The 57,400-nt window shown below is 72.9% G+C and carries 49 protein-coding genes and 1 pseudogene (1 of these 50 cut by a window edge); 7 read left to right on the plus strand and 43 right to left on the minus strand.

Annotated features, from left to right (window positions below; genetic code table 11):
• Positions 1–347: 347 nt before the first annotated feature.
• The 9 genes from ACFYUY_RS32890 to ACFYUY_RS32930 form a co-directional block, all read right to left on the minus strand.
• A complete protein-coding gene (locus tag ACFYUY_RS32890) occupies positions 348–1,871 on the minus strand; it encodes a CoA-acylating methylmalonate-semialdehyde dehydrogenase (RefSeq protein ID WP_360217594.1) in 1,524 nt (507 codons plus the stop codon).
• A 232-nt stretch (positions 1,872–2,103) separates the two neighbouring features.
• Complete coding sequence (locus ACFYUY_RS32895) at positions 2,104–2,868, minus strand: nucleotidyl transferase AbiEii/AbiGii toxin family protein (RefSeq protein ID WP_387906081.1); 765 nt, start codon at positions 2,866–2,868, stop codon at positions 2,104–2,106.
• 154 nt (positions 2,869–3,022) lie between these two features.
• Positions 3,023–3,454: a hypothetical protein gene (locus ACFYUY_RS32900; RefSeq protein ID WP_360217600.1), complete on the minus strand. Its 432-nt coding sequence runs from the start codon at positions 3,452–3,454 to the stop codon at positions 3,023–3,025.
• Positions 3,455–3,661: 207 nt separating this feature from the next.
• Entirely contained in the window at positions 3,662–5,056 is a 1,395-nt protein-coding gene (locus ACFYUY_RS32905) for an FAD-dependent oxidoreductase (protein WP_360217603.1), read from the minus strand.
• Between the two features lie 60 nt (positions 5,057–5,116).
• Positions 5,117–5,920, minus strand: coding sequence for an ABC transporter permease (locus ACFYUY_RS32910; protein ID WP_360217606.1), 804 nt, complete (start codon positions 5,918–5,920; stop codon positions 5,117–5,119).
• Positions 5,920–6,864, minus strand: a complete 945-nt coding sequence (locus ACFYUY_RS32915) for an ABC transporter permease (RefSeq protein WP_360217609.1) — start codon at positions 6,862–6,864, stop codon at positions 5,920–5,922. Before ACFYUY_RS32915 ends, ACFYUY_RS32910 begins: the two co-directional genes overlap by 1 nt.
• Positions 6,861–8,003 carry an ABC transporter ATP-binding protein gene (locus ACFYUY_RS32920; RefSeq protein WP_360217612.1) on the minus strand — a complete coding sequence of 381 codons (1,143 nt, stop codon included), beginning with the start codon at positions 8,001–8,003 and terminating at the stop codon, positions 6,861–6,863. The genes ACFYUY_RS32915 and ACFYUY_RS32920 overlap by 4 nt, the downstream gene beginning before the upstream one ends.
• Positions 8,004–8,042: 39 nt before the next feature.
• Complete coding sequence (locus ACFYUY_RS32925; protein ID WP_360217615.1) at positions 8,043–9,293, minus strand: spermidine/putrescine ABC transporter substrate-binding protein; 1,251 nt, start codon at positions 9,291–9,293, stop codon at positions 8,043–8,045.
• 66 nt (positions 9,294–9,359) lie between these two features.
• The gene (locus ACFYUY_RS32930) at positions 9,360–10,871 is read right to left on the minus strand and encodes a gamma-aminobutyraldehyde dehydrogenase (RefSeq protein ID WP_387906087.1); all 1,512 of its coding nucleotides are present in this window, start codon (positions 10,869–10,871) and stop codon (positions 9,360–9,362) included.
• A 352-nt stretch (positions 10,872–11,223) separates the two neighbouring features.
• Between ACFYUY_RS32930 and ACFYUY_RS32935 the strand changes: the two genes are divergently transcribed.
• Entirely contained in the window at positions 11,224–12,876 is a 1,653-nt protein-coding gene (locus tag ACFYUY_RS32935; RefSeq protein WP_360217621.1) for a PucR family transcriptional regulator ligand-binding domain-containing protein, read from the plus strand.
• Positions 12,877–12,886: 10 nt separating this feature from the next.
• Here the strand turns inward: ACFYUY_RS32935 and ACFYUY_RS32940 are convergent, their stop codons facing one another.
• The 3 genes from ACFYUY_RS32940 to ACFYUY_RS32950 all read right to left on the minus strand — a co-directional run bounded on the left by ACFYUY_RS32940 (position 12,887) and on the right by ACFYUY_RS32950 (position 17,143).
• The gene (locus ACFYUY_RS32940; protein ID WP_360217624.1) at positions 12,887–14,086 is read right to left on the minus strand and encodes a spermidine/putrescine ABC transporter substrate-binding protein; all 1,200 of its coding nucleotides are present in this window, start codon (positions 14,084–14,086) and stop codon (positions 12,887–12,889) included.
• Positions 14,087–14,157: 71 nt separating this feature from the next.
• Positions 14,158–15,516, minus strand: coding sequence for an aspartate aminotransferase family protein (locus tag ACFYUY_RS32945; RefSeq protein ID WP_360217627.1), 1,359 nt, complete (start codon positions 15,514–15,516; stop codon positions 14,158–14,160).
• Between the two features lie 181 nt (positions 15,517–15,697).
• Positions 15,698–17,143, minus strand: coding sequence for a gamma-aminobutyraldehyde dehydrogenase (locus ACFYUY_RS32950; protein WP_360217630.1), 1,446 nt, complete (start codon positions 17,141–17,143; stop codon positions 15,698–15,700).
• 300 nt (positions 17,144–17,443) lie between these two features.
• Between ACFYUY_RS32950 and ACFYUY_RS32955 the strand changes: the two genes are divergently transcribed.
• The 4 genes from ACFYUY_RS32955 (at position 17,444) to ACFYUY_RS32970 (ending at position 21,523) form a co-directional block, all read left to right on the plus strand.
• The gene (locus tag ACFYUY_RS32955; RefSeq protein WP_030243538.1) at positions 17,444–17,917 is read left to right on the plus strand and encodes an Lrp/AsnC family transcriptional regulator; all 474 of its coding nucleotides are present in this window, start codon (positions 17,444–17,446) and stop codon (positions 17,915–17,917) included.
• Entirely contained in the window at positions 17,914–19,308 is a 1,395-nt protein-coding gene (locus ACFYUY_RS32960) for an aspartate aminotransferase family protein (RefSeq protein WP_360217633.1), read from the plus strand. Before ACFYUY_RS32955 ends, ACFYUY_RS32960 begins: the two co-directional genes overlap by 4 nt.
• Before the next feature lie 274 nt (positions 19,309–19,582).
• The gene (locus ACFYUY_RS32965; protein WP_360217636.1) at positions 19,583–20,344 is read left to right on the plus strand and encodes an ATP-binding cassette domain-containing protein; all 762 of its coding nucleotides are present in this window, start codon (positions 19,583–19,585) and stop codon (positions 20,342–20,344) included.
• Positions 20,345–20,371: 27 nt separating this feature from the next.
• Positions 20,372–21,523: a hypothetical protein gene (locus ACFYUY_RS32970; protein ID WP_387906093.1), complete on the plus strand. Its 1,152-nt coding sequence runs from the start codon at positions 20,372–20,374 to the stop codon at positions 21,521–21,523.
• Here ACFYUY_RS32970 and rlmN read toward each other — a convergent pair whose 3' ends face one another.
• The 6 genes from rlmN to rpsB all read right to left on the minus strand — a co-directional run bounded on the left by rlmN (position 21,524) and on the right by rpsB (position 27,774).
• Positions 21,524–22,624, minus strand: a complete 1,101-nt coding sequence (gene rlmN, locus ACFYUY_RS32975) for a 23S rRNA (adenine(2503)-C(2))-methyltransferase RlmN (RefSeq protein ID WP_360217642.1) — start codon at positions 22,622–22,624, stop codon at positions 21,524–21,526.
• A 132-nt stretch (positions 22,625–22,756) separates the two neighbouring features.
• A complete protein-coding gene (locus ACFYUY_RS32980; protein ID WP_387906096.1) occupies positions 22,757–23,959 on the minus strand; it encodes a phosphatidate cytidylyltransferase in 1,203 nt (400 codons plus the stop codon).
• 290 nt (positions 23,960–24,249) lie between these two features.
• Complete coding sequence (gene frr, locus ACFYUY_RS32985) at positions 24,250–24,807, minus strand: ribosome recycling factor (RefSeq protein ID WP_360217648.1); 558 nt, start codon at positions 24,805–24,807, stop codon at positions 24,250–24,252.
• Between the two features lie 98 nt (positions 24,808–24,905).
• Positions 24,906–25,670, minus strand: coding sequence for a UMP kinase (pyrH, locus tag ACFYUY_RS32990; RefSeq protein WP_030056790.1), 765 nt, complete (start codon positions 25,668–25,670; stop codon positions 24,906–24,908).
• Between the two features lie 262 nt (positions 25,671–25,932).
• On the minus strand, positions 25,933–26,772 hold the full coding sequence (gene tsf, locus ACFYUY_RS32995; protein ID WP_360217651.1) for a translation elongation factor Ts: 840 nt from the start codon (positions 26,770–26,772) through the stop codon (positions 25,933–25,935).
• 129 nt (positions 26,773–26,901) lie between these two features.
• Entirely contained in the window at positions 26,902–27,774 is an 873-nt protein-coding gene (gene rpsB, locus ACFYUY_RS33000; protein WP_387906098.1) for a 30S ribosomal protein S2, read from the minus strand.
• Between the two features lie 995 nt (positions 27,775–28,769).
• Between rpsB and ACFYUY_RS33005 the strand changes: the two genes are divergently transcribed.
• A complete protein-coding gene (locus ACFYUY_RS33005) occupies positions 28,770–29,129 on the plus strand; it encodes a peptidoglycan DD-metalloendopeptidase family protein (protein ID WP_387906100.1) in 360 nt (119 codons plus the stop codon).
• A 142-nt stretch (positions 29,130–29,271) separates the two neighbouring features.
• Here ACFYUY_RS33005 and ACFYUY_RS33010 read toward each other — a convergent pair whose 3' ends face one another.
• From ACFYUY_RS33010 to proS, 18 genes and pseudogenes are all read right to left on the minus strand, one after another.
• Positions 29,272–29,856 carry a helix-turn-helix domain-containing protein gene (locus ACFYUY_RS33010; protein ID WP_360217699.1) on the minus strand — a complete coding sequence of 195 codons (585 nt, stop codon included), beginning with the start codon at positions 29,854–29,856 and terminating at the stop codon, positions 29,272–29,274.
• Positions 29,857–30,064: 208 nt separating this feature from the next.
• A complete protein-coding gene (whiG, locus tag ACFYUY_RS33015) occupies positions 30,065–31,081 on the minus strand; it encodes an RNA polymerase sigma factor WhiG (protein WP_387906102.1) in 1,017 nt (338 codons plus the stop codon).
• Positions 31,082–31,385: 304 nt separating this feature from the next.
• Entirely contained in the window at positions 31,386–32,555 is a 1,170-nt protein-coding gene (gene dprA, locus ACFYUY_RS33020) for a DNA-processing protein DprA (RefSeq protein ID WP_387906155.1), read from the minus strand.
• Positions 32,556–32,821: 266 nt separating this feature from the next.
• Positions 32,822–34,429 (minus strand): annotated as a pseudogene (locus ACFYUY_RS33025) (YifB family Mg chelatase-like AAA ATPase); the annotation flags it as partial.
• Between the two features lies 1 nt (position 34,430).
• Positions 34,431–34,931: a YraN family protein gene (locus ACFYUY_RS33030; protein ID WP_360217663.1), complete on the minus strand. Its 501-nt coding sequence runs from the start codon at positions 34,929–34,931 to the stop codon at positions 34,431–34,433.
• Between the two features lie 168 nt (positions 34,932–35,099).
• Positions 35,100–35,426, minus strand: coding sequence for a DUF2469 domain-containing protein (locus ACFYUY_RS33035; protein WP_030056781.1), 327 nt, complete (start codon positions 35,424–35,426; stop codon positions 35,100–35,102).
• A 54-nt stretch (positions 35,427–35,480) separates the two neighbouring features.
• Positions 35,481–35,954 (minus strand): NUDIX domain-containing protein, encoded by a 474-nt coding sequence (locus tag ACFYUY_RS33040; protein WP_360217666.1) that lies wholly within the window; start codon positions 35,952–35,954, stop codon positions 35,481–35,483.
• A 112-nt stretch (positions 35,955–36,066) separates the two neighbouring features.
• The gene (gene lepB, locus ACFYUY_RS33045; RefSeq protein WP_387906107.1) at positions 36,067–36,822 is read right to left on the minus strand and encodes a signal peptidase I; all 756 of its coding nucleotides are present in this window, start codon (positions 36,820–36,822) and stop codon (positions 36,067–36,069) included.
• Positions 36,823–36,967: 145 nt separating this feature from the next.
• Entirely contained in the window at positions 36,968–37,984 is a 1,017-nt protein-coding gene (lepB, locus tag ACFYUY_RS33050; RefSeq protein ID WP_387906109.1) for a signal peptidase I, read from the minus strand.
• Positions 37,985–38,228: 244 nt separating this feature from the next.
• Positions 38,229–39,203 (minus strand): signal peptidase I, encoded by a 975-nt coding sequence (gene lepB, locus ACFYUY_RS33055; protein WP_360217675.1) that lies wholly within the window; start codon positions 39,201–39,203, stop codon positions 38,229–38,231.
• A gap of 7 nt (positions 39,204–39,210) precedes the next feature.
• Positions 39,211–40,227 (minus strand): signal peptidase I, encoded by a 1,017-nt coding sequence (gene lepB / locus ACFYUY_RS33060; protein WP_387906111.1) that lies wholly within the window; start codon positions 40,225–40,227, stop codon positions 39,211–39,213.
• A 77-nt stretch (positions 40,228–40,304) separates the two neighbouring features.
• Entirely contained in the window at positions 40,305–40,655 is a 351-nt protein-coding gene (gene rplS / locus ACFYUY_RS33065) for a 50S ribosomal protein L19 (protein WP_030306736.1), read from the minus strand.
• Between the two features lie 154 nt (positions 40,656–40,809).
• Positions 40,810–41,628, minus strand: coding sequence for a tRNA (guanosine(37)-N1)-methyltransferase TrmD (trmD, locus tag ACFYUY_RS33070; protein ID WP_387906158.1), 819 nt, complete (start codon positions 41,626–41,628; stop codon positions 40,810–40,812).
• 104 nt (positions 41,629–41,732) lie between these two features.
• Positions 41,733–42,305 (minus strand): ribosome maturation factor RimM, encoded by a 573-nt coding sequence (rimM, locus tag ACFYUY_RS33075; protein WP_360217681.1) that lies wholly within the window; start codon positions 42,303–42,305, stop codon positions 41,733–41,735.
• A gap of 259 nt (positions 42,306–42,564) precedes the next feature.
• Positions 42,565–42,804: an RNA-binding protein gene (locus ACFYUY_RS33080; RefSeq protein WP_030056773.1), complete on the minus strand. Its 240-nt coding sequence runs from the start codon at positions 42,802–42,804 to the stop codon at positions 42,565–42,567.
• Between the two features lie 2 nt (positions 42,805–42,806).
• The gene (rpsP, locus tag ACFYUY_RS33085; protein WP_360217684.1) at positions 42,807–43,235 is read right to left on the minus strand and encodes a 30S ribosomal protein S16; all 429 of its coding nucleotides are present in this window, start codon (positions 43,233–43,235) and stop codon (positions 42,807–42,809) included.
• Positions 43,236–43,627: 392 nt separating this feature from the next.
• Positions 43,628–44,206 (minus strand): hypothetical protein, encoded by a 579-nt coding sequence (locus ACFYUY_RS33090; protein WP_359822362.1) that lies wholly within the window; start codon positions 44,204–44,206, stop codon positions 43,628–43,630.
• A gap of 398 nt (positions 44,207–44,604) precedes the next feature.
• A complete protein-coding gene (proS, locus tag ACFYUY_RS33095) occupies positions 44,605–46,017 on the minus strand; it encodes a proline--tRNA ligase (RefSeq protein ID WP_360217687.1) in 1,413 nt (470 codons plus the stop codon).
• Positions 46,018–46,368: 351 nt separating this feature from the next.
• On the opposite strand from proS, the gene ACFYUY_RS33100 reads away from it, so the two are divergent.
• On the plus strand, positions 46,369–47,193 hold the full coding sequence (locus ACFYUY_RS33100) for a class I SAM-dependent methyltransferase (protein WP_387906116.1): 825 nt from the start codon (positions 46,369–46,371) through the stop codon (positions 47,191–47,193).
• A gap of 260 nt (positions 47,194–47,453) precedes the next feature.
• Here the strand turns inward: ACFYUY_RS33100 and ftsH are convergent, their stop codons facing one another.
• The 7 genes from ftsH to ACFYUY_RS33135 form a co-directional block, all read right to left on the minus strand.
• A complete protein-coding gene (gene ftsH / locus ACFYUY_RS33105) occupies positions 47,454–49,391 on the minus strand; it encodes an ATP-dependent zinc metalloprotease FtsH (RefSeq protein ID WP_387906119.1) in 1,938 nt (645 codons plus the stop codon).
• Between the two features lie 86 nt (positions 49,392–49,477).
• Positions 49,478–50,020, minus strand: coding sequence for a GNAT family protein (locus tag ACFYUY_RS33110; protein ID WP_360217696.1), 543 nt, complete (start codon positions 50,018–50,020; stop codon positions 49,478–49,480).
• 60 nt (positions 50,021–50,080) lie between these two features.
• Complete coding sequence (ffh, locus tag ACFYUY_RS33115; protein ID WP_387906161.1) at positions 50,081–51,643, minus strand: signal recognition particle protein; 1,563 nt, start codon at positions 51,641–51,643, stop codon at positions 50,081–50,083.
• A 100-nt stretch (positions 51,644–51,743) separates the two neighbouring features.
• Positions 51,744–54,212 carry a [protein-PII] uridylyltransferase gene (locus ACFYUY_RS33120; RefSeq protein ID WP_360220935.1) on the minus strand — a complete coding sequence of 823 codons (2,469 nt, stop codon included), beginning with the start codon at positions 54,210–54,212 and terminating at the stop codon, positions 51,744–51,746.
• A 178-nt stretch (positions 54,213–54,390) separates the two neighbouring features.
• Positions 54,391–54,729 carry a P-II family nitrogen regulator gene (locus tag ACFYUY_RS33125; RefSeq protein ID WP_270143771.1) on the minus strand — a complete coding sequence of 113 codons (339 nt, stop codon included), beginning with the start codon at positions 54,727–54,729 and terminating at the stop codon, positions 54,391–54,393.
• Positions 54,729–56,165: an ammonium transporter gene (locus tag ACFYUY_RS33130; RefSeq protein ID WP_387906122.1), complete on the minus strand. Its 1,437-nt coding sequence runs from the start codon at positions 56,163–56,165 to the stop codon at positions 54,729–54,731. The genes ACFYUY_RS33125 and ACFYUY_RS33130 overlap by 1 nt, the downstream gene beginning before the upstream one ends.
• A 290-nt stretch (positions 56,166–56,455) precedes the next feature.
• Positions 56,456–57,400, minus strand: the 3' portion of a protein-coding gene (locus tag ACFYUY_RS33135) for a hypothetical protein (protein ID WP_360220928.1). It continues 510 nt past the right edge of the window; the window shows 945 of its 1,455 coding nt (coding positions 511–1,455); its start codon lies beyond the right edge, outside the window — the gene reads right to left on this strand; it ends in the stop codon at positions 56,456–56,458.

Here is a 57,400-nt window from a genome sequence, read left to right on the forward strand (position 1 = left end):
GGCTTCGTCATCCAACTCGCCGGTGTCTTCCGGGGTTTGACGCCCCGTCCGACGTTTCAAACTCTAGCCGATCCCCGCTCCGAAAAGCGAATCCGGCCGCAATCCAATAAAACGAGCACGCCGAATACGCACCGAGCCGCGACAAAGCGCGACCCAGCCCGAGCCGGGAAGTGGTGTTTCGGAGGATTGGCTGCCCCGGGACCGTCCGCGCCGATGCGTGTCCGGTGCTCCCTGCCAGGCAACTCGAAGAACTCTACGCGTCTTCGGGGCCGGATGCAAACGTCGCGCAAAGAGCCGGCCGGGCCCCGGGGAGAGGGGTCCGGCCGGCTCGATCGCGGGGCGGGGGCTCAGCTGTTGGTGGGGAAACCGAGGTTGATGCCGCCGTGCGAGGGGTCCAGCCAGCGCTGGGTGACGGCCTTGCCGCGGGTGAAGAACTGGACGCCGTCCGGGCCGTACGCGTGGGCGTCGCCGAACAGCGAGGCCTTCCAGCCGCCGAAGGAGTAGTAGGCGACGGGGACGGGGATCGGCACGTTGATGCCGACCATCCCGACCTCCACCTCGAACTGGAAGCGCCGCGCGGCGCCGCCGTCGTTGGTGAAGAGGGCGGTGCCGTTGCCGTAGGGGTTGCTGTTGATCAGCGCCAGGCCCTCCTCGTAGGAGGAGACCCGCACGACCGAGAGGATCGGGCCGAAGATCTCGTCGTTGTAGACGGACATGCCCGGCTTCACGTGGTCGAACAGGGTGGGGCCGAGCCAGAAGCCGTCCGAGGTCGGGGCGCCGTTGGCGTCCTCGGCGGTGATCGGGTGCTTGCGGCCGTCGACGGCGAGCTCGGCGCCGTCGGCGAGGCCGGACTCGACGTAGGAGGTGACCTTGTCGCGGTGCTGGCCGGTGACCAGCGGCCCCATCTCGGAGTCGCCGTTGCAGCCCGGGCCGACCTTCAGGGTGGCGACGCGCTGCTTGATCTTGTCGACCAGCTCGTCGCCGATCGGGTCGACCGCGACCAGGACGGACACGGCCATGCAGCGCTCGCCCGCCGCGCCGAAGCCGGCGTTGACGGCGGCGTCGGCCGCGAGGTCCAGGTCGGCGTCCGGCAGGACCAGCATGTGGTTCTTGGCGCCGCCCAGGGCCTGCACGCGCTTGCCGTAGCGGGTGCCGGTCTCGTAGACGTAGCGCGCGATCGGGGTGGAGCCGACGAAGCTGACGGACTTGATGTCCGGGTGCTCCAGCAGGCGGTCCACGGCGGTCTTGTCGCCGTGCACGACGTTGAAGACGCCGTCCGGCAGACCGGCCTCCTTCCACAGCCCGGCGAGGAAGTTCGCGGCGGACGGGTCCTTCTCCGAGGGCTTGAGCACGACGGTGTTGCCGGCCGCGATGGCGATCGGGAAGAACCACATCGGCACCATGGCCGGGAAGTTGAACGGCGAGATGACCGCGACCGGGCCGAGCGGCTGGCGGATCGAGTAGACGTCGATGCCGGTGGACGCCTGCTCGGTGAAGCCGCCCTTGAGGAGCTGCGGGATGCCGCAGGCGTACTCGACGACCTCCAGGCCGCGGGCGATCTCGCCCAGCGCGTCGGAGTGCACCTTGCCGTGCTCGGACACGATGATCGCGGCCAGCTCGTCGCGGCGGGCGTTCAGCAGCTCGCGGAAGGCGAAGAGCACCGTGCTGCGCCTGGCGACCGAGGCGGTGCGCCAGTCGGCGAAGGCCGCGGCCGCGGCGGCCACCGCCTGGTCGACCTCGGCGATGCCGGCGAAGTCGACCTGGCCGGAGACCTGGCCGGTGGCCGGGTCGAAGAGGTCGCCGCGGCGGGGCGCCGCGCCGGCGGTGGCGACCGGCTCGCCGTCGATCCAGTGAATGATGTGCTTGCTCAAGTCCGTCTGCCTCCGAAGTCCCGGGCGGCGTCCTGCCGCCGGTCCTGTCTGGCGCCGCCCGCGAGTGGGCCGGGCGACGGGTTCACGGGGCTACCGCGCTCTTCTCCCCAGTCTGGTCGCCGTCGTGCCAGGCCTCAACGAACAGGCTGACGGGGATCGCGGATTCAGCCTTACAGGTCGTCCGGTCGCTCGGCCGGACGGGTGAGTGCGTGCGGGTCCACCCCCGGACGGCTCAGGCTTCGCCGTCCTCCAGGTACGGGTCGTGCAGGCCGTCGGCGGCCTCCTGGGTCTCCAGCAGGTCGAGCCGCAGGTCCTGCGCCCAGGCCAGCGCCCACCGCTTCAGCCCGTCCACCGCCCCCGGTGCGACGCCCCGGGCCCGGAACCGGCCGTCCGCCGCCTCGGCCAGCGTCTCCAGCCGGTCGGCGAGCACGGCGGGCTGCAGGTCCGCGTCGAGTTCCCCGGCGAGGGCGAGGAGCTCGCCCTCCCGGTAGCAGGCGGTGAGGGCGTGCACGTCGACCAGGTCGCGTGGCATGCCCCGGTCGACCAGCAGGGCCGTGGCCAGCGCGGCCGCGTCCTCCAGGGCGACGACGGGCAGCAGCACGGACGGCTCGCCGGTCGGCGGCGCGGAGAGCTCGAGCCGGACCGGCCGGTGGCCGAGCGGCTCCTTGCGCAGCTCCACCGAGTGCGACCGCCCGCCGAGCGCGAGCCGCACGGTCAGCTGCTCCAGGCGCGGCGTGCCCGGCCGTTCGACGACCCCGCCACCGGCCGCGCGGTACGCCTCGGCCAGCGCGGCCGCCACCTCCGGGAGGTCGGCGTCGCCGGTGACCAGGGTGAGCCCGTCCTGCGGGCAGGCCGCGACGCCGTGGGCGCGCAGCGCGTGCCCGCCGGCCAGGGCCAGCCCGTACCGGTCGCAGACGGGGGCGGCGGGCGCGGCGAGGCGCAGCTGGGCCGCGCCCGGTCGCAGGGGCGCGTCGACGGTGTCCGGCGCAGTGGTCACGCCTCCAGTCTGCCGCGATCGCCCGGGTCGCGCGCCACCGTCGGCCGCGGGAGCGCCCCACCGCGGGAGCACTCACCGCCGGAGCCACCTGCCGCCGGAGCCACCTGCCATCCACCGCCCCGCCGTCCCGGGCCCCGGTGCCGGGGCGGCGGGGTCACCGGTCGCTGAGCCCGGCCGCGGCCTCGTGCAGCGCCAGCTCCAGCAGCACCGGGTCGTTGAGCCGACCGGACCCGTCCGGCGGGACCAGCCAGCGGACGCCGCCGCCGCTGCGCCCGGGGTGCGGGACGACGACCCAGGTGCCCTCCCCCGCACCCCGCACTCCGGTACCGACCCAGCGGGCGGCGGTGCCGACCGGCACCAGGAAGCTGACGTGCTCGTCCGCGAAGTCGGCGAGGACCGGGCCGCAGGAGCCGGTGTTCAGGATGTCCAGGGCGGGGTGCCCGAGTCGTCCGGGGACGGCGAGGACGTCCCAGCGGCGGCCGGCCGGCAACAGCATCAGTCCCAGTCCGGTGCGTTCCCACTGCGCCCGGAACGCCGCCGGGTCCGGTGTGGCCTGGGCGAGCCAGTGCAGTCCGGTGCTCTCCATGTCTGTCCCCGCTTCTTGCCGCTCGTCGGTGGTCAGGGCGCGGCGGGGGAACGAGACCCGCCGTCCACCAGGGAGAGGCGGACGGCGGGTCTCTCTTACACGTATCCGGCACCCCGGATCTACCCGCCCGGGCCGGCGGTCGGCTCAGCGGTCGCGGCTCAGCGGTCGCGGCTCAGCGATCGCGGCTCAGCGGTCGCGGCCGCCGGCTCAGCTGTCGAAGCCGAGCCCCAGCCGGTCGAGCGTGCGCAGCCAGAGGTTGCGGTGGCCGCCGTTGCGGTCGGCGCGCTCCAGCGACCGGGTGGTGATCTCGATCCCGGCCCAGCGGACCGGCTCGGGCGGGAAGGGCATCGGCTTGCTGCGGACCATGTCCAGCGAGGTGCGCTCGGTGCGCTCCCCGGAGAGCAGGTCGAGCATCACCTCGGCGCCGAAGCGGGTCGCGCCGACGCCGAGCCCGGTGTAGCCGGCCGCGTAGGCGACCTTGCCCCGGTAGGCGGTGTCGAAGAAGGCGGAGAAGCGGCTGCAGGTGTCGATGGCCCCGCCCCAGGCGTTGGTGAAGCGCAGCCCCTCCAGCTGCGGGAAGCAGCGGAAGAAGTGGGTGGCGAGGGTCCGGAAGGTCTCCGGCCGCTGGTCGTACTCGTGCCGGACGTGGCCGCCGTAGTGGTAGACCGCGTCGTAGCCTCCCCAGAGGATCCGGTTGTCGGCGGAGAGCCGGAAGTAGTGGAACTTGTTGGCGCTGTCGCCGAGCCCCTGCCGGCCGCGCCAGCCGATCGCGGCGAGCTGCTCGTCGTTCAGCGGCTCGGTCATCAGCGCGTAGTCGTACACCGGGACGACGTACGGGCGGACGCGCTTGACCAGGGACGGGAAGACGTTGGTGCCGAGCGCCACGCGGCGGGCGAAGACCCGCCCGTACGGGGTGCGGACGGCGGTGCCGCTGCCGTACTCCCGCAGGTCGGTGGCCCGGGTGTGCTCGAAGATCCGCACGCCCTGGCCGAGGCAGGCCTCCTTGAGGCCCCAGGCGAGCTTGGCGGGGTGGACCATGGCCACGCCCTCCTTGTCCCAGAGGCCGCCGAGGAAGGTCGGCGAGTTCACCTCGGCGCGCAGCGCGTCGGCGTCCAGGACGGTGAGCTCGAAGCCGTAGCGGGTCACGGCCTCGGCGATCTCGTGGAGCTCCTCCAGCTGGTGGGGCTGGGTGGCGACGTCGATCTCGCCGGTGCGCTCCCATTCGGCGTCGATGCCGTAGCGCTTGAGGGTGGCCTCGATGCCGTCCAGGTTGGCGGCACCGAGGCGTTCCAGCTGGGCGAGTTCGGCGGGCCAGCGCTGCAGGCCGTTGCCGAAGCCGTGGGTGAGGCTGGCGGCGCAGAACCCGCCGTTGCGCCCGGACGCGGCCCACCCGACCTCGTTGCCCTCGACCAGCACGACGTCCAGCGAGGGGTCGCGTTCCTTGGCGATGAGGGCGGTCCAGAGGCCGGAGTAGCCGCCGCCGACGACCAGCAGGTCGCAGGTGGTGTCGCCGACCAGGGCGGGCAGTGCCGCCGGCCGGCCCGGGTCCTCCAGCCAGAAGGGGGTGGGCCTGGCGTCACTGAGCGCGCGGGCGGAGTCCATGCATTATCAGCCACTTTCTGTACTTGGGCGACGATGTGTTCGGCCACGGCCGACGGTACGTCAGGCGGTGGCCTTCCGGCGGTTGCCGAGCCACTGGCCGGCGACGGTCAGCGCCACGGCGGCGGCGAACATCGCGGTGCCGATGACGTTGACCTGCACCGGGATGCCGCGTTGCGACGCGCCCCAGACGAACATCGGGAAGGTGACCGTGGTCGGGCCCGAGTTGAACTGGGTGATGATGAAGTCGTCGAAGGAGAGCGCGAAGCTGAGCAGCGCTCCGGCGGCGATGCCGGGGGCGGCGAGCGGCAGGGTGACCCGCAGGAAGGTCTGGACGGGGGTGGCGTAGAGGTCCTGGGCGGCCTGTTCGAGCCTCGGGTCCATGCTCATCACGCGCGCCTTGACGGCCGTCACCACGAAGCTGAGGCAGAACATGATGTGCGCGATGAGGATGGTGGTGAAGCCGAACGGGATGCGCATGTTGAGGAAGAGCGTGCCCAGCGAGGCGGCCATGACCACCTCGGGCATGGCCATCGGCAGGAAGATCATCGCGGTGGTGGCGGAGCGGCCGCGGAAGCGGTGGCGGGCCAGTGCGAAGGCGACCATGGTGCCGAGGACGGTGGCGCCGATGGTGGCGAGCACCGCGATCTGCAGGCTGAGCGAGAGCGACTGGCACATGTCGGCCACGCCGCAGGGGTTGGTCCACGCGTCGGTGGAGAACTCGTTCCACTCGTAGTTGAACTTGCCGACCGGCTTGTTGAACGAGAAGGCCAGCACGACCAGGTTGGGCAGCACGAGGTAGGCGAGGGCCAGCAGGCCCGCCAGCACCACCAGGTGGGCACGGACCCACTTGACGATCCGGGACATCAGACCAGTTCCTCCGTCCCGGCCTTGCGCATGTAGACCGTCACCATGCCCAGGATCAGGGCCATCAGGATGAAGCTCAGCGCGGCGGCCGTGGGGTAGTCGAGTACGTTCAGGAACTGCTTCTGGATGCCGTTGCCGACCATCTGCTCGCTCGGCGAGCCCAGCAGCTGGGCGTTGATGTAGTCGCCGGAGGCCGGGATGAAGGTGAGCAGGGTGCCGGCGACGACGCCCGGGAGCGAGATCGGGAAGGTGACCTTGCGGAAGGTGGTGAACGGCCGGGCGTAGAGGTCGCCGGCCGCCTCGTGCAGGCGGGGGTCGATCCGCTCCAGCGAGGTGTACAGCGGCAGGATCATGAACGGCAGGAAGTTGTAGGTCAGACCGCAGACCACGGCGAGCGGCGTGGCGAGCACCCGGTCGCCGGAGGTGAGGCCGATCGCGTTGGTCACGTCCAGGACGTGCAGGGTGTTGAGCGCGCCGACCACCGGACCGCCGTCGGACAGGATGGTCTTCCAGGCCAGCGTGCGGATCAGGAAGCTGGTGAAGAAGGGCGCGATCACCAGGATCAGGATGACGTTGCGCCAGCGCTTGCTCGCCTTGAAGGCGATCGTGTAGGCGAGCGGGTAGCCGACGGCCAGGCAGAGCACGGTGGCGATGGCCGCGTAGGAGAACGAGCGGACGAAGTGCCACTTGTACTCGACCAGGGCGTCCCAGTAGGTGGCGAGGTGCCAGGTGACCTTGAAGCCCTGCTCGAGCGAGCCGGTCTGCAGCGAGGTGGACGCCTGGTAGACCATCGGGACGGCGAAGAAGACGACCAGCCAGGCGATGCCGGGCAGCAGCAGCCAGTAGGGGGTGAGCCGGCGCCTGGCCCCGGGGGCCGCCGGGGCGGGCGCGCCGCCGTCCGGGGGCACGGCCTGCGGCGGTGCGGCCGCGGTGGTGGTGGTCATGCGGCCTCCTCCGCGGTGCCCGCGTCGATCGCCTGGGAGGCGTCCAGGGCGAAGGAGTGCGCCGGGTTCCAGTGCAGCAGGACGTCGGCGCCGGGGACGATCCGGGCGTCGCGCTCCATGTTCTGCTCGAAGACGGTGACCTCCTGGCCGCCGTCGGTGCGCACCACGTACTGGGTGGAGACGCCGATGAAGCTGGAGTCGAGGACGGTGCCGGCGAGCCGGTTGCGCCCGTCGGCGACCTCGGCGGAGGCGTGCACGATGGTGATCTTCTCCGGGCGGACGCCCAGGTGGACCTTCCGGGCGTCGGTGGCGCAGCGCGCCTTCGGGACGGCGAGGCGGGCGCCGGCCGCGGTGAGCAGCAGGTCGCCGCCGTCGGTGCCGGTGACCTCGGCGGGCAGCAGGTTCGACTGGCCGAGGAAGTTGGCCACGAAGGTGGTGGCGGGGTTCTCGTACAGCTCGGCGGGGGCGCCCAGCTGCTCGACCCGGCCGCCGTTCATCACCGCGATGGTGTCGGCCATGGTCATGGCCTCCTCCTGGTCGTGGGTGACGTGCACGAAGGTGATGCCGACCTCGGTCTGGATCCGCTTGAGCTCCAGCTGCATCTGGCGGCGGAGCTTGAGGTCGAGCGCGCCGAGCGGCTCGTCGAGGAGCAGCACCTGGGGGTGGTTGATCAGGGCGCGGGCGACGGCGACGCGCTGCTGCTGGCCGCCGGAGAGCTGGTGCGGCTTGCGCCGGGCGTACTGGCCGAGTTCGACCAGCTCCAGCATGTCGTCGACCTGCTTCCTGACCTCCTTCTTCCCGCGCCGGCGCAGGCCGAAGGCGACGTTCTCGAAGATGTCCAGGTGCGGGAAGAGCGCGTAGCTCTGGAAGACGGTGTTCACCGGCCGCTTGTACGGGGGCAGGGCGGTGACGTCCTGGCCGCCGATCAGGACGGTGCCGCTGGTGGGCTCCTCCAGCCCGGCGATCATGCGCAGGGTGGTGGTCTTGCCGCAGCCGGAGGCGCCGAGGAGGGCGAAGAAGGAGCCCTGGGGGACGGTGAGGTCGAGCGGGTGGACGGCGGTGAAGGAGCCGTAGGTCTTGCCTATGCCGGTGAGCCGGACGTCGCCGCCGGCGGCCGCGGCGCGCTGCTGGTCTGTCATGGGGGTGTCTTCCTGGTTTGTCTCTGCCGTGAGCGGGGGTCAGGCGCCGATGAGCTTGGAGAACTTCTCCTCGAAGTCGCTCTCCTCGGTCTCGGTGAGGGTGCGGAACACGTGCGCCTTGGCCGCCATCTCGGGGGTGGGTACGACCAGCGGGTTGGCCGCGATGTCCGGGGCGAGCGTGGCGAGCTCGTCCTTCATCCCGGTGACGGCGGAGACGAAGCCGATGCCCGCGACCAGCTGCGCCGCGATCTTCGGCTGATAGTAGAAGTCGATCAGCTTCTCCGCGTTCGCCTTGTGCTGCGCCCTGGCCGGGACCAGCATGTTGTCCGTCGAGGAGACGTAGCCCTTCTCCGGGATCACGAACTCGATGTCCGGGTTGTCCGCGCGCAGCTGGATCAGGTCACCGCCCCAGGCGACGCAGGCCGCGATGTCCCCGGAGGAGAGCTCCTGGCCGTAGTCGTTGCCGGTGAAGCGGCGGATCTGCTTGCTGTCCACGGCCTTCTGCAGCCGTGCGATCGCGGCGTCGTAGTCGTCGGCGGTGAACTTCGCCGGGTCCTTGCCCATGTCCAGCAGGACCATCCCGATGCTGTCGCGCATCTCGGAGAGGAAGGTCACCCGGCCCTTGAGGTCCGGGTCGTCCAGCAGCTGGGAGACGCTGGCGACCTCCTTGCCCTTGGTGGCCTTCCGGTTGTAGGCCACCACGACCTGGATCCCGGCCCACGGGTAGGAGTAGAGCCGGCCCGGGTCCCAGTCCGGGGCGCGGAAGCGGGAGTCGATGGTGGTGATCGCCGTGGTGACGTTCGCCTGGTCGAGCTTCTGCACCCAGCCGAGCCGGATCAGCCGGGCCGCCATCCAGTCGGTCAGCACCATCAGGTCGCGGCCGGTGTCCTGGCCGGCCGCGAGCTGCGGCTTGATCTTGCCGAAGAACTCGACGTTGTCGTTGACGTCCTCGTTGTACTTCACCTTGATGCCGGTGGCCGCGGTGAAGGCGTCCAGGGTGCCGTGCTTCTCCTTGTCCTTCTCGTCGGTGTCGACGTAGAGCGGCCAGTTGGAGAAGTTCACCTCCTTCTCGGTCTCCGAGAGGTCCTTCGCGGCGCCCGCCGCCGAGTCGCCGCCGGAGGTCTTGGCCGCCGGGATGCCGCAGGCGGCCAGCGTGCCCGCGCCCGCGGTCAGCGCGGCGGCCCGCAGCAGGGCTCGGCGGCCGATCGCCGCCCGGCCGCTGGTGAGACTGCGCTCCCAGGCCCTGCGGACCGGTTCGGGCAGACCGTCGGTGAGCTCGTTGAACGCCATGGAACGGGCCTCCTGGGGGTAAGAGGTCGGATCGGGGCGCCCGGGGGGAGGCGCCCCTGGCAGGGGTTATCTGTCTCCGAAGACGGTGCGGTGCCAGTCCTTGCGGGCGACCGCGGTGGTGTCGAACATGACGTGCTTGACCTGGGTGTACTCGTCCAGCGAGTACTGGGACATGTCCTTGCCGTAGCCGGAGGCCTTGTAGCCGCCGTGCGGCATCTCGCTGATGATCGGGATGTGGTCGTTGACCCAGACGCACCCGGCCGCGATCTCCCGGGTGGCGCGCAGCGAGCGGTGCACGTTGCTCGTCCAGGCGGAGGCGGCCAGGCCGTACGGGGTGTCGTTGGCCAGCCGCAGGCCCTCGTCGTCGGAGTCGAACGGCAGGACCACCAGCACCGGGCCGAAGACCTCGCCCTGCACCACCTCGCTGTCCTGGGCGGCCCCGGTGACCAGGGTCGGCAGGTAGTAGGCGCCGCGGGTGAGGTCGCTGCCGTCGTGGCCCTTCTCCGGCGCGCGCCCGCCGGTGACGACGGTGGCGTAGGAGCGGGCCCGCTCGACGAAGCCGGCCACCCGGTCCCGGTGGGTGTACGAGACCAGCGGGCCGAGGTCGGTGCGCGGGTCGAGCGGGTCGCCGACCCGGATCGCGGCGTACAGCTCGGCCACCCCGGCCACGAAGGCGTCGTACAGCGGCCGCTGGACGTACGCCCGGGTGGCGGCGGTGCAGTCCTGGCCGCCGTTGATCAGCGAGGCGGCGACGGCGCCGTGCACGGCGGCGTCGAGGTCGGCGTCGTCGAAGACCACGAAGGGGGCCTTGCCGCCGAGCTCCAGGTGGGTGCGCTTGACGCCCGCGGTGGCGAGCTCGGCGACCCGCTTGCCGACCGGGGTGGAGCCGGTGAAGGAGACCATCGCGACGTCCGGGTGCGCGACCAGGTGCTCGCCCGCCGTGCGGCCGGCGCCGGTGACGACGTTGACCACGCCGTCCGGGATGCCCGCCGCGGTGCAGGCCCTGGCGAACATCAGCGAGGTCAGCGGGGTCAGCTCGGCCGGCTTGAGCACGATGGTGTTGCCCGCGGCGATCGCCGGCAGGATCTTCCAGGCGGCCATCTGCAGCGGGTAGTTCCACGGCGAGATCGAGCCGACCACGCCGATCGCCTCGCGCCGCACGTAGGAGGTGTGGTCGCCGGAGTACTCGCCGGCCGCCTTGCCCTCCAGGTTGCGGGCGGCCCCGGCGAAGAACGCGGTGTTGTCGATCGTGCCGGGGACGTCGAACTCGGTGGCCAGCTTGACCGGCTTGCCGGTCTGCGCGGTCTCCACCCGGGCGAGGTCCGCGCAGGCGTCGGTCAGGACGGCGGCGAGCCGGGTCAGCGCCTCGGACCGGGCGCCGGGGGTGGCGGAGGACCAGCCGGGCAGCGCCGCCCGCGCGGCGGCGACGGCCGCGTCGACGTCCGCGGTGTCGGCCAGCGCGACCTGCTCGACCACGGTGCCGTCCGCGGGGTTGACGACCTGGAAGGGCTCGCCACCCCCCTGGATCAGGCGGCCCGCGACGTACTGCGCGCCCGGGCCGAAGTCCGTCAGGTCCATCTGGTTCCTCCAAGTGCCGGTGGTTCGACGGCGGGCGGCGGAATCGCGCCTCCGCGGTGGGGGGATCCGCTCGTCGACCACCGGGTTGCGCGATCCTGGCAGCCCTGTCGACCCGACAAGGGATTCCACTGTTGCTGTCCGGTTAACGCGACGGATTCCGGCGTGGTGACTGTTTCTCGCCACGGCCGTCCGCTGACCATGCCCGTTGCCGCACCGGCGTGACAAGGGTCACTGCGACAACCTCGACCCGAAGGGCCTTACAGGGTGCAAGGGTGCACGGAGGGCGACAGGTCGTCGCCGCGATGGATGATTTACCTGACACTCTGGTCCCCCACGGCCCTGGAGGCCCGCGATGCTCCCCACCGTCGCCCGCGTGCTCGACCTGGAGGTGATGCGGCGCGGCCTCCCCCAGGTCGTGGCCGGCGCCGACCACCTGGAGCGGCCGGTCCGCTGGGTGCACGTGAGCGAGCTGCCCGACGTCGCCGGGATGCTCCGCGGCGGCGAGCTGGTGCTCACCACCGGGATCGCCCTGCCCGAGGACCGCGAGGGGCTGGCCCGCTACGTCCGCGAGCTGGACGAGGTGGGGGTGGCCGGCCTGGTCGTCGAGTTCGGCCGGCGCTACTTCGACTCGCTCCCCCGCGCCCTGGTGCACGCCGCCGAGCAGCGCGGTCTGCCGCTGGTCACGCTCCGCCGCGAGCTGCGCTTCGTCGCCGTGACCGAGGCCGTGCACGCACTGGTGGTCAACGCCCAGCTGGACCAGCTGCGCGCCTCCGAGGCCGTCCACCAGGTGTTCAACGAGCTGGTCGTGGAGGGCGCCGAGCCGCCCGAGGTGATCCGCCAGGTGGCCCGGATGGCGGGCGCGCCCGTCGTGCTGGAGAACCTGGCGCACCAGGTGCTCGCCCACGAGAGCGCCGGCCGCCCGGAGAACGAGCTGCTGGAGGACTGGGAGCGCCGCTCCCGCGGGGTCCGCCCGCCCGGCCGCACCGGCCACGACCCGCGCAGCGGCTGGCTGGTGACCACCGTCGGCGCCCGCGGCCAGGACTGGGGGCGGCTGGTGCTGGTGCAGGAGCCGGGCGCGCTTCCGGAGGGCGCGGCGCACCCGCACAGCATGCTGCTGGAGCGCGGGGCCTCCGCGCTGGCGCTCAACCGCCTGGTGGTGCGCGACCGGGAGAGCCTGGAGCGGCAGACCCACCGCACCCTGCTGTCCGGCATCCTCACCCACTCGCTGACCGTCTCCGAGGTCGCCCTGCGCGCCCAGGCCCTCGGCGTCCCGTTGGAGGGCCGGCGGCTGGTGGGGGTGGTGCTGCGCCAGCGGCGCGGGCCGATCCCGGCCGCGCTGGAGGCGCAGGCCCGGCTGCGCGACTTCACCGAGCTGGCCGCCGGCGCGGTGCGGGCCTGCCGGCTCCCGGCACTGGTGGGCGCGCTGGACGACGAGGGCGTCGGCGTGCTGATCGCGCTCGGCACCCAGCAGGACGAGCACGCCGCGCTGGACGCCTTCTCGGCGACGCTGCGCCGGATGTCGGCGGAGGCCGGGCGGGAGGGCGCCGCCGCTCCGGACCCGGTGGTCGCGGTGGGCTCCTCGGTCGGCTCCGTCCGGGACGCCCGCCGCACCCTGCTGGAGGCCACCCAGGTCTCCGAGGCGGCCCTGCACGACGCGCCCGGCGGCCGGACCGCCTCCTACTACCGGCTGCCGGACGTGCGGCTGCGCGGCCTGCTCCACCTGCTGCGCGACGACGCCCGGCTGCAGACCTACGTGGAGCGCGAGCTGGGCCCGCTGCTGGCCCACGACGCCGAGCACAACGGCCAGTTGGTGCAGATGCTGCGGATCTACCTGGAGCAGGGCCGGAACAAGTCCGCGGCGGCCGACGCCGCGCACCTGTCCCGGCCGTCCTTCTACGACCGCCTGCACAAGGTCGAGCGGATCCTCGGCGTCGACCTCGACCAGGTGGAGTCCTGCCTCTCCTTGCACGTGGCGCTGCTCGCCCTGGACGCCGTCCGCCGCTGAGGCCCGGGGCTCACACCCCGGTGATGCGCCCCCAGACCTTGTGCAGCCCGGGCCGCTCGGCCGAGCCGACGTCGCGCATGGTGCGCAGCCGGGCGCGCATCTCGTCGGTCGGGAAGACCAGCGGGTTCTCGGCGATCTCGGCCTTCTCCTTGTCGCCGCTGGCCGCCAGCACCTCGCGGGCGGCCGGCACCGGGCAGATGTACTGGACGAACGCGGCGAGCTCGGCGGCCACCTCCGGCTGGTAGTAGTAGTCGATCAGCGCCTCTGCGTTGCGCTTGTGGGTGGCCCGGTTGGGGATCATCAGGCTCTCCGCCCACAGCTCGCCGCCCTCCTCCGGGACCACGAACTCGATGTCCGGGTTCTCTGCGGTGAGCTGGACGGCGTCGCCGGAGTAGGCCTGGCAGGCGAGCGCCGCGCCGGAGGCGAGGTCGCTGGTGTAGTCGTTGCCGGTGAAGCGGCGGACGTGGCCGGTGTCGACCATCTTCTGCACCAGGTCCATCGCCTTGTTCGCGTCGTCGTCGGTGAACGCGGCGATGTCGGCGCCCTGGGCGAGCATCAGCAGTCCGAGCGCCTCGTCGAGCCCGGCGAACAGCGTGACCCGGCCCTTGAGGTCGGGCGCCCACAGGTCGGCGGTGGACCTGATCTCCCGGCCGAGCGCCTTGCGGTTGTAGGCGATGCCGGTGATCCCGGACTGCCACGGCACGCTGCGCCGGCGCCCGGGGTCGAAGGCCGGGTTCGCGAGCTGCGGGTCCAGGTTGGCGGTGACGTTCGGCAGGTTGTCCCGGTCCATGGCCTGCACCCAGCCCAGCGAGACGTACCGCCCGGCCATCCAGTCGCTGATCACCATCAGGTCCCGGCCGGGGTCGGCGCCCTGGGTGAGCACCGGGCTGATCTTGCCGAAGAACTCGTCGTTGTCGTTGATGTCCTCGGTGTAGGTGACCTCGATGCCGGTCTTCTCGGCGAAGCCGTCCAGCGTCGGGCGACCGCCCTGCTCGTCGGTGTCGATGTACTGCGTCCAGTTGGAGAAGGTGAGCCGCTTCTCGCGGTCCGAGCGGTCCGGGGCCGAGCGGCGGTCCTCGGCGACGTACGCGGACGGGATGCCGCAGCCGGTGAGCGTGCCCGCGCCGAGCAGCGCGGCCCCGCCGAGCACCGAACGGCGGCGCAACGGGCGGGGGGCACGGGGGCGGATCGGGGTGGTGGTGCTGGGCATGGGTGGAGGCCTCCGGAGCATGGGACGGCCCCGGGCGCAGGCAACACACCCGGGGCCGTCCGAACGGTACGTCAGACAGTGTGCGCGTCGGTGAGCGACAGCACCTCGTCGAGCACCGCGAGGCCGGTCTTGGCCTCCTCCTCGGTGACGGTGCACGGCGGGACGACGTGGAAGCGGTTCATGTTGACGAACGGCCAGAGCCCGCGCTGCTTGCAGGCGGCGGCCAGCTCGGCCATCGGCGCGTTGGCGGCGCCGGCGGCGTTGTACGGGACCAGCGGCTCGCGGGTCTCGCGGTTCCGCACCAGGTCGAGCGCCCAGAACACGCCGAGGCCGCGGACCTCGCCGATCGAGGGGTGCCGCTCGGCCAGCTCGCGCAGGCCGGGGCCGAGCACGGTCTCGCCGATGTGCTTGGCGTTCTCGACGATGCCCTCCTCCGCCATGGCGTTGATGGTGGCGACGGCGGAGGCGCAGGCCAGCGGGTGGCCGGAGTAGGTGAGTCCGCCGGGGAACGGCCGCTCGGCGAAGGTGGCGGCGATCTCGGCGTTGATCGCCACGCCGCCGAGCGGGACGTAGCCGGAGTTGACGCCCTTGGCGAAGGTCAGCAGGTCGGGCACGACGCCCCAGTGGTCGGCGGCGAACCACTCACCGGTGCGGCCGAAGCCGGCCATCACCTCGTCGAGGATGAACACGATGCCGTGGCGGTCGCAGATCTCCCGCACCCCGGCCAGGTAGCCGGCCGGCGGGATCAGGATGCCGGCGGTGCCGACCACGGTCTCCAGGATGATCGCCGCGACGGTGCCGGGCCCCTCGAACGCGACCACCTGCTCGAGGTGCTGCAGCGCGCGCTCGCACTCCTGCGCCTCGTTCTCGGCGTGGAAGTTGGAGCGGTAGGCGTACGGGCCCCAGAAGTGCACCGTGCCGGAGACGCCGGTCTCGTTGGCCCAGCGGCGCGGGTCGCCGGTGAGGGCGATCGCGTTGGCGGTGGCGCCGTGGTACGAGCGGTAGGCGGACATCACCTTCTGCCGGCCGGTGTGCAACCGGGCGAGCCGGACGGCGTTCTCGACGGCCTCGGCGCCGCCGTTGGTGAAGAAGATCTTGTCGAGGTCGCCGGGGGTGCGCTCGGCGATCAGCCGGGCGGCCTCGCTGCGCGACTCGACGGCGAAGCCGGGGGCGATGGTGCAGAGCTTCGCCGCCTGCTCCTGGATGGCCGCGACCACCTTCGGGTGCTGGTGGCCGATGTTGGTGTTGACCAGCTGGGACGAGAAGTCGAGGTAGCGGTTCCCGTCGTAGTCCCAGAAGTACGAGCCCTCGGCGCCGGCCACCGCGAGGGGGTCGATCAGCGCCTGGGCGGACCACGAGTGGAAGACGTGCGCGCGGTCGGCGGCCTTGACTGCCTGGCCGGCGGCTGAGTCAGCGGTGGGGATGCTCATGCCGGTAAGGCTAGGGAGTCCCGCCCGCGAAATGCAGTTTCATCTTGTCAGTCGGTCACCCGAACGGCCGACAGGGTGCAAAGACACCGGGCCCGGGTCGAAAAGACCCGGGCCCGTCGTCAGTTCGTACGACCGGACCCCCGCCGCTGGGCGGTCCCGCCGCGGCGACGGCCGTGAACCACTAGATCGCGGTCATCACGTGCTTCACGCGGGTGTAGTCCTCGAAGCCGTAGGAGGAGAGGTCCTTGCCGTAGCCGGACTTCTTGAAGCCGCCGTGCGGCATCTCGGCGACCAGCGGGATGTGGGTGTTGATCCAGACGCAGCCGAAGTCCAGGCGGCGGGACATCCGCATGGCGCGGGCGTGGTCCTTGGTCCACACCGAGGAGGCCAGCGCGAACTCGACGCCGTTGGCGTAGTCGACGGCCTGGTCCTCGTCGGTGAACTTCTGCACGGTGATGACCGGGCCGAAGACCTCGTTCTGGATGATCTCGTCGTCCTGCTGCAGGCCGGAGACGACGGTCGGGGCGTAGAAGTAGCCCTTCTCGCCGACCTGGTGGCCACCGGCCTCGACCTTGGCGTGGGCGGGCAGCCGCTCGATGAAGCCGGCCACCTGCTTCAGCTGGTTGGCGTTGTTCAGCGGGCCGTAGAGCACGTCCTCGTCGTCCACGCCACCGGTCTTGGTCTCGGCCGCGGCCTTGGCCAGCGCCTCGACGAAGGCGTCGTGGATCGACTCGTGCACCAGCACGCGGGTGGCGGCGGTGCAGTCCTGGCCGGCGTTGAAGAAGCCCGCCACCGAGATGCCCTCGACGGCCTCGGCGATGTCGGCGTCCTCGAAAACCACGACCGGGGCCTTGCCGCCCAGCTCCAGGTGGACGCGCTTGACGTCCTTGGAGGCGGACTCGGCGACCTGGATGCCGGCCCGGACCGAACCGGTGATGGAGGCCATCGCCGGGGTGCGGTGCTCGACCATCAGCTTGCCGCTCTCGCGGTCGCCGCAGATCACGTTGAAGACGCCGGCCGGCAGCTCCAGCTCCTTGAGCACGCCGCCGATGATCTCGGCCAGCAGCACGGTGGAGGCCGGGGTGGTGTCCGAGGGCTTCAGGACGACGGTGTTGCCGGCGGCGATGGCCGGGGCGAACTTCCAGACGGCCATCATCATCGGGTAGTTCCACGGCGCGACCTGGGCACAGACGCCGACCGGCTCGCGGCGGATGATCGAGGTCATCCCGTCCATGTACTCGCCCGCGGCCTTGCCCTCCAGCAGGCGGGCCGCGCCGGCGAAGAAGCGGATCTGGTCCACCATCGGGCCGATCTCCTCGGAGAGGGTCAGCGCGCGGGGCTTGCCGGTGTTGCGCACCTCGGCGTCGACGACCTCGTCGGCGCGGGCCTCGACCGCGTCCGCGATCTTCAGCAGCAGCTTCTGGCGGGTGCTCGGGGTGGCGTCGCGCCAGGCCGGGAAGGCGGCGGCGGCGGAGGCCATCGCCGCGTCCACGTCGGAGGCGCCGGACAGCGGGGACGTCGCGTAGACCTCGCCGGTGGTGGGGTCGACGATGTCGAGCGTACGGCCGTCCGCCGCATCGACGAACTCACCGTTGATGTAGTTGCGCAGCGTGCGAAGGTCGCTCACGGGGTCTCTCCTCGGTCTGGGCCTGCGGCGTTGCAGATTCCGGCGCCATGGTACGTCGGCGGGACCTGCGTACGAAGGGTGCCGAGTGGCCGGGCCCTGGGCGGCGCGGTCCACTGGTTGGGGGAACACGCGCTGCGCTGCGGAGCCGCGCGCGTACCGTGCCAGGGTAGCCGTACGACTGCTGTTATCGACAGGCCGGGCGCATGTAGGCGATGAAATCCGCATGCGTTTTCCAAGATCACGACGAAATCAGCAGTTTCCGCGCTTGCGAACAAGGGAACGATCAGGCACAGTGGCGGCGTGGCCAACCGCGACCGGAACGCGAGCGTTCCCCTCGACGCCGCCTCCAAGGCGATCATCGAGCAGCTCCAGGAGGACGGACGCCGCCCGTACGCCGCCATCGGCAAGGCCGTGGGCCTGTCCGAAGCGGCCGTGCGTCAGCGCGTCCAGAAGCTGCTCGACCAGGGCGTGATGCAGATCGTCGCCGTCACGGACCCGCTCACAGTCGGCTTCACCCGCCAGGCGATGGTCGGGATCCGGGTCGAGGGTGACATCGAGCCCGTCGCCGACGCGCTGGCCGCCCTCGACGAGGTCGACTACGTCGTCTGCACCGCAGGCTCGTTCGACCTCCTGGCCGAACTGGTCTGCGAGGACGACGAGCACCTGCTCGAACTGATCAACAAGCGCATCCGCGCGCTTCCCGGCGTGCGGAGCACCGAGAGCTTCGTGTACCTGAAGCTCCGGAAACAGACCTACACCTGGGGCACCCGATGACAGCCGACCCGGCGCAGAAGGACCTTTCCAAGACCGCCTACGACCACCTGTGGATGCACTTCACCCGCATGTCGTCGTACGAGAACTCCCCCGTACCGACGATCGTCAAGGGCGAAGGCACCTACGTCTGGGACGACAAGGGCCGCAAGTACCTCGACGGCCTCGCCGGCCTGTTCGTCGTCCAGGCCGGCCACGGCCGCGAGGAGCTCGCCGAGGCCGCCGCCAAGCAGGCCAAGGAGCTCGCCTTCTTCCCGGTGTGGAGCTACGCCCACCCGAAGGCCGTCGAGCTGGCCGAGCGCCTGGCCAACTACGCCCCGGGCGACCTGAACAAGGTCTTCTTCTCCACCGGTGGCGGCGAAGCCGTCGAGACCGCCTGGAAGCTCGCCAAGCAGTACTTCAAGCTGACCGGCAAGCCGACCAAGTACAAGGTCATCTCGCGCGCCGTCGCCTACCACGGCACCCCCCAGGGCGCCCTGTCCATCACCGGCCTGCCGGGCCTGAAGGCCCCGTTCGAGCCGCTGGTGCCGGGCACCCACAAGGCCCCGAACACCAACATCTACCGCGCCCCGGCCTTCCTCGCCGGCCCCGACGGCACGGTCGACCCCGAGGCCTACGGCCGCTGGTGCGCCGACGAGATCGAGGTGGCCATCCTCAACGAGGGCGCCGAGACCGTCGCCGCCGTCTTCGTCGAGCCGGTGCAGAACGCCGGTGGCTGCTTCCCGCCGCCGCCCGGGTACTTCCAGCGCCTGCGCGAGATCTGCGACCGCCACGACGTGCTGCTCGTCTCGGACGAGGTCATCTGCGCCTTCGGCCGCCTGGGCACCATGTTCGGCGCCGACAAGTTCGGCTACCAGCCCGACATGATCACCTGCGCCAAGGGCATGACCTCGGGCTACTCCCCGATCGGCGCCACGATCATCTCGGACCGCATCGCCGAGCCGTTCTACAAGGGCGACAACACCTTCCTGCACGGCTACACCTTCGGCGGCCACCCGGTCTCCTCCGCCGTGGCGCTGGCCAACCTCGACATCTTCGAGCGCGAGGGCCTGAACCAGCACGTCCTCGACAACGAGGCCGCCTTCCTGGGCACCCTGAACAAGCTGCGCGACCTGCCGATCGTCGGCGACGTCCGCGGCAACGGGTACTTCTACGGCATCGAGCTCGTGAAGGACAAGGTCACCAAGGAGTCGTTCAACGACGACGAGGTCGAGCGCGTCCTCTACGGCTTCCTGTCGAAGGCCCTCTTCGACAACGGCCTGTACTGCCGCGCCGACGACCGTGGCGACCCGGTCGTCCAGCTGGCCCCGCCGCTGATCTCCGACCAGTCGACCTTCGACGAGATCGAGCAGATCCTGCGGACCAGCCTGACCGACGCGTGGGCGAAGATCTGACCGGCTGAGCCACCTTCCCCACCCTCCGCCGCAGGGCGGTCCCTCCCCGGGACCGCCCTGCGGTGTTTCCGCAGCCGCCCCGCGGCGCGCCGGGGGCGTCGGGTCTCCGGACCTCCGGACCTCCGGGCCGACTTTCCGCCACCAAGCGGCGAACAAACATGCCTGATTGCGGGTGATTTGCCCGCGATGGACCAGAGCGCCGCAACCGCACGAGGTCCCGGTCGTTCTAATCTGACGACTGTCATATCCCTGCAGCCACCCAGGATGGAACCTCATGTCAGCGGCACCGCCTGACAACGACGTGCTGTGGGCCCGGGGGATCGTCAAGTCCCATCACGGCACCCCCGCCCTGCGCGGCATCTCGATCGGCGTGCGCGAGGGGGAGGTGCTCGCCGTCACCGGCCCCCGCGGCTCCGGGAAGAGCACCCTGCTCGGCTGCCTCTCCGCGCTCCTCCCGGTCGACGACGGCGAGGTCTGGTTCAACAGCGCCCCCGTCCACACCCTCGGCCGGGCCGGCCGCGAACGGCTGCGCCGCGACCGCTTCGGCTTCGTCGGCTCCGAACCGCACCTGGTGCCCGAGCTGACCGCCCGGGAGAACGTCGCCCTGCCCCTGCTGCTCGCCGGAGCCGGCAACAAGGCCGCCTACACCGCCGCCGACGAGTGGCTGGAGCGCCTCGACGTCGGCGAGATCGGCCGCCGGCGACCCGACCTGCTGCTCCAGAGCCAGCGCCAGCGGATCGCCGTCGCCCGCGCCCTCGCCCCGCTGCCGACGGTCGTCTTCGCCGACGACCCCACCGCCCCGCTGCACCGCGAGGCCGCCGACCAGGTCCTGCGGATACTGACCAGCGCGGCCCGCTCGCACCAGCTCACCCTCGTCCTGGCCACCCACGACCCCGAGCTCGTCCGGTTCGCGGACCGCGCCGTCGCCCTCGTCGACGGACGGCTCACCGCCCCCGCCGCGCCCGTCCCGCGCGGCACCACCGGCAGCGCCCCGGGCGCGGCCGGTGCGTCCGCCGTCTCGGCCACCCGCCGCTGACGACGCCGAGCCGCTGAAAGAGTCGACGTGTTCTATCTCCGTCTGGCCCGGGGCTACCGGGCGCCCGACCTCGGCCGCTGGCTGCTCACCGCGCTCGCCGCCGGCGTGGTCGCCGCCTTCCTGTTGCGCTCCCTCGGCCGGGCGATGAGCGACCCTGACGGCGGCACCGACGCGCTGGCCCGCCTGCTCTGGTGCCTGCCCCCGCTCGCCGCCGTCGGCTGGTTCGCCGCCGTCGCCGCCCGCGCGGTGCCCGCCCGGCGGCCCGAACGGATCACCGGCCTGCGGACCGCCGGGGCCGGGTCCGGACGGATCCGCGCCCTGATCGCCGGCGAGGTCGCGCTCGCCTGCACCCTCGGCAGCGTGCTCACCCTGCTGCTCTTCCTGGTGCTGCGCAACGACATCGCCGGGCCGTCGCTCGCCCCCGACCTGGGCATGGGCGTACCGCTGCCCGCCGCGGCGCCCGTCACCCTGCTCGCCCTGGTGCCGCTCACCGCCGGCATCGCCGCCGCCTGCGCCGTCCCGCTCGACGAGACCCTGCCCGGCCGCCGGACCGGCCCCCGCACCGGCTTCGGCGCGCTGCGGATCGCCCTGCCGATCGGCCTGGCCGTGATCGGCCTCGCCCTCGAACTCATCGCGCTGCGGCCCGGCGCCGCCGCCGACGGCCGGCCGATCCACCTGCCCGCCGGGCTCGGCACCACCAGCACCGCCGCGCTCGGCGGCTGGGCCGCCAGCGCCCTCGGCCTCGCCCTGCTCACCGGCCCGCTGCTGTCCTGGACCGGCCGGCTGCTCGCCGCCGGCCGCCCCACCCCGCTGCGGCTGCTGGCCGGCCGCGGGCTCACCGCCCAGGCCCGCCGGCTCGGCCCGCCGCTGGCCGTGCTCACCCTCGCGCTCGCGCTGGTGCTCACCACCATCCGCTACTGGATCGGCACGCCCGGGAGCGCCGACGCGCTGCCCGCCGTCGAGGCCTGCCTGGTGCTCGGCTGCGCGGGCGCCGCGGTGGCCGCCCGGCTGGCCGAGGTCCGCACCGACCGCCGGGACGTCACCGACGCGCTGCTGCGCCTCGGCACCCCGCCCCGGCTGCTGTTCGGCGCGATCGCGCTGCGCACGCTGGCGGTGGGCACCACCCTGCTGGTGACCGGCGGGGCGACCGCCGCACTGGCGGCCGCCGGCCTGCGCTAGCTATCCGGCCGCGGCGAGCTGGCCGCAGGCGCCGTCGATCTCCTGGCCGCGGGTGTCCCGGACGGTCGTCGGCACGCCGTGCGACTGGAGCCGGCGGACGAACTCGCGCTCGTCCTCGGGCCGGGAGGCGGTCCACTTGGAGCCCGGGGTCGGGTTCAGCGGGATCAGGTTCACGTGCACCCGGTGGTTGCGGATCAGCCGGCCGAGCAGGTCCGCCCGCCACGCCTGGTCGTTGATGTCCTTGATCAGCGCGTACTCGATGGAGATCCGGCGGCCCGACTTCTCCGCGTAGTTCCACGCCGCGTCCAGCACCTCGGCGACCTTCCACCGGGTGTTCACCGGCACCAGCTCGTCGCGCAGCTCGTCGTCCGGGGCGTGCAGCGACAGCGCCAGGCGGCAGCTCAGGCCCTCGTCGGCGAGCCGGTTCATCGCCGGGACGAGGCCGACGGTGGACACCGTGATGCCCCGCTGGGACAGGCCGAAGCCGTCCGGCGCCGGGTCGGTCAGCCGACGGATCGCGGCCAGCACCCGGTTGTAGTTGGCCAGCGGCTCGCCCATGCCCATGAAGACCACGTTGGACAGCCGCGCCTCCCCGCCGGGGATCTCGCCGTCCTTGAGCGCGCGCATCCCGGCGGCGATCTGCTCGACGATCTCGGCGGTGGACAGGTTGCGGGTCAGCCCGGCCTGGCCGGTCGCGCAGAACGGGCAGTTCATGCCGCAGCCGGCCTGCGAGCTGATGCACATGGTGACGCGGTCCGGGTAGCGCATCAGCACCGACTCGACGAGGGTGCCGTCAAAGAGCTTCCAGAGCGTCTTGCGGGTGGTGTCGTCGTCGCACGAGACGTGCCGGACCACCGACATCAGCTCGGGCAGCAGGCTCTCGGTGAGCTTCTCCCGGCTGGCGGCGGGGATGTCCGTCCAGCTCGCCGGGTCGTTCGACATCCGGCCGAAGTAGTGGTTGGAGAGCTGCTTGGCGCGGAACGGCTGCTCGCCCAGCTCGGCGACGGCCTCCTTGCGCTCGGCGGGGCTCAGATCGGCGAGGTGTCGCGGGGGCTTGGCGCCGCGCGGCGCGACAAACGTGAGTTCTCCGGGCTTAGGCATGGTTGTTCCAGTGTCGCAGACGCCCGGAGCGGGCCGGACACGGCGAAGGGGCCCCGGAAGTCCGGAGCCCCTTCGCACGGTCGGCGCGGCCAGGTCCTGCCCGGCGGATCCCGCCGGACGGGTCCCCTGGCCCTAGCTGCCGACGAAGGCCGCCAGCAGCAGCCAGACCACCGGCGCGGTCGGCAGGAGGGAGTCCAGCCGGTCCATGATGCCGCCGTGGCCCGGCAGCAGCGTGCCCATGTCCTTGATCCCGAGGTCGCGCTTGATCATCGACTCGCCCAGGTCGCCCAGGGTCGCGGTGACCGCCGCGCAGCCGCCCAGGATCAGGCCCTGCCACCAGCTGCCGCCGTCGATGATCAGCTGCATCAGCAGCGCACCGGCCAGCATCGACAGGCCGATGCCGCCGGCCAGGCCCTCGCGGGTCTTGCCGGGGCTGATCGTCGGGGCCAGCTTGTGCTTGCCGAACTTGTAGCCCACGGCGTAGGCGCCGGTGTCGCTGCAGATCGTGACGATCAGGAACAGCACGATCCGCTGCGGACCGTCGTCGGCCGCGAGCATCATCGCCACGAACGTCGCCAGGAACGGCACGTAGAAGGCGGTGAACACGCCGGCCGTTATGTCCCGCAGGTAGTTCTCCGGCGGCTCCGCCATCCGCCAGACCATCACCGCGAGCCCGGTCAGCGCCAGCGAGGCCGCCGCCCACTGGACGCCCGCCCAGTAGCCGGTGGCGATCATCGCGATGCCGCCCGCGACCAGCGGGACCAGCGGCGCCTTGATCTGCTTGCGCTCGGCCAGCCGGCTGGTCAGCTCCCAGACGCCGACCGACGCCGCGGCCATCACGACGACCAGGAACAGCGCCTTCACCACGAACAGCGAGGCGATGATCACCGCGCCGAGGCCGACGCCCACGCCTATCGCGGCCTGGAGGTTACGGCCACCGCGCTGCTTGCGCGGCTGCGACGGCGGCGGGGCGGGCTGGGCGGCCACGGGAGTCTCCTGCCCTGGATGGGACGACGGCACGAAGGGGGGCTGCCCGGCCGCCGGGTGGCCCGGCGGCGGCGCGGGGTACGCCGGAGCCCCCGGGTGCGGCGGGAGGCCGTGGCCGGGAGCGGGGGCGGCGTCACCGGCCACGGCGCGCAGCACGACCGTCTCCGTCACGCCCGGCACCGCCGGCCCGGCGGGCTCGTCCCGGAACAGCGGGCCGCTCAGCCGGCCGGCCTCCCGGGCCGGTCCGGCCGCGGGGTCGCCCGGTCGGCCGGGCGCCGGTGGGAGGTCCTGGCCGCCCTGACCCGGCGCACCGGGGAGCGGACCGGGATCGGCCGGTACGGGAGGCATGACCCGAGTCTCCTCCGCGTCGCCGCCCCAGTACACCGGAGGCTGCTGCGAGTGATCCGAACGGAGGCCGGGATCACCCGGGGCGGCACCGGGCGCGCCGGGGTGGGCGGCCTCGCCGCCCGGGTGACCGGGGAGCCCCTGGAACGGCGGCGCCGGGGGCCCGCCGTGTCCCGGCGCCGGGTGCGGCTGCTGCAGGTGGGCCTGCGGCTGCGGCTGCGGCGCCGGGCGGTACGGCTGGAACTGCTGGTCGGACGGGCCCCAGTAGCCAGGGGCGTCAGGGGCGTCGTTCATCAGACCTCGAGCAGCTCGGCTTCCTTGTGCTTCAGCAGCTCGTCGACGGCGGCCACGTACTTGGCCGTGGTGTCGTCGAGCTCCTTCTCGGCGCGGCGGCCGTCGTCCTCGCCGACCTCGCCGTCCTTGACCAGCTTGTCGATCGCGTCCTTGGCCTTGCGGCGCACGGCGCGGATCGAGACCTTGGCGTCCTCGCCCTTGCCGCGGGCGACCTTGATGAACTCCCGGCGGCGCTCCTCGGTCAGCTCGGGAAGCACCACCCGGATGATGGAACCGTCGTTGGACGGGTTGACGCCCAGGTCGGAGTCGCGGATCGCCTGCTCGATGGCCTTCAGCGCGGTCTTGTCGAACGGCGACACGACGGCCATGCGCGGCTCCGGCACCGAGAACGAGGCCAGCTGGTTGATCGGCGTCACGGCGCCGTAGTACTCGGCCGCGATCTTGGCGAACATCGCCGGGTGGGCACGGCCGGTGCGGATGGCGGCGAAGTCGTCCTTGGCGACGGCGACGGCCTTCTCCATCTTCTCCTCGGCCTCGAGGAGGGTCTCTTCGATCACTGTGGTCTCCCTGTCCGGTTCATCTGCGGTTGTCCCGACCGGTGTCGGCGTCGAGGCCGGTCACGGCGACGGCGCCGCCCCGTACTGCTGGTTGCTGCTCAGGCCCGGACGGAATCCTGGCTGATGAGTGTGCCGATCTTCTCACTCTTCACCGCACGCGCGATATTGCCCTCCGCCAGCAGCTCGAAGACCAGCATCGGCAGGTTGTTGTCCTTGCACAGCGTGATCGCGGTGAGGTCGGCCACCTTGAGGTCGCGCGCGATGACCTCGGAGTACTCCAGAGCGTCGAACTTCACCGCGTCCGGGTTGGTCCGGGGGTCGGAGTCGTAGACGCCGTCCACACCGTTCTTGCCCATCAGCAGGACGTCGGCGTGGATCTCCAGCGCACGCTGCACGGCCGTGGTGTCGGTCGAGAAGTACGGCATGCCCATACCCGCGCCGAAGATCACCACGCGGCCCTTCTCCAGGTGCCGGACGGCCCGCAGCGGCAGGTACGGCTCGGCGACCTGGCCCATCGTGATCGCGGTCTGGACCCGGGTCTCGATGCCCTCCTTGACCAGGAAGTCCTGCAGCGCCAGGCAGTTCATCACGGTGCCGAGCATGCCCATGTAGTCCGAGCGCGCCCGGTCCATGCCGCGCACCTGGAGCTCGGCGCCCCGGAAGAAGTTGCCGCCGCCGATGACCACCGCGACCTCGGTACCGGCGCGGACGACGGTGGCGATCTCCCGGGCGATCGCGTGCACGACGTCCGGGTCGACGCCGAGTCCGCCACCACCGGCGAAGGCTTCACCGGACAGCTTGAGCAGCACCCGGCGGCGCGAGCCGGCCTTGGGGTCCTGCGCGGTCTCCTGCGTCTCCTGCATGGACTTCTCCTTTTTGCACCTACTGGCTCACAGGCGCGGGTGTGCGGATGCCCGGCCTGCGCGTACACGCGAGGAGGCCACTGCCGCGGGAACCGGTTCGGTGTCCTGCACGGCAATGGCCTCCTCGTCGTTCATGGTGCCGACGCGGCCCGCCCGTGGACGGATGGCGCTGGGTGAGCCCGTTTCGGCGTTCCGCCCGCCCTGCTCAGCGGGCGGGGGCGGTTCCCAGCGTAAGGGTGCCGGGGACCAGGGGGAACGTGGCTCAGGCGCCGACGCGGAAGCGGGCGAAGCGCTTGAGGGCGACGCCGTTCTCCTCGAGGACCTTGGCGACGGACTTCTTGTTGTCCTTCGCGAAGGCCTGCTCCAGGACGGAGTTCTCCTTCACGAAGCCGGTGACGCGACCCTCGACGATCTTCGGCAGGGCGGCCTCCGGCTTGCCCTCCTCGCGAGCGGTGGCCTCGGCGACGCGGCGCTCGTTCTCGATGTCCTCGGCCGGGATGTCCTCGCGGGACAGGTACTTCGGCGCGAAGGCGGCGATGTGCTGCGCGACGTCCTTGGCGACCTCGGCGTTCTCCTTGTCCAGCTCGACCAGGACGCCGACGGCCGGCGGGAGGTCGGGGCTGGTCTTGTGCAGGTAGACCGCGACGAAGCCGTCGCCGCCGAACTGGGCGAAGCGACGGAAGACGATCTTCTCGCCCAGGGTCGCGTTGGCCTCGTCGACGAACTGCTGGACGGTCTTGCCGGCCTCGATCTCGGAGGCCAGGGCGGCGTCCAGGTCGGCCGGGGCGGTGGCGGCGACGTGGGCGGCGATCGCGTCGGCGACCTTGACGAAGTTGTCACCCTTGGCGACGAAGTCGGTCTCGCAGTTCAGCTCGACCAGAACGCCGGACTTCTTGTCCTCGGCGATCAGCGCGGCGACGGCGCCGTTGGAGGCGTCACGGCCCTCGCGCTTGGCAACGCCCTTCTGGCCCTTGATGCGCAGGAGCTCGACGGCCTTCTCGACGTTGCCCTCGGCCTCGTCCAGGGCCTTCTTGCAGTCCATCATGCCGGCGCCGGTGAGCTCACGGAGCTTCTTGACGTCCGCGGCGGTGAAGTTCGCCATGGTGTGAATCTCTTCTCGCGTCTCGCGTGTCTGCGTGGGGATGCGCCGGGACCGATGGTTCGGCCCCGGCGCGGGAGAGAGGGGCACCTACCGGCGTCGTACCGGTGGGTGCCCCTCACCCGTGGTACGTCAGGCCTGCTCGGCCGGCGCCTCGGTGGCGGGGGCCTCGACGGCCTCGGCCTCGGCGGCGGGAGCCTCGGCGGCGGCGGGGGCCTCCTCGGCCTTCTTCTCGCCCTCGATCAGGTCCTTCTCCCAGTCGGCCAGCGGCTGGTCGGCACCCGGCTCGGCCTTGGCGTCGCCCTTGGCGACACCGGCGCGGGACTTCAGACCCTCGGCCACGGCGTCGGCGATCACGCGGGTCAGCAGGGTGACGGAGCGGATCGCGTCGTCGTTGCCCGGGATCTTGTAGTCGACCTCGTCGGGGTCACAGTTGGTGTCGAGGATGGCGACGACCGGGATGTTGAGCTTCCGGGCCTCGCCGACCGCGATGTGCTCCTTCTTGGTGTCCACGATCCAGACGGCGCTGGGAACGCGCTGCATGTCGCGGATACCGCCGAGGGTCTTCTCCAGCTTGTCGTGCTCGCGCTGGAGGACCAGGAGCTCCTTCTTGGTGAGACCGGAGCCGGCCACGTCCGAGAAGTCCAGCTCGCCGAGCTCCTTGAGGCGCTGCAGACGCTTGTAGACGGTCGAGAAGTTGGTCAGCATGCCGCCGAGCCAGCGCTGGTTCACGTAGGGCATGCCCACGCGGGTGGCCTGCTCGGCGATGGCCTCCTGGGCCTGCTTCTTCGTGCCGACGAAGAGGACGCTGCCGCCGTGGGCAACGGTCTCCTTGATGAACTCGAAGGCGCGGTCGATGTAGTTCAGCGACTGCAGGAGGTCGATGATGTAGATGCCGTTGCGCTCGGTGATGATGAAGCGCTTCATCTTCGGGTTCCAGCGGCGGGTCTGGTGACCGAAGTGGACGCCGCTCTCCAGCAGCTCCCGCATCGTGACGACGGCCATAGCCGTGCTCCTCAGGTGTTACGGCCCAGCGGTCGCGCAGCGGAGGCGGTTCGCGCGGTGGCGCTCCCCGCTCGCGCGGTGCGTACCGGCCGGGTCGGGCTCGGTTTTGTCCGTGGCGGCCAGGTGACAGCCACGCCTGACGCCCCGAACGTGCCGAGCCGCTTGAACCCGCTCGGTCCGGGGACCGGTCGGGCTCGGCGGACCGAGCGGCACTCGCACCTGGCGGGGGCTGCGGTCGAACCGCGTCCGTCCACCGGTGGCGGGGCGTGCGAAGTCGACCCGGCGGACCGGGTCGCGTGTGAAGTGTACGGGAAGCCCCGAGGCGCGAGCGACTCCGCGAGCGGCGGAGGGCCGGGGGCCGGGCGGGGCCCGGGCTCTCGCCGGGCGGACGCCGGGTCGGGCATCGGGCGGTCGCCGGGTCGGCATCGGGCGGTCGCCGGGTCGGCATCGGGCGATCGCCGGGTCGGGAGGGAGTGCCGTGGAGGGGCGGCGCAGCGGTCGCCACCCGGCCGATACGCGGCCCGTACGCCGCTTGTACACCGGATGGCGGAGTGCGTACACCCGCCGGAGGGAGGGGTGACGGCCGCGGGGGCGGTTTGTCCACAGGAAAACGGAGGCCGGTGGCGCGGGAGCGGCGAGGACGGGAGCCTCCGGCCATGACTGCTCGCGATGGCCTCCTTCTCCCGTCCTCCGGTGCTCGGCGCCCGCGGGGCCCGTTCCTCGGCGCGGCCCCCGTGGTGGTGACGGCCGCGGTGCTGGTCTTGCTGGTGGCCGTGGGGGCCGTTCCGGGCGTCGCCCTCGGACGGGCCGCGCATCCGGGGGTGGGTGGTGGGGTCGGCGGTAGTCCGGGGGCTGGGGGCGGCGCGGGGCCCGGGGTTCGCGCCGGGCCGGACGGCACACGGGCCTGGCCGGTGGACGCGCCCGGCGGGCCGGGCGGTGGGGTGCTCGGCCGGTTCGAGCCGCCGGCCAGGCCGTGGGCCGCGGGGCACCGGGGTGTGGACCTCGCCGCGGCCGTCGGGGCGGAGGTGCGGGCGGCGGCCGCCGGGGTGGTCTCGTTCTCCGGTCTGGTGGCCGGGCGGCCGGTGGTCACCGTCATCCATCCGGGCCAGGGGGCCCCTCCCCTGCGCACCACCTACCTGCCCGTCACCGGCACCGTCCCGGTCGGCACCTCCGTCCCGGCCGGGGCCGTGATCGGGCGGATCGCACCGGACGGTCGGCACTGCCGCGAGCGCGACTGCCTGCACTGGGGGCTGCTGCGCGGGGAGCGCTACCTCGACCCGCTGGCCCTGTTCGGTGCGGGGGCGGCCCGGCTGCTCCCCCTGGGCGGCGACCGGCGGGACGGCCAGGCCGGCTGACGAACGGGGGCGGCCCCACCGGCGCGGGGGCGTCGGGGTCGGCGGAGGGCGGTGCAGGGTCGGCGGCGGCGGTGGTGGCGGGGCGGGGCGGGGCGGCAGCGTAGCGGCGCCGGCGGAGCGGGTCGGACGGGGCCTCGACGGTTCAGTCGCGGACGAGACCGTGCAGGGCCATCGCCACGGCGGCGTCCGCGATCAGCTCGGCGTTCTCGGCCACGCACCCGGCGCGGTCCCCGCCGGCCACCTGCTCGGCCCGGCGGACGGCCGCCTCCACCACGCCCTGAAGCAGCACGGCGGCGAGCCGGGGCTGCACGTGCCCGAGGTCCTCCAGGGCCCGGACCACCAGACCGACCAGCCTGCCGTGCGCCGCCCGGATGCGCTCGCGAGCGGCCTCGTCGAGCTCCAGCGCGGAGATCGCCACCACCGCCCGGTGACGCGGGTCGGCGGCCAGCGCCAGCTGGCCCCGGACATAGGCCTCGACCCGCTCGGCGGCCGTGTCGCAGCTCTCCATACCGGCCTCGATCTCGGCCGCCCAGAGCGGGAAGTCCACCTCGCAGAGCGCCTCGACCACGGCGGCGCGGGAGCGGAAGTACTCGTAGACCGAGGATCGCGCCAAGCCGGTGCGCGCCGCGAGCGCGGGGAAGGTCAGCGCCTCCATCCCGCCCTCGGTGAGCAGGGTGCGGGCAGCGTCAAGGAGGGCTGCGCGCTGCAGCTGGCGATGCTCGGCCACCGTGGCCGCTCGGATCTTCGGCACGCCCCCACTGTACGGAGCCCTACCTGCGGCCGATACGGCGCCGCGCAATCGGGGGGAGCGCAGGCGCGCGCAGCGGGGCGCGGACCCGTCGTTCCCCGTGCGCGCCCGGTGGGCCCGGGACGCCTGCGGCCGCCTGCCGTCTGCCGCCTTGGCGCCGGCCGCCTTGCTGCCCGCCACCGGTGCGCTAGCGGATGTCCGACAGCTTGGCGCGCAACTGGAGGACGGACTTGGTGTGGATCTGACTCACCCGGCTCTCCGTCACCCCCAGGACCTGACCGATCTCGGCGAGGGTGAGCCCCTCGTAGTAATAGAGCGTCACCACGGTCTTCTCCCGCTCGGGGAGGGTGTTGACCGCCTGGGCCAGCAGTCGGCGCAGCTCCCGGTCCTCGGCGACCTCGACCGGGTTGTCGGCGCCGTGGTCCTCCAGGGTGTCCATCAGGCTCAGCCGGTCGCCGCCCTCCCCCACCGGGTGCAGCAGTTCGTCCAGGGCCACCACGTTGGCCAGGGAGAGCTGACTGAAGATGGCGTGCAGGTCCTCGATCGCGATGCCCATCTCGGCCGCCACCTCGGGCTCGTGCGGCGTGCGGCGCAGCCGGGCCTCCAGAGTCGCGTACGTCCGCTCGACGGCCTTGGCCTTCTGCCGCACCGAGCGGGGGATCCAGTCCAGGGCGCGCAGCTCGTCGATGATCGCGCCGCGGATGCGGCTGATCGCGTAGGTCTCGAACTTGATGGCGCGGTCGATGTCGAACTTCTCGATCGCGTCGATCAGCCCGAAGACCCCGGAGGAGACGAAGTCCGCCTGCTCGACGTTGGAGGGCAGGCCGACCCCGACCCGGCCGGCCACGTATTTGACGAGCGGTGAGTAGTGCAGGATCAGCTGCTCCCGCAGCCGCTGGTCACCGCTGTCCTTGTAGGAGCGCCAGAGCTGTTCGAGCGCGGTCCGGCCCTGGGCCTCGGGTTCCCGCGCCTCGGAGCCCCGGCCGCCGGCGTGTCGGCCACCGGCGTGTCGGCCACCGCGGTTCTGCTCACCGACGGGCGGGGACGCGGCGTCCGGCGGCTGGGGTGCGCCGAGCCGCGGGTCGGGCGCGACGTCGGCGGGGCCGGCCGCGTCGGCGGGCTGGCCCGGCACCGCCGCCGGCCGGTTGCCCTGGCGTGACAGGCCGCCCATCGTCCCCGTCGCCTTGGGCGGGAACTCGGTCACGGGACGCCGCTCGGTCCGCGGCCCTCCCGAGGACCGGGCGCCACCGGTCACTCTGTGTCCGGGAATGTGTGTGGGCATGCGTTGGTATGCGCCGTTCTGCCGAGTCATGTGCTGATAGGGAAGGCATGTGGAGCGTAGCGTGACCGACTCGCTGCAATGCGCTACCACCACTCGGTCGTCCCTCGATCCGGTGGCGTTCTCTTCACCGAATCCAGGCACGCGAGCGAAAGGGGCGGATCAGCAGGTCAGCCGGGCGATCGCGGTTCGCCTCCCACGGCTCGGGCGTGTTCCCCGCTCCCGGTGATCACCTCCTCCGGACGAGGCGCCAGTGCGCGCCGTGTCGCTCGACGTAGCCGATCGAGCCCAACTCGTAGAGCCGCTGGAGAACTTCGTCCGGCGGGAGACCGGACTGCCGGGCCAGTCGCTCGACCGGTGCGCCCTCAGCCGTCGCCGGGACGGCCTCCAGCACCCGCGCCACCGCCGGCTCCAGCAAGTCCCTGGGCAGGACGGGGCCGCTGCGTTGGGGAGCCAGGTCGTCCCCGATCGCCCCGATCAGTTCGCCGATCTCGGCCGCGTCGGTGACCAGCACAGCACCGCCGCTGCGGATCAGGGCGTGCACCCCGGCCGAGAGCTCCGAGGTCACCGGGCCGGCGACACCCATGGTGTGGCGGTTGAGGTCCCGGGCCCGTCGGGCCGTGCTCAGCGCGCCGCTGCGCAGCGCCGCCTCGACCACCACGGTGCCCCGGGTGAGTGCGGCGATGACGCGGTTGCGCAGGACGAAGCGGAAGCGGTTCGGGTGCTCCCCCGGCGGCAGTTCACTGACCAACAACCCCTGGGCGCCGATCCGCCGGATCAGCTCGGCGTTCCCCTTCGGGTAGGGCACGTCGACGCCGCTGGCGAGCACCGCGACCGTCATCCCGCCGACGGCGAGCGCCCCGCGGTGGGCCGCCGCGTCGATCCCGTAGGCCGCTCCGGACACCACCACCCATCCCCGTTCGGCCAGTTGGGCCGCCAGCTCGCCCGCGACGTGGGCGCCGTAGGCCGTGCAGGACCGGGAACCGACCATCGCCACCGAGCGGAGCGCGAGCAGCCGCAGCGAGCCGGTGCCGACCGTCCAGAGCCCGACCGGCCTGCCGTCACCCAGGTCGTCCAGTTGGCTGGGCCATTCCGTGTCCCCCGGAATGATGAAGCGTCCACCCACCGCTCGCACCCGTTCCAGGTCCCCGGAAGGGTCGAGCCCGGGGAGTCGGGCCTGGTAGCCGGCGAGCCGGGCGCCGTCCAGCCCGGGGTGCGAGGGCACCTCGCCCGCCCGGATCGCCCGGACCACGTCGGCTGCGGAGAGCCGGCCCAGCCACCGGCCGATCACCGCGTCCCCCGGTTCGCCCAGTCGGCTGAGCACCGCGCGGGCGAGGCGCTCGGGCTCGGGGCCGGGCGGCGTCCCGGCTCCGCCGGGCGGCTGAGAGTGCGTCATCATCGGGTTCATGCCTCACCGTCCTCGTTCGCCGGTTGCCGGTCGAGCGTGCGCGTCCGCTTGGCACGGGCCGACCGCGCGGGGGGCTCCGGGTGGCCGGGGTCGCCGGGATCGCCGGGGCCAGCGGGGCCGGCGGGGTGTGCCGGCTCGGCGGCCGGGCTGCCGGGGTGGTCCGGTCTCGCGGGGCCGGCGGGGGCGCCCGTCCCGTCCGGCTCCTCCGGTGGCTCGTCCACCGGTCCGCGCTGCGCGGGAACGCTCCCGAGGAGACCGGGCGCGCGACCGGACATCGGCAGCCCGTGTTCGACACCGGTGCGCAGGACCAGTGCGGTGCGCACGTCCCGCTGGTCCGGCCGGTCCCGACCGGCGAGGTCGGCCACCGTCCAGGCGACCCGGAGCACCCGGTCCAGGCCCCGGGCCGTCAGCATCCCTCGCTCCAGCTGGCGTGCGGCGTCGTTCAGCGCACCGGGGGCCAGCTGCCAGCGGGTGCGCAGCTCGTGCCCGGGGACTTCCGCGTTGGTCCGCCACGGTGTGTCCGCCAGCCGGGCGGCCGCCCGTTCGCGTGCGGCCAGCACCCGGGCCGCGACGGTCTCGGTGCTCTCCGCCGTGGTGTCCCGCTCCATCAGCTCGACCCGTGTCACCGGGGCCACCTGGACCTGGAGGTCGACCCGGTCCAGCAGCGGGCCGGAGAGCCTCCCCTGGTAGCGACTGACCATCGCGGGGCTGCACTCGCAGCCCTCGCCGCGCCTGGAGTGGCGCCCGCACGGGCAGGGGTTGGCGGCCAGGCAGAGCAGGAACCGGGCCGGGAGCCGGAGCGATCCGGCCGAGCGGGCGATCACCACCTCGCCCGACTCCAGCGGCTGGCGCAGCGCGTCGAGCACCCGGACCGGGAACTCCGGCGCCTCGTCCAGGAACAGCACGCCCCGGTGGGCCAGGGAGACCGCGCCCGGCCTCGGCAGGCCGCTCCCGCCGCCGACGATCGCGGGCATCGTCGTGGAGTGGTGCGGGGCGCAGTACGGCGCGGTGTCGATGAGCGGGCGCCCGGCCGGGAGCAGCCCGGCCACCGAGTGGACGGCGCTGACCTCCAGCGCCTCCTTCCGGGTCAGCGGCGGGAGCAGCGCGGGCAGCCGCTCCGCCAGCATGGTCTTCCCCGCGCCCGGCGGGCCCTTGAGGTACAGGTGGTGTCCGCCGGCGGCGGCGATCTCCAGTGCGCGCCGGGCCTCGTACTGGCCGGCGACGTCGGCCATGTCCAGGCGGGCCGCCCGGTCGTCGGGCAGGCCCCGGACGCCCGCGCTGGGCAGCATCAGGCCGGCCATCAGCGGATCGGGCCGCCCGCCGAACGGGTCGGGCGGCTCCTCGGGCGCGGGCGCACCGGTCAGGACGGCGACCAGCTGGCGCAGGCTGCGGACCCCGATCACGCTGACGCCCGGAACGAGCGAGGCCTCGGGCGCGGTCTGCTCAGCGACCACGACCCGCTGGTAGCCGGCGTCGGCCGCGGCCAGCACCGAGGGCAGCACCCCGCGGACCGGCCGCACCCGGCCGTCCAGCCCGAGTTCACCGATGATCAGCAGCTCGGCGATCGACGCGGGGTCGAGCCGCTCGGCGGCGGCCAGCACGGCACAGGCCACCGCGAGGTCGAAGCCGCTGCCGCTCTTGGGGACCGAGGCCGGGCTGAGTCCGACGGTCAGTTTGCGCTGCGGCCAGGCCTCGCCGCTGTTGACCAGGGCCGCCCGGACCCGGTCACGGGCTTCGGACAGCGCCTTGTCGGGCAGGCCGACCAGGGTGAACGCTGCCACCCCGGGCTCCAGATCGGCCTGGACCTCGACGATCACCCCGTCGACACCGACCAGCGCGACGGAACAGGTTCGGGCGAAGGCCATCTCAGACCACCCCCCGCAGGTGGTCGACCAGGGCCGCACCCCGGGCCCGGTTGACGACGGCCACCAGGTCGATCCGCACCCCGCCCGGCGGCGCGGGCGGCCAGTGCGGGTCCGTGGGCCCGGGGTCGTACCCGGGGCCGGCCAGCCGGGCGAAGTGGTCGGGCCAGCGCTCGGCCATCCAGCGCTCGGCCAGGCGCTGCAGCCGGGCGGCCTTGGCCTGGTCGATGGCCTCGGTGGGCTGCTGGAAGCCCCGCTCGGAGCGGGTCTTCACCTCGCAGACCGCGACGGTGTCGCCGTCGAGGGCGACGATGTCCAGCTCGCCCTCGGCACAGCGCCAGTTGCGGTCCAGTACGCGGAGCCCGGCCTCCGTCAGCCGACGGGCGGCGACCCGCTCCCCGTAGCGCCCGAGCCCGTTGTTGGTGCTGCGGCGCGGGCCCTGCCCGGGGCCGCCCGGTTCGGCCGCGTCGGGTGCGGCCCGGTCCTGCGTGATCGTGTTCTGCACGGTGACCACCTCCGCCGTGGAGGTTGCACCGCCGGGCACGACGGCACCACAGTTATCCGTTTCCCTGTGGATAACTCGGCCCTGTGGATAACTTTTGTCACCCTCAGGAGTGAGACGCCCCGATCGTGCGGAATTCGGCTGGACAACCCGGGGCGGAGCGGTCCAACGTCAGTTCCCGAAGCCGGACTCGTCCGAGGGCAGCTCCAGATCGCTCTTCGCGAGTTCCTCGATGTTCACGTCCTTGAAGGTCAGCACCCGGACCTTGCGGACGAACCGGGCCGGCCGGTACATGTCCCAGACCCACGCATCCGCCATCGACACCTCGAAGAACACCTCGCCCTGGACCGAGTGCACCTGCAGCTCGTAGTCGTTGGTGAGGTAGAAACGTCGCTCGGTCTCGATCACGTACTTGAACAGGCCGACGACGTCCCGGTACTCCCGGTAGAGCTTGAGCTCCATCTCGGTCTCGTACTTCTCGAGATCTTCGGCACTCATCCAGGCGTCCCCTCAACTTGTCAGTCCACCCATTGTGGACCACCGCACCCACGCTCAGAGCCGTACCGGAGCGACCGGCGGGCCCTCGGCCAGCAGTCGTTCCAGGAAATCCGCCAGTCCGACCGGATAGACCGTCTCGGCGGTCCCCCGCAGCTCCTCGACCGTCCACCAGCGCGCCGCGAGCAGTTGCGCGTGCTCCTCCTCCCCCGTCCCCGAGTGGTCGACGACCGTATCCGCGGTCCGGGCGAGGTGGAACCACTGGTCCTGCTCGTAGCGCTGCCCCCGAAAGGAGAACGACACCGTGCCGTACGCCACCAAGGGCCCCAGGTCGACGCCCCGCAGGCCGGTCTCCTCCGCGAGTTCCCGCGCGGCCGCCTCCCGCACGTCCTCCCCCGGCTCCAAGCCGCCCCCGGGCGTGATCCACCACGTCTCCCCCGGTGTCGCCGGGTCGGCGCCCAGGAAGAGGAGGATGCGGTCCTGCCCGTCCAGCAGCAGGATCCGGACCGCCTTGCGGCGTTGTGCCGTCATGGCAGCGCTCCACGCTCCCTCCGTTCGCATCGGTGGCGTTACCGATCCTGCCACCCGGCGCGGGCGTCCGGGGCGATGTTCGCCAGAGCGGCCCGGCCGGCGGCGGCCGTGCTCAGGAGCCGCTCCCCCGGCGGAACCGGCGGGCCAGGCCCGCCACCCCGCCCGCCGCCGAGACCACGACGATCAGCGCCGCGCCCGCGACGGTCGCGTAGGCGGCGGGCTGCAGCGGGCCCGGCTCGCCGGCCGCGGGCCCCTTCAGGGCATCGAAGGCCGTGGTCCGGCCGAGCTCCCCCGTCCGGCCGAACGGCAGCACGGTGGCCTCGACCCTGGCCTCCACCGCGCCGGCCGGGACGGTACCGCCGTCGACCTCCAGGTGGGTGCGGGAGTCGAGCGAGCCCAGCCGGTTGTCGCCGAGCAGGAACAGCCGGCCCGGCGGAACCGTCACACTGAACGATTCGCCCTGCAGGCCCTTCGCCGCGAGGTACGGCTCCTCCACCGGCTGTCCGTCGACGGTCAGCCGGTGCTCCGCCCCGGTGGTCGCCACGGTGTCCCCGCCGACGGCGACGACCCGCTTGACCATGAGCTCGCCGCCCCAGTCCTGGTCCCGGAAGACCACCACGTCGCCCCGTCCGACGGCGCCGCCGCCGATCTTCCGGGCGAGGACGGTGTCCCCGATCTGGAGCGTGGGGGACATGGAGGCGGTCGGGATCTTGTACGGCCGGTAGTCGATCGCGATGAGGGCGAACCCGCCGATCATCAGCACCAGCCCGAGCGCGATCGCCACGCCCTGCAGCACAGCGGCGGGCCGGCGCCGCGGACGGGCCGCCGCGGTCGGGCGGTCGGCCGTCTGCTCCACGACACTGCTCATCGACACCGTCCACCTCTGGCCGACCGGAGAACACCACTGGCACGCCGGAGGCCCCGGCGGAAATGCCGACGGGCCGTGGCACGTCCGAGCAGATTACTCGTCGGTACCACGGCCCGCGCAAGGCCTGCGGACAACCTGGTGGAGCTCAGGAATCCTTCCGGCGGTCCATCCGGCCCCGAGCCCGGCGCACCAGCGGGAGCACCGCGACCGCACCCACCGCGCCGACCGCGGGAGGCACGACCGGCGCGGCCGCCGACAGGCCCTTCTGGTCGAAGGTGCTCGGCACCGGGAGGGTCGCCCAGTGGCTGATCGGCCAGGCCACCACGAAGGCACGCCCGATCACGTTGTCCACCGGCACGGTGCCGCCGCCCGGCTGGTCCATGTGGAACCGGGAGTCCAGCGAGTCGGCGCGGTGGTCGCCCATCACCCAGAGCCGGCCCTTGGGCACCTTGACCGGACCGAACGGGTGGTCGCCGCAGGGGGTGTTGCCCGGGTAGACGTACGGCTCGTTGAGCGCGACGCCGTTGACCTTGACCGGGCCCTCGCCCTCGCACTCGACGGTGTCCCCGCCGACCCCGATGACCCGCTTGATCAGGTCCTTCTCGTTGGCCGAGGGCATCAGACCGACGAAGCTCAGCACGTCCTGGACGCCCCGGACGAAGGAGTTGGAGCTCTGCTGGGTGGGCTCGTCGTTCAGCCAGCCGCCCGGGTCGTGGAACACCACCACGTCGCCCCGCTCGGGCTCCGCACCGAACCAGGGGGTCAGCTTGTCCACCAGGACGCGGTCCCCGACCTGCAACGTGTTCTGCATCGACTCCGACGGAATGGAGAAGGCCTGGACGAAGAAGGTCTTGATCACCAGTGCCAGGACCAGCGCGATGCCGACCAGGATCGGCAGTTCCTTCCAGAAGGAACGCTGCTTGCGCTGCTTGCCGGGGGTCTCCGACTCCGGCTGGTCCGTCGACTCGGACCCCGGTCGACCGGCCTCCGGAGAGCTCCCCGCGGAGTCCTCCGGCTCGTCGCCCTGGCCGTCGGCGGTCTGGGCCGCGGCGTCCTCGACCGAGGCCGAGGACGCACCGGAATCAGCGGACCGGGCCGCTCGACCGCCGGAGCCCTCGGGCTCGCCGGCACCGGAGCGGGCGCCGATCACCACATCCCCCACAACGTCTCCTCCCTGCTGTGCGGACGCCTGCGCGTCCGCGCTCAAAGTGCCGCACAGCGGGCACCACGCTCACCGCGACCGTGAACAAGGGTCCGGGCCGCCCACCCGGGGCTCCCGTGACTCCGGCACAGCCCCGGCGCACGACCGGGGCCGATCCCCGGCCGCACCTGCACTTCTCTATCACTCCAAGGCATCCGGCTCGTGGTCCCACGCGCGCGGCCCGGCGACCGACGGCCGACCCGGCTCACTTCGGTGGCCGGCCGGGCCGACGAACGGCGATCGGAAGGATGCCCAACACACCCATAACGAGCGGAGGTTCCATCGGAACCGGCCCAACAGCCACCGATTCCGGCGCAGTTCCGTCCGCCCGCGGAGCCCGTGCCAGGGAGGAGAGTGAACCCGGGGCGTCGAGTTGATGGAAGCGGTCCAGCGGCCAGGCGATCGCGAACGCCCGGCCGACCACACCGCTCAGCGGGATGGTGCCCTGCCCCGGATTCCCCATGTGGAAGCGGGAGTCGGCGGACACGTCCCGGTGGTCGCCCATGACCCAGAGCCGGCCCTGCGGGACCTTCACCTTGAACGGCCGCTGGGACGGCGGGTTGCCCGGGGCGAGGTAGGAGGACTCGTCCACCGGCGTGCCGTTGACGCTCAGCCGGCCCTGCGCGTCGCAGCACTCCACGGTGTCCCCGCCGACGCCGATCACCCGCTTGATCAGGTCCTGCTCGCTGTCGGACGGCAGCAGCCCGACGAAGGTGAGGACGTCCTTGGCCGCCCCCAGCACCGGACCGTCGTCGGACGGCTTGTGGTCGCTCTCCAGCCAGCCGCCCGGATCCTTGAACACCACCACGTCGCCGCGCTGCGGCTCGCTGCCGAACCAGGGGGTCAGTTTGTCCACCAGCACCCGGTCCCCGACCTGGATGGTCTGCTCCATCGAGCCCGAGGGGATCACGAACACCTGGATCAGGAAGGTCTTCAGCACCAGCGCGACCAGCAGCGCCACCACGATGATCAGGGGGAACTCGCGCAGCAGTGAGCGCCGGCGGCGCCGGGCCGCCTTCCGGGCACTGCGGCGGCGCTCGGCCCGGCCGCGCGGCGGCCGGTCCGCGCCGGAACCGGCCGAATCGGCCCCGCCCGGCGCCCCCCTCCTGGACCGCCGGCCCGCGGGCACGTCGCCGACGGCTCCCCCGCCGCCCGGCTCCGGAGCCGGGCGGTCGGCCACCCGGCCCCTACCTCTGGTCCCCATGACCGCCCGTCCCCGCAGTCGCGGCGAAGGCCGCGGGCCGGTCCAGGCTCGTCCAGCGGGAGAACGGGTAGACCACCCAGTCCGCCCGGCCGATCACCCGGCGCTCGGGCACGAAGCCGCCCCCGGGCTCACCGAGGTGGTCGCGGGAGTCGCGGGAGGCGCTGCGGTGGTCACCCATCACCCACAGCTTCCCGGCCGGCACGACCACGTCGAAGGCCACGCTCGACGGCTGGTCGCCCGGGGCGAGGTAGGAGGACTCGTCCACCGGCACGCCGTTGACGGTGATCCGCCCGCCGGGGCCTGTGCTGGTCACCCGGTCCCCGCCCACGCCGATCACCCGCTTGACGTAGACCGTGTTCCCGGCCGGGACCAGCCCGAGGTCGCGGCCGAGCGAGCGCAGCCCGTCCCAGACGTCGGCCGGTCCGGTCGGCTCCGGGAGGAAGGAGCCCGTCCCGTCGAACACCACGACGTCGCCCCGCCGGGGGTGGCCGCCGAACGCGTAGGCGAGCTGGTTGGCGATCAGCCGGTCGCCGGGGCGGAGGGTGTCCTCCATCGACCCGGACGGCACCGAGTACGGCCGGGCGACGAAGGCGTTCACCAGCAGCAGCGCCAGCAGGCAGATCCCCGCGAGCAGCAGCAGGTCCCGCGAGCGCGAGTGGCCTTCGTCCTCGCCCTCCGGCGCGCCCTCCGCATCGCCCTCAGAGGCGTCCTCGGAGACACCCTGGGACGCGTCGTCGAGCGCGCCCTCCGCATCGCCCTCGGGCCCGTGCGCCGCTGCCGCCGAGGTGGCGCCGCCCCGCGTCGCACGGTCCTGAGCCGCACCGCCCCGCGTCACACGGTCCTGAGCCGCGCCCTCCGACGCCCGCCGGTCCACCGTCGGACCGTCCGGTACGGCACCGCCCGCCGCCTCCGCGGAAACGACCGCGGACCGCGACAGCAGGTCCGCACCGGTGGGTGCGGGACTGCCGTCGCGGTCCGCGGGTGGTTCGTGCGTGCTCATCGGGGGGTGAGCTTACCTTGCGGCAGCCCGGCCCCCCAGAGCGATCCGATCCCCCGGCGACGCCGGGGGCCGGTGGATCAGCGGTCGCGCTTCTCCTTGATCTTCGCGGCCTTGCCGCGGAGGTCACGCAGGTAGTACAGCTTGGCGCGGCGAACCGCACCGCGGGTCACGACCTCGATCTTCTCGACGACCGGGGTGTGCACCGGGAAGGTGCGCTCCACGCCGACGTTGAAGCTGACCTTGCGAACGGTGAAGGTCTCACCGATGCCGGCGCCGTGGCGGCGGATGACGACGCCCTGGAAGACCTGGACACGGGAGCGGTTGCCCTCGATGACCCGGACGTGGACCTTCAGGGTGTCACCGGCGCGGAAGGCCGGGATGTCGCTACGCAGCGAGGCCGCGTCGACAGCAGCGAGCTTGTTGCTCATGTTGCTCTCCATCGCAGGCGCCACGGGCCGCCCACGGAAGTTCGTCACAATGGGGTGAGCTGCGGGCCGCATCGGCTGACGACGATCCCCCCGTGGCGGGGGCGCCGGTCCACGTGAGCCCTACGGGAGGGATCCAGCGACAGACAGCAGCGGCCTATTGTTCCACACCGGCGGCCGTGGACCGAAATCGGCCGAGCTCCTCGTCCCATGCCAGCCCGAGGATGCTCAGCGCCTCCCGGTCCTTCTTGTCGAAGGAGCCGTGGCGCCAGCGCTCGACCAGGTCGGGGCGGTTCGCGAGGGTGCGGGCGAAGGCCTGCTCCCGCCGCCAGCGGGCGATCCGGCCGTGGTTGCCGCTGAGCAGCACGTCCGGCACTGTGCGCCCGCGCCATTCGGCGGGCTTGGTGTAGACCGGGCCCTCCAGCAGGTCGGCCATCGCACCGGGCGCGAAGGAGTCGTCGCGGTGGGACTCCGCGTTGCCGAGCACGCCGGGGAGCAGCCGGGCGATCGCCTCGACCATCACCAGGACGGCGACCTCGCCGCCGGCCAGCACGTAGTCGCCGATGGAGGCCTCGACCACCGGCATCCGGGTGGCCGCCTCCTCGATCACCCGCCGGTCGATGCCCTCGTACCGGGCGGGGGTGAACGCCAGCCAGGGGCGGCCCGCCAGTTCCTGGGCCAGCTCCTGGGTGAACGGCCGGCCGCTCGGGGTGGGCACCACCAGGGTCGGAAGCAGGCCCTCGGGCCCGCCGGCGACCACGGCGTCCAGCGCCTCGCCCCACGGCTCGGGCTTCATCACCATGCCGGGGCCGCCGCCGTACGGGCTGTCGTCCACGGTCCGGTGCACGTCGTGGGTCCACTCGCGCAGGTCGTGGACGTGCACGTCCAGCTGGCCGCGGGCACGGGCCTTGCCGACCAGGGAGATGTTCAGCGGCTCCAGGTACTCGGGGAAGATCGAGACGACGTCGATCCGCATCCCGCTCTGCACCACGGACGCGGGCGCCGCGGAGGCCGGCTCGGCCACTGCAGCCGACTCGGTCGCCCCGGCCGGCGTACCGGGCGCGAGGCCCTCGAGCGAGGTCACTTCGCTCCCTCCGCGCCCTCGTCCTCGGCGACGGAGTCGTCCCGGTCGACCTCGGCCTGCTCGGGGTCGATCAGCCCGCCCGGCGGGGTGATCACGGCGCGCTGGTTCTCCAGGTCGATGGTCGGCACGATCTGGGTGACGAAGGGCACCAGCACCTCCGTCCCGTCGGGCTTCTTCACCGTGAGCAGGTCCTGGTAGGGCAGGTGGACGACCTCGGTCAGCTCACCGACCAGGGTGCCGTCGAGCAGCACCACGTCCAGGCCGATCAGCTGGTGGTCGTAGTACTCCTCCGGATCGTCCGGGCGCTCCTCCGGGTCGACCTCGGCGATGAGCACGGTGCCCCGCAGCGCCTCCGCCGCGTTGCGGTCCTTCACTCCGGCGAAGCGCAGCAGCAGCCGACCGCTGTGCACCTTGCCGGACTCGACGGTCAGCGGGCCCGCCGACGCGGGGTCGGTGAGCAGGACGGCACCGGGGCCGAGCCGGAGCTCCGGCTCGTCGGTGCGGACCTCGACACTGACGTCCCCCCTGATGCCGTGGGCGCGGCCGATCTTGCCGACGACGAGCTGCACGGTGATCGTTCTCCTGGAGTTCCTGAGCGGGACGGGATGCGGGAAGTGCGGGAGTGCCGGTGGCGCCGGGCCCCGGCACCTCTAGTGGTGCCGGCACTGCCGGTTGTGCCGGCACTGCCCGTGCTGCCGGCGCTGCGCGCGGCTGCCGGCACTGCGGGTCGGTGCCGGTCCTGCGACCGGCACGGGGAATGCGAAAGGCCGGCCGGGACGACGTGCGTCCCGACCGGCCTCACAAGCCCTGACTGCTGAACGAGCAGCGTCAGCGGATGTTGTCCACGTCGACCAGGTCGACCCGGACGTTGCGACCGCCGAGGGCGCCGACCACGGTGCGCAGAGCGCGCGCCGTGCGGCCGCCCCGGCCGATCACCTTGCCGAGGTCATCGGGGTGCACTCGCACCTCGATGGTGTTGCCCCGACGCAGGTTGCGCGAACGCACCTGCACCTCGTCGGGGTGCTCGACGATGCCCTTCACCAGGTGGTCGAGGGCGTCCTCGATCACGCTCAGGCCTCGGCGGCGGCGTCGGCCTCAGCCTCGACCTTGTCCGACTTCTTGGCCTTCGGAGTGATGGCGACACCGGTGGTGGCGTCCTCGAAGCCGGCGACGGCCTTCGCGAACAGGTGCGAGAAGTCCTGGACCTTCGGCTCCGCGACCTTGAGCGGCGCGGGGGCCGGCAGGCCCTTGTACTTCTGCCAGTCGCCGGTCAGCTTCAGGATGGCGAGCACGGGCTCGGTCGGCTGGGCGCCGACGGACAGCCAGTACTGGGCGCGGTCGCTGTCGACCTCGATCTTCGAGGGGTTGTAGGTCGGCTGGTAGATGCCGATCTCCTCGATGGCGCGACCGTCACGCTTGGTGCGCGAGTCGGCGACGACGATGCGGTAGTGCGGGGAGCGAATCTTGCCGAGACGCTTCAGCTTGATCTTGACTGCCACGGGAGTGGATTCTCCTGGTGTTGACGTGGGTGAGCGGCCTCGCCGTCGCGTGGGGTTGCGAGGTGGACCGTTCAAGGGACACGCCAGCCGTAGGAGAGAGGGGTCCTGACCCGGCTGCCGAGTACTCAGCTGTCCATTCTGCCATACCGGCGCGAACCGCCTTCACCCGGCCGCCCGGGGGGCGCTCCCCGCGGCCCCTCGGACCCGCTCGCGAGGCTCGACCGGGAGCCCCCGCTCCCGGTCAGCCCACACGCTCACCGATGTCCTGCTCGTTCCGGCCGGACCCGCTGCCCGCACAGCTGCCAGCCGGACTTCCCCGTCTTCCGATGTTCCGTTCCCGCGACCCCGTGACCCGTGGTCCCGGTGAACCGGCGAACCGGCAGAGCGAGTGGTTACGCGATCTTGAACGGTTGCTGGCACGCGCCGCAGACGATGGACGCCTGCGCGAGCACCGACGGCACGACCCGGACGTTGCGACCGCAGCCGCAGACCGCCTTGACCCGGACGCCGCCCCCGGAGGAGCCGTGCCGGGCCGCAGGGCCGCGGAAGGCGCGCGTGGCGCCGTCTCCGGCCACCGCCTCCTGGTGCGCGCCGAGGGCGCGGTCCAGGCGTTCGATGGTGTCCGCGTAGCGCTCCTGCGTCTCCTTGAGCATGGTCACCTGGGAGAAGCCGCTGCTGGCGTGCGGCTCGACCGGGTGGGCCAGACCGAGCTCGGAGGCGAGCATCAGGAAGCGCCGGTTGTGGTAGCGGCCGGCCCGCGAGGTGTCCCGGATGTCCCGGGCCGCGGCCAGACCGTGGGCAGCCTCGTGGAGGAGCCGCTCGAAACCGAGCCGCGTGCCACAGGCCGAGGAGGATTCGCCGATCAGGGCCTCGGGCGAGGCCAGGTCGGGGAGGTCCTGGTGGTAGGCCTGGATGTCACTCCAGGCGGCGGCCAGTTCGGCCGCGAGGACGAGGGGCTGTGTCGTGCTCACGCTAGACCAACGATGGAGTGCGAGCCGATGTTCCGCGTGTTCCCGTTCTCCGGGAATTCCCAGGGAACTCCCAGGAATGCATGGTCGCGCGCGAATTGCGCGTTCCGGATGCGGTGCAAGACCAACCCCCTGCCGGTTTCGGCCCCCCGCAGGTCGGTGGGCCTCGTGAATTCCGTCCGGGGGCGGGCTGTCGCACCCAGGACGTACGGCCCGTGGGCCCGTCGAGTTGACAGGGCCACGGGCCGTACACCGTACCGCTATTCCGTTAATACCGGCAGTTGACCGGCCAGTAGGGATGTCACCGGTTCGGCGACCCCGCGGAGAGTTACCGCATTCTTACCCATCCGCATTCCGGGCAAATGTCGCCGGGAACGGTCATTACCCGTCGGTAAGACGCATCAGTACGCGCGGGCGACGATCGCGATATTGCCGTCCTGGTCGTCCGCCTGCGGAACGGAGCCGTCGGCCGCGATGATGCAGCGCACCGAGACGCCCTGCTCGGCCAGCTTGGCCTCGCCCTCCGGACCGAGCTCGGCCCAGGAGATCCGGCCCCAGCCGGTGGCGGCGGCCTCGATGGCCTCGTCGATGGTCTTGACGTCCACCGTGCGGGCCTCGCGGCGCTCGCGGGACTGGCGCAGCAGCAGCGCCTGGTCCTCCTCCAGGACGCCCGGGAGCAGCGCGGCCAGGCCGTCGATGGAGACCGGCTCCTTGCCACCCGGGATGCGGCGGGCCAGCATCGCGGTGCCGTTCTCCAGGTCGCGCGGGCCGACCTCGATGCGCAGCGGCACGCCCTTGAGCTCCCAGTCCACCGCACGGCGGCCGAACGGGGTGTCGGTGCGGTCGTCGACGACCACCCGGATGCCGGCGGCCTCCAGGGCGGCGCCGATCTCGCGCACCTTGGCGATGACCGCGTCGTCGCCCTTGATGGCGAGCACGACGGCCTGGACGGCGGCCAGGCGCGGCGGGACCCGCAGGCCGTTGTCGTCGCCGTGGGACATGATCAGGCCGCCGACCATGCGGGTCGAGACGCCCCAGGAGGTCTGCCAGACGTGCTCGCGCTCGGCGCCCTGCAGCTGGTACGTGGTGTTGAACGCCTTGGCGAAGTTCTGGCCCAGCTCGTGGCTGGTGCCCATCTGCAGCGCCTTGCCGTCGCCCATCATGCCCTCGAGGGTGAGGGTGTTGATGGCGCCGGCGAAGCGCTCCTTGGCGGTCTTGCGGCCGAGCACGACGTCGATGCCGAGCACGTTGGTCATGAAGTCGCCGTAGACCTGGGTGTGGATCATCGACGCGTACTCGCGGGCGTCCTCGTACGTGGCGTGGGCGGTGTGGCCCTCCTGCCAGAGGAACTCGGTGGTGCGCAGGAAGACGCGCGGGCGGAGCTCCCAACGGACCACGTTGGCCCACTGGTTGATCAGCAGGGGCAGGTCGCGGTGGCTCTGCACCCACTTGGAGAAGTACTCGTTGATGATCGTCTCGGAGGTCGGCCGGACGACGACCGGCTCCTCCAGCTGCTTGCCGCCGCCGTGGGTGACGACCGCGAGCTCGGGGGCGAAGCCCTCGACGTGCTCGGCTTCCTTGGTCAGGTAGGACTGCGGGATGAACATCGGGAAGTAGGCGTTCTGCGCGCCGGCCTTCTTGATCCGCGCGTCCATCTCCTGCTGCATCCGCTCCCACAGGCCGTAGCCGTACGGTCGGATGACCATGGTGCCGCGCACCGGACCGTTGTCGGCCAGCTCGGCCTTGTTGATGAGGTCCTGGTACCAGCGCGGGAAGTCTTCCGCCTGAGGGGTGAGAACGGGTGCCTTAGCCATGGCCCGAATGGTACGGGGAGCGGCCCCCTGACTTCGAATCGGTATCACACCCGTGGCCGCCGCCCGCACGGCTCGTACGCCTCCCGGGGCCGCCCCGGGCTCCGCGCCGCGGGGCGCCGCCGAAGGGCCGGTGGGCGGTCCGGAGGCGCCCCGGAGGACGCCCCGGGGCGCGGCCCGGTGCACGGCCCGGACCGTGCGGCGCCCCGCCGGGAGCAGGGGGCGCACGACCGCGACACGCGCGCACCACCCTGCACCCCTCTGGACGCCGGGCCCGACCCGCTGTTCGCTGGAGTGGGGCGGGACTTTGGGGGAGCCGTAGCAGGACACCGAAGGACCGGATGGGAGGCCGCGATGGCTTCAGCTCGGACGACCGGCACGACCGAACGACCAACAGGCGCACGACCACACCGCGCGCAGCACGGGACCGCCCGGCCCGCGCGGGCGCGCGACTGGGCGGAGATCCAGGAACGCATGCTGGTACCGCTCTACGAGGCGGTCTACGACCGGCTGGAGGTCGGCCCGGCGTCCAGCGTGCTGGGACTGGGCTGCCGGTCCGGACTGGCCCTGCTGCTCGCGGCCGGGAGGGGCGCCCAGGTCTCCGGCCAGGAGCCGCGGGACGAGCTGCGCGAGCTGGCCCGCGGCCGCCGGCTGCGGGTGTGCGCGGGGGCCCGGCCGACCGCCGCCGTCCCCCGCTCGGCCCATTCCCTGGTGACCGTCTTCGAGCAGTTGCCCGGCTGTGCCGAGCCGCGCCCGGTGGTGGCCGAGGCCGCCCGGTTGACCCTCCCGGGCGGGCACGTGGTGCTCGCCGCCTGGGGCCCGCCGGAGCGCTGCGCGAGCGCCCCGGTGCTGGACGTGGCGCGCCGGATGGCGGGCCGGACCACCGCCCGCGACCCGTTCGAGCTGAGCGCGCCCGGCGCGCTGGAGGACCTGCTGGCCCCGGCCGGCCTGCGCCCGGCCGGCAGCGGGCGGGTGAGCTGCCCGTTCGCCTACGCGGACCTGGACAGCGCGGTGCGCGGCCTGCTCTCCACGGGCCTGTTCGAGGCGGCCGAGGAGTTCTCCGGCGCCTCGCTGGTGGCCAAGGAGCTGGAGGAGGCGCTGCAGCCGTACCTGCGCGCCGACGGCTCGGTCCGGATGGAGAACGTCTTCCGCTACCTGATCGCCGAGCGCCCGCGCTGACGGGGAGGCGACGACGGGGACGCGACGGAGGGGACACTGCGGCTGGGACGCGACGACGGCCGGGAGGCGGCGGGGACGGCGCCGACCGCGCCGACGAACACCGGCAGGACCGCCGAGCCCGGCTGGAGCGGGCCGGACCGCCGGGACCCGCGGAACCACCGAGCCCACCGGGACCACCAGAACCACCGAGCCCGCCGGGACCGCCGAGCACCGAAACCGGGGGCGCCCGCCGTCATGGCGAGCGCCCCCGGCCGGCCGCCTCACGCCTGGTCGAGCGACTTCCCCCCGACGGGTTTGCGCGGCACCCCCGCCGCCCGGTACGCCGCCTCCTCGTCCAGCGTCTCCGCCTCCAGCAGCGCCGCCGCCAGCGCGTCCAGCCGGGACCGCTGCTCGGTCAGCAGCCGGACCGCCTCCTCGTAGCACTCGGCGACGATCCGCCGGGCCTCCTCGTCGACCGCGTCGAGGGTGGTCGGCGCGGCGGACAGCCCGTAGGCCCCCTGCGGATCGGCGGGCACCGCGGTCAGCCGTCCGACCCGTTCGCTCATCCCCCAGCGGCCGGCCATCCCCCGGGCGATGTTGGTGACCTGTTCCAGGTCGCTCTCCGCACCGGTGGTGACCACCCCGTAGACCACCTGCTCGGCCGCCATCCCGCCGAGCGCACCGATGATCCGGCCGCGCAGGTAGGGCTCGGTGTACGAGTAGCGGTCGTCCTCCGGGGTGGAGAGGGTGACGCCGAGCGCCCGGCCCCGCGGCACGATGGTGATCTTGCGGACCGGGTCGGCGCCGGGCTGCAGCATGCCCAGCAGCGCGTGCCCGCTCTCGTGGTGGGCCGTCCGCTCGCGTTCCTCCCGGGGCATCACCAGCGGCCGGACGGCGCCCAGCTGGACCTTCTCCAGGGCGTCCGAGAGGTCCCGCTCGCCGACCGCGTCCTGCTGGCGCCGGACGGCCAGCAGGGCGGCCTCGTTGACCAGGTTGGCGAGTTCGGCGCCGGTCATCCCGGGGGTGGCCCTGGCCAGCCGGCCGAGGTCGGCGTCGCCGGACAGCGGGACGGTCCGGGCGTGGATGCCCAGGATCGCGGCGCGGCCGTCCCGGTCCGGCGGGCTGACGGTGATCCGCCGGTCGAACCGGCCGGGGCGCAGCAGCGCCGGGTCGAGCACGTCCGCCCGGTTGGTCGCGGCGATCACGATGACGCCCTCGGAGCCGGTGAAGCCGTCCATCTCGGTGAGGATCTGGTTGAGCGTCTGCTCGCGCTCGTCGTGCCCGCCCATGCCGCCGCCCGCGCCGCGCTGGCGCCCGATGGTGTCGATCTCGTCGATGAAGACGATCGCCGGGGCCACCTTGCGGGCCTCGGCGAACAGTTCGCGGACCCGGCTGGCGCCGACCCCGACGATCATCTCGATGAACTCGGAGGCGGAGGCGGAGAAGAACGGCACGTCCGCCTCGCCGGCGACGGCCCGGGCGAGGAGCGTCTTGCCGGTCCCGGGCGGGCCGCTGAGCAGGACGCCGCGCGGCATCTTGGCGCCGAGCCTGCGGTACCGGTCCGGGTTCTTCAGGAAGTCGACCACCTCGGTGAGTTCGGCCTCCACCTCGTCGATGCCGGCCACGTCGGCGAAGGTGGTGCGCCTGCCCTGCTCGGCGCTGACCGGCTTGGGCGGGGCCTTGCGGCCGAGCGCGCCGGCGCCGAGGCCGCCGCCCATCCGGCGGGCGACCAGCACCCAGATGAGGATCAGCAGCACCATCGGGGCGAGCGAGAGCAGCAGGTTGGCGAGGAAGCTGCGCTGCGGGACCACCGGGGAGGTCGCGGTGACCTCGACGCCCTGCTTCTGGAGGGTGGTCCACAGGTCGTCGTTGGCGAAGGAGGGCCGCTGGGTGGCGAACTCCGTGTAGTCGCCCTCGCCGCCGTCGGGTTTGGGCCGGGCGCTCTTGAGGGTGCCCTCGATCGCGTCGCCCTTGGAGTAGATCTTGGTGATGTTGCCCTTGTTCAGCTGGTCGTTGAACTCGGTGTAGGAGATCGTGGTGGCGCCTCCGTTGCCGAAGAAGGACAGCAGCAGGTCGGAGACCAGGAACACCACGAGCGCGGTGAGGACGAGGCCCGTCCAGCCGCCGGGCATCCGGCGGCGGGGTGGTGACGGGGGCGGTGCACCCTCGGACCGCCAGGGCTGGTCGGGGGTCTGGCGCGGCGGCACGGGTTCGGTCACCCGTCGGACGATACGGACCGCCGCTCGGGCGGGCCACGCGCAACGCCGCGCCGCGGACGCCCCCGGCCACCGCCCCCGGCGGCCGGCTACGCCCCGGTGCCCGGCCACTCCTCGGCGGTCAGCGCGAACCGCTCGTGGTCGCGCCACCCCCCGTTCAGGAACAGCATCCGCGGCGTGAAGCCCTCGTGCCGGAACCCCAGCCGCTCGGCCAGTGCGATCGAACGCGCGTTGCCCGGCTGCACGTTGATCTCCAGCCGGTGCAGCCCCAGCCCGCCGGCCGTCTGGGCGGCGAAGCAGCGGTCCAGGACCAGCCGCATGCCCTCGGTCATCCGCCCCGTCCCGGCGAACGGCAGGTACGAGTCGTAGCCCAGCGCGGCGTTGCAGAACCGGCCCATCACGATGTTGGCCACGTTGACCTTGCCGACCAGCCCGCCGCTCTCCCGGTCGACGACCAGGAAGGTGCGCAGGCCCGGCCCCTGGCGTTCCAGCAGCTCGGCCAGTCCGTCCGGCTCGACCGGGTTCCACCGCCCGATGTGGTCGGCGGAGCGCCGGACCGCCGCGGCGTACAGGTCCTTGTCCTCGCCCCGCGGGGCCCTGATCGTCACTCGCACGCCACCATCATCGGACATGCCGACGGCCCGCCGCCCGGGGTGTGCCGGGCGGCGGGCCGTCGGGAGGCGGACCGGGGCCTACAGCAGGTCCTTGAACTCCTTGGGCAGCTCGAAGTCGGCCGGGCCCTTGCCCGCGCCGAGGCCGAACGCGCCGCCGTCGGCCGGACCCTGGGCACCGCCCGGGCCGAGCGCGCGGCGCTCGGCGGCCGCGGCCTCCTCCTGCGCGCGCTTCAGCGGGTTGCCGCTCTTGCGCTTGCCCTTGGCCTGCGGGGCCTTCTTGGCGGACTTCTTGCCGCCGCCCATGCCGGGGATCCCCGGCATGCCGGGCACGCCCTTGCCGGAGGCCATCGCGGACATCATCTTGCGGGCCTCGAAGAACCGCTCGACGAGGTTCTTCACCTCGCCGACCTGGACGCCGGAACCCTTGGCGATGCGGGCCCGGCGGGAGCCGTTGATCAGCTCCGGCTCGGCACGCTCGGTCGGGGTCATCGACTTGATGATCGCGCCGACCCGGTTGACGTCCTTGTCGTCGATGTTGTTGATCTGCTCGCGGATCTGGCCCATCCCGGGCAGCATCCCCAGCAGCTTGGAGATCGAGCCCATCTTCTGGACCTGCTCCAGCTGCGACAGGAAGTCGTCCAGGGTGAACGCCTTCGGGCCGCCGCGCAGCTTGGCGGCGATCTTCTCGGCCTCGGCCTGCGAGAAGGTCTGCTCGGCCTTCTCGATCAGCGAGAGGACGTCGCCCATCCCGAGGATGCGCGAGGCCATCCGGTCCGGGTGGAAGGCGTCGAAGTCGTCGACCTTCTCGCCGTTGGAGGCGAACATGATCTGCCGGCCGGTGACGTGCGCGACCGAGAGCGCGGCGCCGCCGCGGGCGTCGCCGTCGAGCTTGGAGAGCACCACACCGGTGAAGTCGACGCCCTCGAGGAAGGCCTGCGCGGTGGTGACCGCGTCCTGGCCGATCATCGCGTCGACGACGAACAGGACCTCGTCCGGGTTGACCGCGGCGCGGATGTCCGCGGCCTGCTGCATCAGCTCGGCGTCGATGCCGAGACGGCCGGCGGTGTCGACGACGACGACGTCGTACTGCTTCTGCTTGGCGTACTCGATCGAGTCCCTGGCCACCTGCACCGGGTCGCCGACGCCGTTGCCCGGCTGCGGGCCGTAGAAGGCCACGCCGGCGCGCTCGGCGACCACCTGGAGCTGGTTGACCGCGTTGGGGCGCTGGAGGTCGCAGGCCACCAGCAGCGGGGTGTGCTTCTGCTGCTTCAGCCAGTGGCCGAGCTTGCCCGCGAGGGTGGTCTTTCCGGCGCCCTGGAGGCCGGCGAGCATGATGACCGTCGGGCCGTTCTTGGCGAACCGCACCCGTCGGGTCTCGCCGCCGAGGATCGCGATGAGCTCCTCGTTGACGATCTTGATGATCTGCTGCGCGGGGTTCAGCGCGCCCGAGACCTCGACGCCGAGTGCCCGCTCCTTCACCTGCTTGATGAAGGCCCGCACGACCGGCAGCGCGACGTCCGCCTCCAGCAGTGCGATGCGGATCTCGCGGGCGGTGGCGTCGATGTCCGCCTCGCTCAGGCGGCCCTTGCCCCGGAGGTTCTTGAACGTCGCTGCGAGGCGATCGGAAAGGGTGTCGAACACGTCGTCGCGGGTCCTCTGCGGCATCGGTATCGGTACGGTCGTCGCCCCCCAGGGTATCCGGCCGCCCCGGGTGAGGTCTCCACCCCCGTGCCCGGGGGTCTCAACCCAGGGCCGCCCGGACCTCCGCGGCCACCTCCGCGGCCCGCCCGGCGGCCAGCGGACGGCCCTCCTCGTCGGTCAGGTAGAAGGAGTCCACGGCCTCCGCGCCCAGCGTCGAGACGTGCGCCGTGCGCACCCGGACGCCGGCCCCGTCGAGCGCCCGGCCGATCCGGTGCAACAGCCCCGGGGCGTCGTGGGCGCGCACCTCCAGCACGGTCGCGGTGGCCGAGGCCACCGCGGGCGCCACCGCGACGAGCGGCGGCGGGGTGGGGATGCCCCGGCGGCGCGGGGCGGCGGCGTCCCGCTCGGCCAGTCGGCGCGCGACGTCCAGCGAGCCGTCCAGGGCCCGCCGCAGGTCGGCCCGGAGCCGGGCGGCCTCCGGCAGCTCGCCGAACTCGGCGGCCACCCGCCAGGACAGCAGCAGCACCGGGCCCGCGCCGATCGGGTCCAGCTCGCGCAGGCCCGCCGAGCGGACGGTGAGCCGGTGCAGCGCGAGCACCCCGGCGACGGTGCCCAGCAGCCCGGGCCGGTCCGGGACGGCCAGGGTCAGTTCGACGCCCATCGGCTCGGTGGCCGGGTCCGCCCCGTCGGACTGGGCCAGCAGCGACAGCGCGGGCCCCCCGGTCCGGGCGGCCTCGACCGCGAGCCGCTCCTGCTCTGCGGTCGGTGCGGCCTCCACGGGGGCGGTCGCGGCGCCGGCCAGCCGGGCGGCGGCCCGGGCCACCAGACCGTCCACCAGCGAGGCCCGCCAGGCGCTCCAGGCCGCCGGCCCGGTGGCGAGCGCGTCGGCCTCGGTGAGCGCGTGCAGCAGCTCCAGCTGCTGCGGGGTGCCGACCACCTTGGTGACCGCCTCGACGGTGGCCGGGTCGTCCGGGTCGCGCCGGGTCGCGGTGTCGACCAGGGTCAGGTGGTGGCGGACCAGCACCGCCAGGGTCTCGGTGTCCTCGGGGGCGAAGCCCATCCGGACGGCGACGTCGCGGACGATCACCTCGCCGGCCTCGCTGTGGTCGCCGGGCCAGCCCTTGCCGATGTCGTGCAGCAGCGCGGCGACCAGCAGGAGGTCCGGCCGGGCCACCCGGCGGGTCATCGCGGCCGCCCGCACCGCCGTCTCCACCAGGTGCCGGTCGACCGTCCAGCGGTGCACGGCGTTGCGCTGCGGACGGCAGCGCACCCGCTCCCAGTCCGGCAGCAACCGGGTGACCAGGCCCTCCGCCTCCAGCGCCTCCCAGACCGGGACGGCCGCCTCGCCCGCGCCCAGCAGGGTGACCAGCTGCTCGCGGGCCTCGTCCGGCCAGGGCGTCGGCAGCGGCCGGCACTCGGCGGCCAGCCGGCGCACCGTCGCGTACGAGACGGTGAGGCCGTTCTGGGCGGCGGCGGCCGCGGCGCGCAGCGGCAGCACCGGGTCGGCGGCCGGGCGGGCGCCCTGGGCCAGCACCGCCTCGCCGTCCTGCTCGACCACGCCCTCGGCGAGCGGGCGGCGCTCGACCGCGCCCCGGGCCACCGCGCCGGTGCCGCGCCCGGCGCCGGCGAAGCGGAAGGCCGACCGGGCGCTCCGGCGGCCCCGGCCGGAGCGGGCGGCGAGCACCCGGTCCACCGCCCGCCAGGTGACGTCGCTCGCGTAGGCGATGGTGCGGGCGGCCTCGTAGACCTCGCGCAGCAGGGTGTCGGCGTCGAGCACGCCGAGCCGTTCGGCGACCTGGTCCTGGTCCTGGAGGCTGAGCCGCTCGGTGGCCCGGCCGGTGGCCAGGTGCAGCGCGTCGCGGACGTCGGCGAGCCGCAGCGCGGCGGCGTCCAGACCGTCCCGGGGGGCGTCGGCGAGCCAGGTGGCGGCCACGGCGTCCAGGGCGACGACGTCGCGCAGACCGCCGCGGGCCTCCTTGAGGTCGGGCTCCAGCAGGAAGGAGAGCTCGCCGTGCCGCTCGGCCCGCTCGCGGCAGAGTTCGCGCAGCTCGGGCAGGCGGGCGGGGGCGCTCGCGCGCCAGTCGGTCAGCACCACCGAGCGCAGGGTGGCGGTGAGCGCCTGGTCCCCGGCGAGGTGGCGGGCGTCCAGCAGGCCGAGCTGGGCCTTGAGGTCGGCGGCGGCCACCGCCCGGGCCTCGGCGACGGTGCGCACCGAGTGGTCGAGCGCGGAGCCCGAGTCCCAGACCGGGTACCAGATCCGCTCGGGCAGGTCGCGGGCGATCCGGCCGTCGTGCAGCAGCAGGACGTCGAGGTCGCTGCGCGGGGAGAGCTCGCCGCGCCCGTAGCCGCCGACCGCGACGAGTGCGACGCCGGGCGGCCGGCCGGCGGCGGTGAACAGGCCGGCCAGCCAGTCGTCGGTGAGCCGGGCGAGCGCGGTGCGGCGGGGGCGGCCGGACCGGCCGGGGTCGGCGAGCAGGGCGGCCCGGGCGGCGGCGTGGGAGGCGGCGTGGGCGGCGGTCCCGTCCCGGTCGTCGCCGGTCGGGGAGGGCGGGCTGGTCTCGGTGGTCATCGCGTGGTCCCGTCCGTCGTGCGGTTGAGCGGGTGGCGCCGGAGGGCCCGCGGGGCCGGGCGCCGATACGCCGCCGGCGGGCCTGCGCCCGGGTGGGGTCGCAGGCCCGCCCGCGGTGCGTGTCAGGGCCTTCGGGGGGAGTCGGGGCCGGGGCCCCGGAGGCGGTCCCGGAGCGGGCTCAGAGGGCGTCTGGGCCGCGCTCGCCGGTGCGGACCCGGACGGCGGTGTCGACCGGGATGCTCCACACCTTGCCGTCGCCGATCTTGCCGGTGCGGGCGGCCTTCACCAGGACGTCGATCAGGTCGTCGGCGTCCTCGTCCTCGACCAGCACCTCGATCCTGATCTTGGGCACGAGGTCGACGGTGTACTCGGCGCCCCGGTAGACCTCGGTGTGGCCGCGCTGGCGGCCGTAGCCGCTGGCCTCGGTGACGGTCAGGCCGTGGACCCCGAAGGCCTGCAGGGCGGCCTTCACCTCGTCCAGGCGGTACGGCTTGATCACGGCGGTGATGAGCTTCATCAGGCGTCGACCTCGGTCTTCTCGGCGGTCTTCTCGGCGGTCTTCGGGGACTTCTCGGCGGACTTCTCCGGGGGCTGCCCGGCGGACCCGGCCGCCGGCCCGTCACCGGAGCCCTCGACGGCCCTGGCGGCCTGAGCGGCCTGAGCGGCGCCGACCAGACCCGTGACGGCCCGGGCCAGGCCCCCGCCCACGGCGCTGAAATCGTAGGCCGACTCGGCGTGCTCGGCCTGGTCGATGCCGGCCACCTCGACCTCCTCGGCGACCCGGAAGCCGACCGTCCGGTCGACCACCTTCGCCAGCAGCCAGGAGAGCACGAAGGAGTACGCGGCGACCACGGCCACGCCCATCGCCTGCTTGCCGAGCTGACCGAGCCCGCCGCCGTAGAACAGGCCCTTGGCGGTCTGGCCGACACCGCCGGTGGCGAACAGGCCGATCAGCAGCGAGCCGATCGCGCCGCCCACCGCGTGCACGCCCACCACGTCGAGGGAGTCGTCGAAGCCGAGGCGGTACTTGAGGCTGACCGCGGCGGCGCAGACGGCCCCGGCGATCAGGCCGATCGCCACCGCGCCGAGCGGGCTGACCGAGCCGCAGGCCGGGGTGATCGCGACCAGACCGGCCACCGCGCCGGAGGCGGCGCCCAGCGTGGTGAACGCGCCGTGCTTGAACTTCTCGAAGACCAGCCAGCCGACCAGCGCGGCGCCGGTGGCCACCTGGGTGTTGACCAGCGCCATCGCGGCGACGCCGTTGGCGGCCAGCGCCGAGCCCGCGTTGAAGCCGAACCAGCCGAACCAGAGCAGTCCGGAGCCGAGCATCACCAGCGGCAGGCTGTGCGGGCGCATCGGGTCCTTCCTGAAGCCGACCCGCTTGCCGAGCACCAGGCAGAGCGCGAGGCCCGCGACGCCCGCGTTGATGTGGACGGCCGTCCCGCCGGCGAAGTCGATCACGCCGTTGCGGTCACCCAGCCAGCCGCCGTTGCCGCCGTCGAAGAAGAAGACCCAGTGCGCGACCGGGAAGTAGACGATGCTCACCCAGAGGGCGATGAACAGGCCCCAGGCGGCGAATCTCGCCCGGTCCGCGATGGCGCCGCTGATCAGCGCCGGGGTGATGATCGCGAACATCAGCTGGAAGGCGGAGAACGCGGTGACCGGAATGGTCCCGGTGAGGTCGTTCAGGCCGATGCCGCGCATCCCGATGAAGTCCAGGTTGCCGATCAGCCCGCCGAAGGAGTCCGGTCCGAAGCTGAGCGAGTACCCGTAGAGGACCCAGAGCACGCTGACGATGCCGAGCGAGAGGAAGCTCATCGCCAGCATGTTCAGTGTGCTCTTGGCCCGGACCATGCCCCCGTAGAAGAAGGCCAGGCCCGGGGTCATCACCATGACCAGGGCCGCACTGATGAGCACGAAGGCGGTGTCGCCCGCGCTGAAGCCGTCCGGCATCGGCGTCTCCTCTGCGTGAAAGCCGATCCACACCCGGGTTACCTGTCCCGTGCCACCCCGGGGTGTCGGCGATGCAGAGGAGCGTGCCGAAGGCTGGTTTCGGCCAGTGCGGCCCGTTGTTTCGCGGCCGTGACGCATGCGACGCGCGGGTTACACCTGCGTGAACCACGGCCCCGTCACCGGGCCGGACGGCTTACCGTGCCGCCGCACGGCACGGCCGGTCGCGAAAGCGCCACCGACCGTGGCGGCGGGGGGCCGGCACGGTCGGCGGGGGCCCGGCGGCGGGGTCCTCAGACCACCGAGACGTACTCCGGGATGTCCTGGACCACGCGCTCCTTGAGCCGGCTCACCGCGTCCACGCCCCTGAAGCGGGCGGCGGCGGCCTCGGTGGTCTTGCGCACCCGGGAGTTCAGCCGCTCCGAGCGCACCTTGGCGGCGATGTCCACGGCCTGCTCGGCCATCACCGCGGCCTGCTCGGCCTCCTTCTGCAGCAGGTGCACGCTGGCCATGCCGATCAGGTTGAAGGCGTACGAGCGCACGTGGTCGCCGTCCTGGCGGAAGAGGTCGACGGCCCGCTCCATCACCGGCGCGGACATCGAGGCGTACAGCTCGGCGTTGTCGGAGTGGTAGGCGAGGTCGCGGAAGGAGTGCGCGTTCTCGGCGTTCAGCTCGGCGGGCGAGAAGAACTTCAGCCAGTCCGGCTCCTCGTCCCCCTCGCGGATGTCGGTGAAGGTGTCCTCGGACAGCCGGACCGCCCGGGCGCAGCGGTTCACCTCTCCGATGGTGGCGTAGGCCCGCGCCTCCATCGCGTACAGCAGGGACTGCTGGCGCGCGGTGGCGGTGTCCCGGCTGCCGTACTGCGCCAGGTGGATCAGCTCCAGGGCGTCCTCGCCCCGGTTGAGGTGGATCATCTGGCGGCTCATGTCGGTGAGGATCAGTGCGCCGAACGGGCGGTCGCCCGCCTCCTTGGCGGCGTGCAGGGCCAGCACGTAGTACTTCTGCGCGCTCGGGTGCATCCCGACGTCGTAGGACATCCACCCGGCCAGGTGGGCGAGTTCCGCGGTGAGCCGGAACAGCCGCCGGGTGGTGTTCTCGTTGTACGTCTCCTGGAGGAGGTCGGTGACCTCGTGCAGCTGGCCCACGACGGCCTTGCGGCGCAGCCCGCCGCCGTTCTGGGCGTCCCACTGGCGGAACATCACGGTGGTCTGCTCGAGCAGTTCGAGCTCCGGCTCGGA

The organism is Kitasatospora sp. NPDC004745, from assembly GCF_042873275.1.
Classification (GTDB): Bacteria; Actinomycetota; Actinomycetes; order Streptomycetales; family Streptomycetaceae; genus Kitasatospora.

Coding starts and splice junctions, on each gene's coding strand:
- ACFYUY_RS32900 (WP_360217600.1), bottom strand. CDS start 3,454: ATGGAGAGCACCGGACTGCACTGGCTCGCCCAGGCCACACCGGACCCG.
- lepB (WP_387906111.1), bottom strand. CDS start 40,227: ATGAGCACGCACGAACCACCCGCGGACCGCGACGGCAGTCCCGCACCC.
- dprA (WP_387906155.1), bottom strand. CDS start 32,555: ATGATGACGCACTCTCAGCCGCCCGGCGGAGCCGGGACGCCGCCCGGC.
- ACFYUY_RS32980 (WP_387906096.1), bottom strand. CDS start 23,959: ATGCCTCCCGTACCGGCCGATCCCGGTCCGCTCCCCGGTGCGCCGGGT.
- ACFYUY_RS33100 (WP_387906116.1), top strand. CDS start 46,369: ATGGCTTCAGCTCGGACGACCGGCACGACCGAACGACCAACAGGCGCA.
- rplS (WP_030306736.1), bottom strand. CDS start 40,655: ATGAGCAACAAGCTCGCTGCTGTCGACGCGGCCTCGCTGCGTAGCGAC.
- ACFYUY_RS33110 (WP_360217696.1), bottom strand. CDS start 50,020: ATGTCCGATGATGGTGGCGTGCGAGTGACGATCAGGGCCCCGCGGGGC.
- tsf (WP_360217651.1), bottom strand. CDS start 26,772: ATGGCGAACTTCACCGCCGCGGACGTCAAGAAGCTCCGTGAGCTCACC.
- lepB (WP_387906107.1), bottom strand. CDS start 36,822: ATGAGCAGTGTCGTGGAGCAGACGGCCGACCGCCCGACCGCGGCGGCC.
- ACFYUY_RS33035 (WP_030056781.1), bottom strand. CDS start 35,426: ATGAGTGCCGAAGATCTCGAGAAGTACGAGACCGAGATGGAGCTCAAG.
- ACFYUY_RS32945 (WP_360217627.1), bottom strand. CDS start 15,516: ATGAGCATCCCCACCGCTGACTCAGCCGCCGGCCAGGCAGTCAAGGCC.
- rpsB (WP_387906098.1), bottom strand. CDS start 27,774: ATGGCCGTCGTCACGATGCGGGAGCTGCTGGAGAGCGGCGTCCACTTC.
- proS (WP_360217687.1), bottom strand. CDS start 46,017: ATGGCTAAGGCACCCGTTCTCACCCCTCAGGCGGAAGACTTCCCGCGC.
- ACFYUY_RS33120 (WP_360220935.1), bottom strand. CDS start 54,212: ATGACCACCGAGACCAGCCCGCCCTCCCCGACCGGCGACGACCGGGAC.
- ACFYUY_RS32920 (WP_360217612.1), bottom strand. CDS start 8,003: ATGACAGACCAGCAGCGCGCCGCGGCCGCCGGCGGCGACGTCCGGCTC.
- rlmN (WP_360217642.1), bottom strand. CDS start 22,624: ATGCCTAAGCCCGGAGAACTCACGTTTGTCGCGCCGCGCGGCGCCAAG.
- ACFYUY_RS33130 (WP_387906122.1), bottom strand. CDS start 56,165: ATGCCGGACGGCTTCAGCGCGGGCGACACCGCCTTCGTGCTCATCAGT.
- pyrH (WP_030056790.1), bottom strand. CDS start 25,670: ATGCAGGAGACGCAGGAGACCGCGCAGGACCCCAAGGCCGGCTCGCGC.
- ACFYUY_RS32935 (WP_360217621.1), top strand. CDS start 11,224: ATGCTCCCCACCGTCGCCCGCGTGCTCGACCTGGAGGTGATGCGGCGC.
- ACFYUY_RS33125 (WP_270143771.1), bottom strand. CDS start 54,729: ATGAAGCTCATCACCGCCGTGATCAAGCCGTACCGCCTGGACGAGGTG.
- trmD (WP_387906158.1), bottom strand. CDS start 41,628: ATGCGGATCGACGTCGTCTCGATCTTCCCCGAGTACCTGGAGCCGCTG.
- ACFYUY_RS32940 (WP_360217624.1), bottom strand. CDS start 14,086: ATGCCCAGCACCACCACCCCGATCCGCCCCCGTGCCCCCCGCCCGTTG.
- ACFYUY_RS33040 (WP_360217666.1), bottom strand. CDS start 35,954: ATGACGGCACAACGCCGCAAGGCGGTCCGGATCCTGCTGCTGGACGGG.
- ACFYUY_RS32915 (WP_360217609.1), bottom strand. CDS start 6,864: ATGACCACCACCACCGCGGCCGCACCGCCGCAGGCCGTGCCCCCGGAC.
- ACFYUY_RS32965 (WP_360217636.1), top strand. CDS start 19,583: ATGTCAGCGGCACCGCCTGACAACGACGTGCTGTGGGCCCGGGGGATC.
- ACFYUY_RS32925 (WP_360217615.1), bottom strand. CDS start 9,293: ATGGCGTTCAACGAGCTCACCGACGGTCTGCCCGAACCGGTCCGCAGG.
- ACFYUY_RS32960 (WP_360217633.1), top strand. CDS start 17,914: ATGACAGCCGACCCGGCGCAGAAGGACCTTTCCAAGACCGCCTACGAC.
- ACFYUY_RS32930 (WP_387906087.1), bottom strand. CDS start 10,871: ATGGACCTGACGGACTTCGGCCCGGGCGCGCAGTACGTCGCGGGCCGC.
- ACFYUY_RS32905 (WP_360217603.1), bottom strand. CDS start 5,056: ATGGACTCCGCCCGCGCGCTCAGTGACGCCAGGCCCACCCCCTTCTGG.
- ACFYUY_RS32910 (WP_360217606.1), bottom strand. CDS start 5,920: ATGTCCCGGATCGTCAAGTGGGTCCGTGCCCACCTGGTGGTGCTGGCG.